This is a genomic window from Streptomyces sp. NPDC014864 (genome assembly GCF_043081525.1).
Lineage (GTDB): Bacteria > Actinomycetota > Actinomycetes > Streptomycetales > Streptomycetaceae > Streptomyces.
The window spans coordinates 170,844-227,112 of record NZ_JBIBWT010000005.1 but is presented as its reverse complement, the minus strand read 5'-3'; the positions used below and the strand labels follow the sequence as shown (position 1 = coordinate 227,112).

The window sequence follows — 56,269 nt, the reverse complement described above, 5'->3', positions numbered from 1 at the left end:
AGCGACCTGCTGGAGTACGAGGACATCTTCGAGGGCTCGAAGGTGATCGAGACGAAGGTGGAGGAGCTGGTCGCCCAGTCCCTCGCCGAGATCGAGCGCATCCAGGAGATGGGCGGCGCGATGGCCGCCGTGGAGTCCGGCTACCTGAAGTCGCAGCTGGTCGCCTCGCACGCCGAGCGCCGGGCCCGGATCGAGTCGGGCCAGGAGAAGATCGTCGGCGTGAACGCCTTCGAGGGCACCGAGCCCAACCCGCTCACCGCCGACCTGGACACCGCGATCCAGACGGTGGACCCGGCGGTCGAGGCCCGGGTCATCGAGTCCCTCCAGCACTGGCGCGACACCCGCTACCAGCCGCCCTTCAACCACCCGCGCCCCTGCAAGGCGCTGGAGCGGCTGAAGGAGGCGGCCAAGGGCACCGGCAACCTCATGGAGGCCACCCTGGAGTGCGCCCGAGCCGGCGTGACGACCGGCGAGTGGGCCGGGGCCCTGCGCGAGGTGTTCGGCGAGTTCCGGGCGCCGACCGGCGTGTCGTCCGCCCCGGTGGCCGTCGCCGCCGAGGAGGGCACCGGGCTGGCCCGGGTACGCCGCAAGGTGGATCTGACGGCGCGCGACCTCGGGGTCGGCAAGCTGCGCTTCCTGGTCGGCAAGCCGGGCCTGGACGGGCACTCCAACGGCGCCGAGCAGATCGCCGTGCGGGCCCGCGACGCCGGGTTCGAGGTGGTCTACCAGGGCATCCGGCTCACCCCGGAGCAGATCGTGGACGCGGCCCTCGCCGAGGACGTGCACGCGGTGGGCCTGTCCATCCTCTCCGGCTCGCACGCCCAGCTGGTGCCGGACGTGCTGGAGCGGCTCCGTGTGGCCGGTGCCACAGATATACCGGTGATCGCCGGTGGCATCATCCCGAATGGTGACGCCGAGCAGCTCAGGTCCGCCGGCGTGGCCGCCGTCTTCACCCCGAAGGACTTCGACATCACCGGGATCATCGGCCGCATCGTCGACGAGATCCGGAAAGCGAACAAGCTCGACCCCCTGGAGGTCCCCGCATGACCGCCCACCCGTCGCCCGCCACCGCCCTTCCGGCGGGCGGCTCCGCCGCGCACCCCTTCAATCGTCTCCGCCCGCGGCGCTCCTGCCTGGCCGTGCCGGGCTCGAACCCCCGCTTCCTGGAGAAGGCACAGGGTCTCCCCGCCGACCAGGTCTTCCTGGACCTGGAGGACGCGTGCGCGCCGCTCGCCAAGCCCGAGGCGCGGCACACCATCGTCAAGTTCCTCAACGAGGGCGACTGGACGGGCAAGACCAGGGTGGTGCGCGTCAACGACTGGACGACCGAGTGGACGTACCGCGACGTCGTGACGGTCGTCGAGGGCGCGGGGCAGAACCTCGACTGCATCATGCTGCCGAAGGTGCAGGACGCCCAGCAGGTCGTCGCCCTGGACCTGCTGCTGACGCAGATCGAGAAGACCATGGGCTTCGAGGTCGGCCGTATCGGCATCGAGGCGCAGATCGAGAACGCCCAGGGCCTCAACAACGTCAACGAGATCGCGCAGGCCTCCCCGCGCGTGGAGACGATCATCTTCGGCCCGGCCGACTTCATGGCCTCCATCAACATGAAGTCGCTGGTCGTGGGCGAGCAGCCGCCCGGCTACCCGGCTGACGCCTACCACTACATCCTGATGAAGATCCTGATGGCCGCCCGCGCCAACAACCTCCAGGCGATCGACGGCCCCTACCTCCAGATCCGCAACGTCGACGGCTACCGCGAAGTGGCCCAGCGTGCCGCGGCCCTCGGCTTCGACGGCAAGTGGGTGCTGCACCCGGGCCAGGTCGAGGCGTCCAACGAGATCTTCTCGCCGTCCCAGGAGGACTACGACCACGCCGAGCTGATCCTGGACGCGTACGAGTACTACACGTCCGAGGCGGGCGGCAAGAAGGGCTCCGCGATGCTCGGCGACGAGATGATCGACGAGGCCAGCCGCAAGATGGCCCTGGTCGTCTCCGGCAAGGGCCGCGCCGCCGGCATGCAGCGCACGTCGAAGTTCGAGATCCCGGAGGCCTGAGCGCGATGCAGTTCGGACGCACCTACGAGGAGTTCGAGGTCGGGGCGACGTACAAGCACTGGCCGGGCAAGACGGTCACGGAGTACGACGACCACCTGTTCTGTCTCCTCACCATGAACCACCACCCGCTCCACATGGACGTCAACTACGCCGGGAAGACGACGGACTTCGGCAAGAACGTCGTGGTGGGCAACTACATCTACTCGCTCCTGCTCGGCATGTCCGTGCCGGACGTCTCCGGCAAGGCGATCGCCAACCTGGAGATCGAGTCGCTCAAGCACGTGGCGCCCACCTTCCACGGGGACACGATCTACGGCGAGACGACGGTGCTCGACAAGTGGCCGTCGAAGTCGAAGAACGACCGCGGCATCGTCCACGTCGAGACCAAGGGCTACAAGCAGGACGGCACCCTGGTGTGCGTGTTCCGCCGCAAGGTGATGGTGCCGACCGAGACGTACATCAAGGAGCGCGGCGGCGAGCAGCCCGGCCGCCCGGAACCGAAGCAGCAGGAGAAGTAGGCCATGGCCCGTCTCGCCCAGACCGCCGGTCTGACCGACGTCCAGCAGGAGATCGTCTCCACCGTCCGGGACTTCGTGGACAAGGAGATCATCCCGGTCGCGACCGGGCTGGAGCACCGCGACGAGTACCCGCAAGCGATCGTCGACGGCCTGAAGGAACTCGGCCTGTTCGGTCTGATGATCCCCGAGGAGTACGGGGGTCTGGGCGAGTCCCTCCTGACGTACGCCCTGTGCGTGGAGGAGATCGCCCGCGGCTGGATGTCGGTGTCCGGCATCATCAACACCCACTTCATCGTGGCGTACATGCTCAAGCAGCACGGCACACAGGAGCAGAAGGACCACTTCCTGCCGAGGATGGCGGCCGGCGACATCCGCGGCGCCTTCTCGATGTCGGAGCCGGCCCTCGGCTCCGACGTGTCGGCGATCTCGTCGAAGGCGGTCAAGGACGGCGACGAGTACGTCCTGACCGGTCAGAAGATGTGGCTGACGAACGGCGGTACGTCCTCGCTCGTCGCCGTGCTGGTGCGAAGTGACGAAGGTCACCCCGAGGGCACCGCGCCCCACAAGTCCATGACCACCTTCCTGGTCGAGAAGGAGCCCGGCTTCGGAGAGGTCCGCCCCGGCCTCACCATCCCGGGCAAGATCGACAAGATGGGCTACAAGGGCGTCGACACCACCGAGCTGATCATGGATGGCCTGCGCATTCCGGCCGATCGGGTACTCGGCGGCGACACCGGCCGAGGTTTCTACCAGATGATGGACGGAGTCGAGGTCGGCCGCGTGAATGTGGCGGCCCGTGGCTGCGGCGTCGCGCAGCGTGCGTTCGAACTCGGCGTCCAGTACGCCCAGCAGCGCCACACCTTCGGCAAGCCGATCGCGCAGCACCAGGCGATTCAGTTCAAACTCGCGGAAATGGCCACCAAGGTCGAGGCCGCGCATGCGATGATGGTGAACGCAGCGCGCAAAAAGGACTCCGGTGAGCGAAACGACCTCGAGGCGGGGATGGCGAAGTACCTCGCCTCCGAGTACTGCAAGGAGGTCGTGGAGGACGCCTTCCGGATCCACGGCGGCTACGGCTTCTCCAAGGAGTACGAGATCGAGCGCCTCTACCGTGAGGCTCCGATGCTGCTCATCGGTGAGGGTACCGCCGAGATCCAGAAAATGATCATCGGCCGCAGGCTGCTCGAGGAGTATCGATTCCAGGGCTGAATGTCCCGCTTCGGGGTGTTTTCTTCGAGAAGAAGATCACACCCCGTCCGTGGCCTTCGGCCGCCGACTCGGTTGCTCGACTTACCCAGTTGTGGCCCTGAACCGCTACGATCGCCGGAAAGCCGCCGTCCCCCGTCAGAGCGCGGCATCATCCGCTACGAAGGTCATCCATGCCCCACAGCCAAACCTCTGCACCACGCGACAGCCGAGCCGGCGTACGCCTCGCGCGCGGAGCATCGCCGTGGCTTCTCCCGACCGTCGCCACAGCAGCCCTCAGCCTGGCCCGCGCCCGCCGCTCGGGTGCCGCCAAGGCCGTCGCCGTCCCCGCCACCGCGCTCGCCGCGGGGATGCTGTGGTTCTTCCGCGACCCCGAGCGCGAGATCGCCCAGGGCAGGGTCATCTCCCCCGCCGACGGCGTGGTGCAGAGCATCATGCCGTGGAAGGACGGCCGCACCCGCGTCGCGATCTTCATGAGCCCGCTGAACGTCCACGTCAACCGCGCCCCGCTGGCCGGCACGGTGACATCGGTCGAGCACGTCCCCGGTGGGTTCGTGCCGGCGTTCAACAAGGAGAGCGAGAACAACGAGCGGGTCGTCTGGCACTTCGACACCGAGCTCGGTGACATCGAGATGATCCAGATCGCCGGCGCGGTGGCCCGGCGCATCGTTCCGTACATCCCGCAGGGCACCAAGGTCGAGCAGGGCGACCGGATCGGTCTGATCCGCTTCGGCTCGCGCGTCGACCTCTACCTGCCGGAGGGTGTCGAGGTCGCGGTGGAGGTCGGCCAGAAGACGGTGGCTGGGGTGACTCGCATTGACCGTGATTGATCCAGACACCCAGACCGGCTGGGTGCCCGAGGCCGACGCCGCGGACGACGAGGAGGAGATGCCCCTCTCGCTGCGCCTGTCGATAGCGGACACCCTCACCCTCGGCAACGCCACGTGCGGCTTCATGGCGGTGTACTTCACCACCACCGGGATCCTGATCCCGCACCTCACGGGCAGCCAGGAGTCGGGCATGGCCCGGCACAGCGCCGCCACGGCGGTCATCCTGATGCTGTGCGCGGCGGTCTTCGACCTCTTCGACGGCCTCGTCGCCCGGAAGCTGCGCTCGTCGCCGATGGGCGCGGAGCTGGACAACCTCTCCGACCTGATCAGCTTCGGCCTGGCGCCGGCGTACTTCGTCCTGGTCTACGGCATGGTCGCCGACGACGCCCACCAGCGGGTGGCCGCGCTCGGCGCGATCGTGGTGCTGCTGGCCGTGGTGCTCCGGCTCGCGCGGTTCAGTTGCGTGACGATGAAGGACGGCATCTTCCAGGGCATGCCCTCGCCGTTCGGCGCGCTGACGGTGGTCTCCATCGTGCTGCTGGAGCTGCCCTTCGTGGCGACGCTGCTGGCCATCCTGGGCATCGCGTGGCTGATGGTGAGCCGCGTGGAGTACCCGAAGCCGCGGGGCCGCCTGGCGGTCGCGATGCTGTCGTGGATCGTGCTGTCCATGGGCCTGCTGGCGGCCTGGGCCTTCGACGCCCCGAGCGGACAGCTGCTGCTGCAGACGGGCTGCGCGCTCCAGCTGGTGATGGGCGCGGTGATCCCGCTGTTCGCCACGGCGCGCCGGGTGCACCACTTCCGCGACAACCGGCGTGAGGCGCGGGCGGCGCAGCTGCCGTAGACGGTCGCCGCCGTCGGCAGACGAGCGAGGGGCCCCGAACCGTTCGGACACCGATGGCGTCCGTTCGGTTCGGGGCCCCTCGTCCTTGCGCGTCGCCGCTCACCGGGGGCGGTCCGGGCGACGCGGGGCGCTCAGCGCAGATGGTCGTGGGCGAGGCGCTCCGCGACGCTTTCCAGGATCGGGCCCGCCTGCGCGATGCAGCGGGAGACGTCCGGCTCGGTCTCCGTCAGGGGGTACGCGCGGCTGATCCCGGCGCGGGCGAGTGCCTCCGGTGCCAGGGTCAGCCGCCCGCACACCGCGACGACCTCCTTGCCGGCCGCCCGCGCGGCCGCGGCGACCCCGGCCGGTGCCTTCCCGTGCAGGGTCTGCTCGTCCAGCGACCCCTCCCCCGTGATCACCAGGGTCGCCCGCTCAAGAGCGGGCGCGAAGCCGAGCACCTCCAGCATGACCTCGATGCCGGGCCGGAAGCGGGCCCCGAGGAGCAGCGCGCCGTACCCGATGCCCCCGGCGGCTCCCGCGCCCGGCGCGACGGCGTACCGCGCCGCCCGGTCCCCGGCCGCCTCCTCCAGCACCTTCGCGTAGTGCGCGAGCGCCGCGTCGAGTGCCGCCACGTCGTCCGGGGAGGCCCCCTTCTGCGGCCCGTACACCGCCGGCGCCCCCTGCGGGCCGGTCAGCGGGTTGTCCACGTCGCTGGCGAGCACCAGCTCGACCGAGGCGAGCCGCGGGTCCAGGCCGGACAGATCCGCCCGGGCGAGCGCCGCGAGCCCTCCGCCCCCGGGCGCCACCGGCTCCCCCTCGGCGTCCAGGAACCGCGCCCCGAGCGCGGAGAGCATCCCCGCGCCCCCGTCCGTCGTCGCGCTCCCGCCGACACCGAACACGACGGTGCGGGCGCCCGCGTCCAGCGCGGCCCGCAGCAGCTCTCCGGAGCCGTACGTGGAGGCCGTGAGCGGCGCGAGGACGCCCACCGGCAGCCGCTGCAGCCCGCTGGCCTCCGCCATCTCCACCACCGCCGTGTCGCCGCGCAGCGCGAACGCGGCCGTCACCTCGTGCCCGAGGGGCCCGGCGACCCGTACCTCCCGCCGCTCGAACCCGGCCGCGACCGCCGCGTCGACGGTTCCGTCGCCGCCGTCGGCGACCGGCAGCGCCTCCACCTCGACGTCCGGCACGACCCGGCGCAGTCCGGCCGTCACGCGCCGTGCGACCTGCACGGCGGTCAGCGACCCCTTGAACTTGTCCGCGGCAATCAGCACCCGTCGTGCCGTCTCCGGTCCGCACACCGCAGCGTCCGTCACCTTGCCATCCCCTTGCTCTTCGGGCCCCGCGCACGTCGGGGCCGGTCGCGCCGCTGCGACCATAGCCGCAGACCGTCCCCGCCGTCATGCCCCGCCCGGACGGTGGGCAGGCGGTGCGCGCCGGCCGGGTCCGACCCGCCCGCCTCCCGCGCGACCGCCGCAGGAATGGGTACTCCTCCCCCATGACCCCTGTGCGCACCGAGCCGGAGCCCACGCTCGCCGACCGCGTCCTCGGAGGCTGGCTGGGCCGGATCGCGGGCAACATGCTCGGCAAGCCGGTCGAGCAGGGCGAGGTGTGGACGCGCGAGCGCATCGACCGCTATCTGCGGCAAGCCGGCGCGCTGCCGCTCACCGACTACCTCCCCGAACCGTCGGACGGCACCGACGGCCCCGCGCTGCGCCCCGAGTGGCGCGACTGCGTCCGCGGCCGCGTCCACGGGAGCTGCCGCGACGACGACGTCGACTACACGGTCCTCGGCCTGGACCTGCTGGAGACCCACGGCTTCGCGTTCAGCACCGAGCAGGCCGGGGAGCTGTGGCTGCTGCGGCTGCCGTACCTGCAGACGTTCACCGCCGAACGGGCCGCGTACCGCAATCTGGCCAGTGGGCTGAAGCCGCCGCTGACCGCCACCTACGACAATCCGTACCAGGAGTGGATCGGGGCCCTGATCCGCGCCGACATCTACGGCTGGACCAGCCCCGGCGACCCGCGCCGCGCCGCCCTGCTCGCCCGCCGGGACGCGGTGCTGTCGCACACCGGCAACGGCGTGTACGGCGCGATGTGGGCGGCGGCCCTGATCGCGGCGGCGTTCACCGCCCCGGCCGTGCGCGACGCCGTGGACACCGCGCTCACGGTGATCCCGGCGAGCAGCCGCCTGGCCCGCACCGTACGCCGGGTCGCCTCCCTGCACGAGACGCACCTGCCGTGGGAGGACACGCTCGCCACGCTCGCGGAGGAGACGGCGGGCCTCGGCTGGATCCACACGGTCCCGAACGCGGCCGTCCTCACGGCCGGTCTGCTGTACGGCGACGGCGACTTCACCCGCACCCTCGCGCTCACCGTCCGCGGCGGCCTGGACACCGACTCCAACGGCGCGACGGCCGGTTCCGTGGCGGGCGTCCTGACCGGGGCAAAGGCGATTCCCGCGCAGTGGAAGGACCCGCTGGAGGACACGGTCCGCAGCGCGGTCTTCGGCTTCGACCGCGCCCGTATCAGCGACCTCGCGGACCGGACCCTGCGCCTGGTGGAGGCGGGGGCGCGGGCCGACGCCGCGTCCGGGGCCGGGGAGGAGGCCGGGGCTCCGGGACGTGCGGCGAGGGCCGGCGGTGGGGTCGCCGCGGCGACCGCGGCCCGCGGCGGCCGGCCTGGATACCCTTCCTGATTGACTTCCTCCCCTGCCTAAGGGCGGGAGATTCCAACCCTCGCGGGTTGGGCTTCCTGCTTCACCGACCGCCGCCCCGTCCGGGAGGACTCCCGTTGAGGTCTTACACCGTCTCCACAGGCAGAGGCCGCCAGCCCGGCGGCCAGGATGTTGCGTGCCGCGTTCACGTCGCGGTCATGCACAGTGCCGCAGTCGCACGTCCACTCACGGACGTTCAGCGGCAGCTTCTCGCGAACCGTGCCGCAGTTCCCGCACAGCTTCGAGCTGGGGAACCAGCGGTCGATCACCACGAGTTCGCGCCCGTACCAGGCGCACTTGTACTCCAGCATGGAGCGCAGGTCCGTCCACGACGCGTCGGAGATGGCGCGCGCGAGCCGGCCGTTCTTCAGCAGGTTGCGGACGGTGAGGTCCTCGATCACGACCGTTTGGTTCTGACGGACGAGCCGAGTCGACAGCTTGTGCAGGAAGTCCCGGCGCCGGTCGGCGATCCGGGCGTGGACGCGAGCGACACCCTTACGGGCCTTCTCCCGGTTCGTCGACCCCTTCGCCTTGCGGGACAGTTTCCGCTGGGCCTTGGCTAGGCGTGCGCGGTCGCGCCGCTCGTGCTTCGGCTTGGCAATCTTCTCACCGGTCGACAGGGTCACGAGTGTCGTTACGCCCACGTCGATTCCGACAGCGTTCGACGTGGCCGGAGCCGGAGCGATGCGGTCATCGCACAACAAGGACACGAACCACCGCCCCGCGCTGTCGCGGGACACGGTCACCGTGGTCGGCGCCGCGCCCTCCGGCAGCGGGCGCGACCAGCGGATGTCCAGCGGCTCGGACATTTTCGCCAGCGTCAGCTTGCCGTCACGCCACTTGAAAGCACTGCGGGTGTACTCGGCCGACGCCCGGGACTTCTTCCGGGACTTGAACCGCGGGTACTTGGCGTGCTTGGCGAAGAAGTTCCCGAACGCCGTCTGCAAGTGCCGGAGCGCCTGTTGGAGCGGGACGGAGGACACTTCGGCGAGGAACCCCAGTTCTACCGTCTTCTTCCACTCCGTCAGCGCCGCGGACGACTGCACGTAGGAGATGCGGCGCGCCTCGCCGTACCACGCCCGGGTGCGCTCCTCCAGCGCCTTGTTGTACACGAGGCGGACGCAGCCGAACGTGCGGGACAGCTCTGCTGCCTGCCCGCTCGTGGGGTAGAAGCGGTACTTGAACGCCCGCTTGACCTGCTGCGGCATGCCTCACATCCTATCAGTTTCCCTGTGAGCATGTTCGTTGCGAGGATGGCGCAGCGGTCTCCACCGCTGCGCGGCTCCGCCCCGAGGATGCGTTTCCTCCCCGCCCTGAAGGACGGGGTTTCCACGCAAGGAGAACTTGATGACCACTGCCGACTTCGCCACGTACATCGCGGGCCTCCCCCGCATCCTCGCCGGAGCCGCCGCCCTCTTCCGCGACGCGGACGGGCGGGTGCTGCTCGTCGAGCCCAACTACCGAGACGGATGGGCGCTGCCGGGCGGCACGATCGAGTCCGACGACGGGGAGACCCCGCGCCAGGGCGCGCGCCGCGAGACGCTGGAGGAGATCGGCCTGGACCGCGAGCTCGGGCGGCTGCTCGCGGTGGACTGGGTGCACGGCACGGGCCGCCCGCCGCTGGTGGCGTACCTCTACGACGGTGGGATCCTCGGCGAGGAGGAGTTCAAGGCGATCCGCCTGCAGGAGGAGGAGCTGCTGTCCTGGCGGCTGGTCCCGCGCGACGAACTCGCCTCGCACCTCCCGGGCGCGCTGGGCCGCCGGGTGCTGACCGCCCTCGACGTGCTCGCCGCGGGCTCGGGCACGGCGGAACTGGAGAACGGCCACCGCGTCGGCTGACCCGACCGGCCCGGTGCTCCGGGCCGGCCGTCGGAGGACGGGCCTCGGAGGACGGGCCCTCGGAGGACGGGCCGCCGGGACACGGGCCGTCAGAAGGCGGCCGCTCCCCGCTCGAAGTCCAGCAGGCGGCGCTTGCGGTCGAGGCCGCCGCCGTAGCCGGTGAGGCTGCCGTCGGCGCCGACCACGCGGTGGCAGGGGACGATGACGCCGATCGGGTTCCTGCCGTTGGCGAGGCCGACCGCGCGGGAGGCGCCGGGGTTGCCGAGAACCTCGGCCAGATCGCCGTAGGAGAGCGTCCGGCCGTAGGGGATGGAGCGCAGTCGCTCCCAGACGCGGCGCTGGAACGGGGTGCCGTCCAGGCGGAGTTCGAGGGTGAACTCGGTCAGCCGGCCCGCGAAGTAGGCCTCCAGCTGCTCCTCGGCCGCGTCGAAGGCGGCGAGCCGGGCGCGTTCGCCGAAGGTCTCCTCGGCCGGGCGGTGCCGCTGGCCGGCCATGTACAGGCCGCTGAGGACACCGTCGTCGGCGACGAGGGTGAGGGGGCCGTAGGGGCTGTCGATCACGGTGTGCTGCTTCACGGAACGTCCTCAGACGGGAAGGAAGTTGATCGGGTGGTCGCCGGTCGCCCAGAGGTACTGGACGGCGTAGGCGCGCCAGGGCCGCCAGGCGGCCGCCCGGGCGGTCAGCGCCGCCGGGGTCGACGGCAGGCCCAGCTCCTCGGCGGCGCGCCGGACGCCGAGGTCGGTGGGGAGAAAGGCGTCGGGGTCGCCGAGCGCGCGCATGGCGATGGCGTCCACCGTCCAGGGACCGAAGCCGGGCAGCGCCAGCAGCCGGGCGCGGGTCTCCCGCCAGTCGCTCTCCACCCCCAAGTGGATCTCGCCGTGGGCGAGTTGTCCGACGAGTGTGGTGAACGTGGTGCGCCGGGTGCGGGGCATCGCCAGCGACGCGGGGTCGAGGGCGGCCAATGCCTCGGGGGCCGGGAACAGGTGGGTGAGGCCGCCCTCCGGGTCGTCCACCGGCTCGCCGTGCGCGGCGACCAGGCGGGCCGCGTGGGTGCGGGCGGCGGCCGTGGACACCTGCTGGCCGAGCACGGCCCGTACGGCGAACTCGGCCTCGTCGACGGTGCGCGGTACCCGGCGGCCCGGGGCCTTGTCGACCAGGGGTGCGAGGACCGGGTCCGTGCGCAGCTGGTCGTCGATCGCGACGGGGTCGGCGTCCAGGTCGAGCATCCGGCGGCAGCGGCTGATGGCGACCGGCAGGTCCCGCAGGTCGCTCAGGGTGAGGCGGCAGGCGATGTGGTCCGTCGCCGGTGTCAGCGCCGCGATCCCGTGCCCGTAGGGCAGGCGCAGGGTCCGGCGGTAGGCGCCGTCGCACCACTCCTCCACGCCCGGTACGGCGGTGGCCGCGAGGTGGCCGAAGAGGTTGTCCGGGTTGAGGGGGGCGCGGAACGGCAGGCGCAGGGAGAGGGCGCCGGGGGTGCCCGGCGCGGGCGTCCCGGGTGGCGTGGCGGCGCTCCGCCGCGGCACGCGGGAGCGCAGTGCGCTGGGTGACAGGGCGAAGACCTCGCGCACGGTGTCGTTGAAGGTGCGGATCGACGAGAAGCCCGCGGCGAAGGCGATCTCCGCCATCGGCAGGGCGGTGGTCTCGATCAGCAGCCTCGCGGTCTGGGCGCGCTGGGCCCGGGCGAGCGCGAGCGGTCCGGCGCCGACTTCGGCGAGCAGCTGGCGCTCGATCTGGCGGGTGCTGTAGCCGAGGCGGGCGGCCAGGCCCGGCACGCCGTCGCGGTCCACGACGCCGTCGGCGATCAGCCGCATGGCGCGGGCCACGAGGTCGGCGCGCCGGTTCCACTCGGGTGAGCCGGGACTGGTGTCGGGGCGGCAGCGCTTGCAGGCCCGGAACCCGCCCTGCTGGCAGGCGGCCGCGCTCGGGTGGAAGACCATGTTCTCGGGCTTCGGCGGCACCGCGGGGCAGCTGGGCCGGCAGTAGATCCGGGTGGTCAGGACGGCGGTGAAGAACCATCCGTCGAACCGTGCGTCCTTGGACTGGACGGCGCGTACACAGCGCTCCCGGTCGGTGTGCATCCCGTTCTGCATGAATCCAGCATCGGGCACCGCCGGGGGGCGGGCTGGCGGGAATCCGACATCGACGTCGCCTGCGCCGCGCCCGCCCGGATCACCGGTCCCCGGTGGGCCCCACCCGGGCGGCGAACGCCTCGTAGGCCGACTCGTCGAAGAGGACGAAGCGGACCTCCGCCACCGCGGTCCGCGCCTCCCGCACGGTGTCGACCGCGATCCGGGCGCCGTCGTCCACCGGCCAGCCGAAGATGCCGGTGGAGATCGCGGGGAACGCCACGCTGCGGGCGCCCAGCTCGTCGGCGACGCGCAGCGCCGTGCGGTAGCAGGAGGCCAGCAGGTCCGAGCGGTCCTCGGTGCGGCTGTGCACCGGGCCGACGGTGTGGATCACCCAGCGGGCGTCCAGCGCGCCCGCCGTGGTGGCGACGGCCTGGCCGGTGGGCAGGCCTTTGCCGTACTGCGAGGCCCGCAGGCGGCGGCACTCCTCGAGGATGGCGGGGCCGCCCCGGCGGTGGATCGCGCCGTCGACGCCTCCGCCGCCGAGCAGGGAGGAGTTGGCCGCGTTGACGATCGCGTCGACGGCCTGCCGGGTGATGTCGCCCCGGACGAGCGTGATGGTGGTCATGTCTGCCGCAGCCTGCGCCACACGGCCTTCGCCGCGTTGTGCCCGGACATGCCGTGCACGCCGGGCCCGGGCGGGGTGGCCGACGAGCAGATGAACACCGCCGGGTGCGGCGTGTGGTACGGGAAGAGGGACGGCTTGGGGCGCAGCAGGAGCTGGAGGCCGGAGACCGCGCCGGAGGCGATGTCGCCGCCGACGTAGTTGGCGTTGCGGGCGGCGAGTTCGGGCGGCCCTGCCGTGGCACGGGCGAGTACACGGTCGCGGAAGCCGGGGGCGAAGCGCTCCAGTTGGCGTTCCACGGCGTCGGTGAGGTCGCCGGTCCAGCCGTTGGGCACATGGCCGTACGCCCAGAAGACCTGCTTGCCGGACGGGGCGCGGGTGGGGTCGACGACGCTGGGCTGGACGGTGATGAGGAACGGCGCGTCGGGGGCTCGGCCCTCGCGGGACACGGCGCGCAGCGCGGTGCCGATCTCGGCGGTGTCCGCCCCGATCTGCACGGTGCCTGCGACGCGGGGCTCCTTCGCGGTCCAGGGCACCGGGCCGTCCAGGGCGTAGTCGATCTTGAAGACGCCGGGGCCGTACCGGTAGCCCTCGTAGTACCGGCCGAGGCCGGCGATGCGGGCCAGGGCGGTGGGCGAGGTGTCGAAGACGTACGCCCGCGCGGGCGGGAGGTCGTCGAGGCGCTTGACCTCGTAGTCGGTGTGCAGGGCTCCACCGAGGTCCTTCAGGTACGCGGCGAGGGCGTCGGAGATGGCCTGGGAGCCGCCGCGGGCCACCGGCCAGCCGCGGGCGTGCGCGGCCAGGGCGAAGACCAGGCCGATGGCGCCGGTGGCGAAGCCGTCGAGCGGGGCGATCACATGGGCGACGAGGCCGGCGAAGAGGGTCTTCGCCCGCTCGTCGCGGAAGCGGCGCATGAGCCAGGTGGACGGGGGCAGGCCCCGCAGGCCGAAGCGGGCGAGCGTCACCGGGTCCCGCGGCAGTGCGGTCAGGGGCAGCGACATGAAGTCGCGGGCCAGGGTGTCCCAGTGCGGGAGGAACGGCTCGACCAGCCTGCGGTACGCGCCCGCGTCGCGCGGGCCGAAGGAGGCGGCCGTCGCGGCGACCGACCGGGCCAGGACCGCGGCGGTGCCGTCCGTGAACGGGTGTGCCATGGGCAGCTCGGCGTGCAGCCACTCGAGGCCGTAGCGCCCCAGGGGCAGGGCGCGGAACGCGGGCGAGTTGATGCCGAGCGGGTGCGCGGCGGAGCACGGGTCGTGCCGGAAGCCGGGCAGCGTGAGCTCCTCGGTGCGGGCGCCGCCCCCGACGGTGTCCCGCGCCTCGAACACCGCCACGGAGAACCCGCGCCGGGCGAGCTCCACGGCAGCGGTCAGCCCGTTCGGCCCCGCACCCACCACGACCGCATCGAGCATCGACGGCACCTTCGGACCCCTTCGTCAGCCGATGGCCACTCGGGATCAGGATATGCCGCCGGTCCGACAGCCGGTGTCCGGTGGTCCGGGTGGCCCCCGCCGGGGGCCGGGGCCGGTGCGGCCCCCGGCGGGGGCCGGGGCCGGTGCGGCCCCCGGCGGGGCCGGTCCGGTCAGGCCGTGAGCAGGTTCCGCACCCGGTGGGCCGTCGCGGCGTCCCGTGCGGCGGTGAACGGCAGGGTGTTGCCGCCGGTGACGCGGAAGGGATCGCCGGTCAGGGTCAGGTGGGCGCCGCCGGCCTCCTCGACCAGGAGCAGGCCCGCCGCGTGGTCCCAGGCCGCTTCCCACGAACGTGTCCACCCTTGAGGACATGGCCCCTAGTTGTAAAAGCGCCAGCCTCGATCGAACGGGGAGACACCGGCCTTGACCGGCCCATTCCAGCCCTCAGGCGCCGGTACCAGGTCCCTGCCCCATGCGACCCGGCACTGATACAGCCAGGCTTCAGCAGCCTCGCGCACGGACCACTCAAGCGGGATAGGAAGGTTGGACGTGACCCCATCAGCGGGAAGGGCGCAGAACCCGTACAGGTGCCGGTCGAGAATCCCCCAGGCTCGCCGGTCCGGGGTCCTGGTCACTACGTAGCGTCGACTCATGCCTGAATCGTAGCTAACTGCACGTCAGGGGCACAGGGTTAGTCCGTGACTTCATACAGGGCCCAGCCTCGCCCGTACTTCCGGCGCGCTATCCGCCATGACTGGCGAGTCGCCTTGCGGTACTCGATCAGGTCCCGCCACAACCGGTCAGCGTCGGCCCGGCTGAGGCACCCCGTGATCCTGCGGCACTGCGTCATGGTTCCAACCTAACGATGAGTCCAGCCAACTGCGCTGACCACGGGTGCCCACGATCAACAGCCCAACGCCCGTCGGTCACCAGCGAGGCTCTGAGCGGCCCCAGGACAGCCGTGATGATGGTTGCCAGCGTCGATGTGTCAGCGTCGGCGTACGCGGCCCGCACAGCCCTGTCCAGCGCCCTCGCTGCCTGGTCTACGTCCTCGACCGCGCATGAGCCTGCGCCCTGACCCTCGATCACCCAAGAGACTCGCATGGGGCCAGCCTAGGCAGCCGCAGGGACCGGAGTGAGCTGGGTCGGCACCACGTCCAGTGTGGGAATGCGCGGGCACTCTTCAAAGCGCTTCCGGCTGAACAGCTCCCCTGTCTTGTCCCAGTAGGCACGCTCAGCGGAACGCCAGCCGCACATGTACTCGCCCACGGGCCGGTACTCGCGCCGGGACAGGGACCAGGCCCACTCGCGCATCCCGACCCACAGGCCGGTCACCACGCCACGCGCGCAGATGCTGAAGCGCTCCCCCAGCGCACCATGACTGGCGACCCGGGGCATGTTTCGGCCATAGGTGTGTACTGCGGCTTCACATTCGCGTGCGTCATAGATGTATTCACGGGCGAGGGCGCCTGCATAGGGCTCGACATGACCCCAGGACCACCCGCCTACAGCCAGGGGCACGCATACGCGCAGGTAGATATCGATTGTGGGTGCAGCGCTGAAGTGAGCGATCAGGACCATGAGTAGGACCCCCGAGGGTTGGAACCATTGTCGGCCGTTAACTAATGCTAAGCGCCCGGTAAGGGTTTGTTGAGTCTTAAACCTGCTGTCGAGCGGTCGTGATCAAACTGTGTCCTACACGTGAACAATTAGTTAGCCTAAGTAACCCAGGGTAATGCCGGCTCGGGGCAAATTTAGTTAGTTTCGCTAAGTAAGGTTCCCAGGGCAAAAGAAAGGGCCCCCTCTCGGGGGCCTGTTCCCTACAGCACCTTCATTACTTCGAGGATTTCGTCTTCTGGGTCCATCTGGTCTGCCACCTGCGCCGCCGCTTCCAGCTTCGTCCCAGCGAACACGTAGTAGGTGATCCCGTCCTCTGTGGTGACGCTGTAGTAGTTGGTCATTTCCTGCCCCTCTCGCTCGGTGTGGCACCACTATAGGCACACGATCCGCGCCAGCGCCAGCCACCTACCAATATTGGTATGTGGCCCGGAACACAGAAAGGCCCCCAGTGCCGTAGCACCAGGGGCCAAACTTGGACATTTACGGGCTAACGCTTCCGGCGCAGGCTGTTGAAGAACGATCCTCGACGCGGACCAACCGGCATGTCTTCCAGCGCGCTGGCGATGCCGGTACGGATCTGCTCAGCCTCGCAGTGAGCCAGCTTCAGCGTTTTCTTAACGCCGCCAGCCGTGGTGTAGTCCAGCTCAACGGTGACGTACTTCGGGCCCGGCACCAGCCGGTAGTCAGTGACCCGTCCGACGCTTTCAGTGTGTCTCATCGCTGCCCCTCGCGGCCGTGCCTACAGTTACAAAGTGCCTGGGGCGGGAATCGAACCCGCCAGCGCTAAGCGCCGACCATCCCAGGCTACCTATCTTCAGTGCTGGCAGGTGTCACACTCGGTGCGGACCATCCCGCTGACCGTGCAGTGCGTCTCAGCCTTGCGAGCCCGACGGATCATGTTCGGCAGTCGCAGCGCCATCCGCTCAGACACCGTGCCAGCCTTGACCCGCTCAATAAGTTCCTCCGTCATCCGCATACGGTCGTTGGCGGTGGTGGCGTCCTCGATGGCCCAGCCCAGCGGGGTGAGACCGAAGGCGCCACGCGGGGCGGAGATGGTGGCCGGAACCTCGATGCGAGCGAACATTGTGTGTTTCCCTTCGGCCCGTCGTGCTGACAGAGGGAACACTAGGACACGGTGCCGCCCGCTGTCCAACCCACCTACCAATATTGGTATGTGGTCCCGATCACAACTCAGTAACGGAGCGTCCAGCGGGCTGTAGGACAGACCACCCGAGCGATACGCGAGGCACGTATGAGCGTCCAGCACGCAGGGCACGGTGCCCGGGTGGTATACAGCGTTGCCCCTAGGCGCTCTTCGGGGCGAGTGTGCCGGATGGCGTTACGCTCCGCATGGTCAGCGGTGCAGTTGCTGTAATCCGTGTTAGCTGCGCACTCGCTGTAGCTCAGTCGGCCACGCGGACACGCACCCTGCGTAGCGCACCCAGGAACCCCCGCAGGCGGCCCGTTGTAGCCCGTACCCCGCACTTCATGCGAAGCATTGACCAGGATGGCCCCCACGGCGCTGCGCGAGCAGTCAGCGCGGGTAGCCACCCAGGCAGCACCAGCCAGGAAGTACGTGTCCCAGTCCGGGCGACTCACGTCGAAAGACCCCTGAGGAAAGCGAGCGCCTGAGCGCGGCTCATCCCGCCCCGATGCTCGCGCACAACTTCGTCAAAGTCGTCATAGACGCGCACGGTCGGCACAGTCGTAACGTCGTTGGCTCGACTGTCGCCAAACTCGACATCGACATACTCAAGGTCAAGGCCAAGAGCGTCACACGCGCGCTCAAGAACCGGCAGAGTCTTTTTGCAGGGCGCGCACCAGGCAGCGCCGAACATGACCACAGTGTTACTCATCGTTTCCCTCTCCCCAGAACAATGCGAGTAGAACGGCCCCCACAAACGAGACCAGGATGACCACCTTGAGCGCGATCATGCGCCGTACGGCTCGGTAGGTACGTCCTGCACACTGTTCGGCGCAAGGTCGCGCAAGTGGCCCAGGACCAGCCCGGCGAATTCCCGGATCTCCGCATCAGCGGCAACGTGCCAGCGCTTACCCAGAACGTCACGCCAGGCACGCAGGTTGCCACTCACCACCATGTCCACAGGCGCCGCATTCGGCAGGACGCTACGCGCAGCCTCGCGGGCAGCCTTGCGCTTCAGCCCGGATGCTTCCAGCTTCGCCACCATCAGCGAGTAGTCGAGCAGCGCATCCGCGTAGGCAGTGCGCAACATGTGCTCAGTCTCGCTGTCCAGCGCAGGCGGGAGCACAGGCTCAGTGTTCGCGTAGTCGACATAGCGCTGAGATACCACGCTGAAACTCAGGTGCCTGTGCCGGGTCAGCTCAGTGAGCAGCGCACGCGACACACCCCGAACCAGGAACGTTACGGACGAATGCTCCAGCACGCTGTAATGACCCTGGGCCAGAATGTTGGCCATGTAGCCATCGTTAGTGGCAGTCGCCGGATTCGGTCGCCCAAACGACCGGTAGCAGATCCGCCCCGAAGCCTCCCCCAGCGCATCAGCATCAGTCACGAACGGTGCGGCGTCATTCGGGTAAATCCCGTAACCATACGCGGTGCTCAATACGTCCGCGCGCAGCTCAGTGTGAGCCAGAACATAGACCTTCAAAGTCTCTCCCACGTAGGAAGGGGGACCACATACCAATTTCGGTAGGTGATCCCCCAGGATGATGCAGTTAGACAGCCACGCCCGTGGTTAGCACGATCGCAGCGAGGATGGCCCAGACAATCGCAAGGGCAGCGATCACGCGCACGATCAGACAGCCTTGCGGGTCAGGTCGAGCACCAGGGCGCGAGCCTCGATGAAGCCCAGCGTTACCGTGCTGATGGTCTCGCCCAGGCGGTTGCGGGTCTCGAATTCGGTACCGGTGTCGACCTTGCGGGTGATCACGCTGTAACCGTTACGCAGGCTGTAAGTCATTTCGTTTTCTCCTCAGTCGGTGTCTTCGAAGCGGTGCTAGCGAGTCGGTTACCTGCCCACTCAGCGAGGGTCAGGGCAGCTTTGCCCAGGTTGCAGTCAGCACAGGCGGGCACCACGTTGGACAGCACGTCACGGCCACCGCGAGAAAGCGGCTGCACATGGTCTAGATGCTCCGCAGGCGCGTCGCAGTAGCAGCACAGGCCCCCCCAGCGGGCGAACACGTCCCGACGGTTGTACGGGGCAGCACGGCGCCTGCGAGTGCGTACGTAAAGCTGGGCTAGGTCAGTGGGCCTTACGCCACTGAGTGAGAAAGTCATGGGCCCCCGCCTTACTCGCCTGAGTCTGTCGGTACGCCCTGATCCTGTCGGCATTGGCACGGCGCCACTCGCGCTTATACGCCTTACGGCGCTGCGCCTCTTGGCTCGACCGTTCCGGGTTGGCTGCTCGCCACGCTGCCCGCTGAGCGTTACAGCAGTCTTTGCAGCGTGCGCGGAGTCCGTCACGGGTCCTGGGTTCCTTGCTGTAAGCGGTGCGGGGCCGGTCAACCCGGCACCCGCTACACACCTTGCGCTCAACGCTCACTTACGGCCGCCCGGCTTGCGCATCTCAGCGGCAGCCTCAGCCAGCGCCAGCGCCTCAGCCTCAGTGCCCGCAGCGAGCGCGATGAAGTATTTGGCGAAAGCCACGCGAGCCTTCGAGCGCTGCACCTTCGCATTCGCCTCCGTGGTGCCCAGCTCCGCAGCGAGGCCAGCGAGGTCGCTACCGTCGCCGTACCCGTACGCGGTCACGTTGCCGATACCGAAGGAGTGGACCAGGACCAGCCGCTGACCCTCCCCCATGCGGTCGAGCGCAGCCCGGACCATGCCGATACGCGCCGCACGCTCATCGCGCCGCTCGTCCGACACGTCCCGCAGCTCTTCAATCAGGTCGCCCTCGTCAGCGGTCGACACGTAGCTACGAAGTATCGCGCAGGCGTCCAGCACGGCCTTACGGGCGAAAGCCTCGCGGGGCAGCGTCACAGCGTCCTCGATCGCGTCCACATCCTCAGACGTGGCAGGAAGCGCCTTCAGAGCCGCGTACGCGGTCGAATAGCGGTGCAGCACACTGAGCGCTTCGAGGGCAGCCCCACGGCCCACCTTCGGCCGCACAACAGTGGGGGTCTCGTCCTCAATGGCCAGCGTGTCGAGCAGCGAAGTGTCATCGTCTTCACCGGTCGGCCGGTCGATGCTTACGGCGCCCTGCCAGGCGAGACGGGCAGCAGTCGCACGGTCGGCGCTCAGGCGGACACCCTTTACCGGTTCGGTCTGGGCCAGCGCCTCAGCCTTGTGAGCGTCACCCTCGGCACGCTCAAGCATGGCCATGAACACCTTCACAGCGTCTTTGTCTACGCCCTGGTACCGGGCAGCGCGCGCCTTGTCCTTCAGCGCGTCCTGAATCGACGCGTACAGGAAGCCCAGGAAGCCATCGACCGTCTCGCCCTGATAGCGCGGGATAGCTTCGAAGAGCGCCACACGCGCGTCCTGTTCGAAGTCTTCGCGGTAGTCGCCGTGCGAAGAGATCCGGCGCGCAGCCTGAGCAGCGAGGCGGGTCACACGCTCATCCATCTCAGTGGCCACGGCAGCGATACCGGCAAGGTCGTTGGACTGTGCAGCCTGAACCTGAGCAAACGTGAGGGACATGAGTGTGGTCTCCATTCCAGGGGGTACCGGGGGTCTAGCGAGTCGGTTACCTGGACGGAGACGGCCGGAATTTACGCAGGTCAGAGCGAGTCTGGGCAGCGAGATTCAGCAGCACACCCCCGTGCAGGTTGGGTGTCTGCGACTCAGAGCGTCCGGCCGGATCGCTCTGTGTTGCTGATCGGAGCTAACGCCACTTTGGTAGGTGGTGTCTAGCCCCTTTGGTACGTGACGACTTGTTAGACGGGCTACTACCTGACGTAGTTGCACAGGATTCGAAGGCGTGACCCGGGTTACGACCTACGATTGATCGGTACATCTAGTTCGGGCATATGCGCTTTGCTTCGATTCGCAGGTTTGATCTTCGCGCAAAGATTTTTGATCACAGGTAGGACACGGACACCCACAGTTAGTAGTAGGTGCCCGCGCCTCACGCTACGTGCCTGTTACATCAGTAGTCCGCGCCATACAGCGAGCCCCATGAGCGCTTCCCCACCTCGGCTTCAGCCTCGATCGGCACGCCATACAGGTCGAACGTCATGCACCGCTCGATCTCACGCGCGTAATCGCTGGCCTCAGCCGCTGGCACACTCGCAAGCACTTCGTCATGGATCGGCAGGCGAAGCGTGTCGAGCAATCCAGCCTCTTCGAGATTGATGAGCGACTGACCCAGGCAGTCACGAGCAGCGCTCTGCACCGCGTAGTTAGTCACGGCGTAGACCCTGTGCCGGTCGACCGGAAGACGCCGACCCGTCACGCTGATACCGACCATGCCGTGCTGATAGGCCTCGCGCTCAAGCTTGCGGCTGAAGCGAGCGATTTCGGGATACGCACGGTCATAGGCAGCGAGTGCACGGCGCACGTCAGCCTCAGGCGTACCGGTCATGCGCGCGATACCGGCAGCGCCACCCCCATACACCTTGCCGAACGCAATTCCCTTACTGATCTTGCGATGCTTCGGCGTGAACCCAGGGCCGAACACCAGGCCCGCAGTGAAGTCGTGCAAGTCGTCGCCGTTACGGATCGCTTCCTTCATCCGGCGAACATCAGCCAGCGCAGCCAACACGCGCAGCTCGACCGAAGCGAAGTCAGTCGACACCATCACGTGTCCGTCCTCAGCGAGCAGACAGCGCCTAACCATCTGGTCACTCGACGGAAGAGTTTGCAGCGCCGGACGGGTCACACTCATGCGGCCCGTGCGCGCCTGCATGGAATTGACGAACGGGTGGACGCGACCATCAGAGTCAGCCACGCTGAGAAACGTCTGAGTGTAGGCACTGCGCCACTTACCGGCCCGCTTGCTGCGGATCACAGCATCAGCGAGCGGGTTAGGCGTGCGCTGCCCCTTGCGCTCCCAACTGTTCTGATCTAGGTCAGCGAGCGCGCACAGGACAGCCTTGTCAACCTTGAGGCTGCCAGACGCCGTGCGGTCCGTCAGGGTCTCCCCCATGGCCAGTAGCGCGTCAACAATCTGCCGGGGTGCGTTCACATTCTCAACGCCGTAGCGAAGCGCCACAGCCTCATGCGCCAGCGCTTCGTCACCCAGCCGCGTGTCAAGCGAGCGGGTGTACTGCTCGTCGAGGACCATGCCCTTGCGCTGCATGACCGCACAGATACGCGCTATCTCGTGTTCGTACTGCACCAGCGCAGGCCGCACCTCAAGCGCTGCCAGCTCAGCGTCAAGCGCCATATCGAGCCGACTGGTCAGGATCACGTCCAGACCCGCGTAAAGCAGGTAGGTGGGGTGGTCGAGCGGAATACCCGCCCAGCCGGTTTCCTTAGTCAGCTTCAGCGAGCGGAACACGGCCGTAAGGTCGCCCTGGGTATCCGGCGCGCTGGGGTCGAGATAGTAGGCGCTGAGCGGCTTGAGGCCGGTACCCCGCCCACCTTCCTGCGGCTGCCGGGGGTCGATGAGGCCAGCCTTCAGACGCGTGTCGATGGTCTTCGGTGCCATCGTCTCAATCGTCGCCCGGAACCCGTTGCCATATGCGTGCCGGTCGAGCACAGCCCAGTCAAACGGCGCATTGTGAATCTGAAACTTCGCTATGTAGTCCAGCGCCCGTAGTGCGAAGTGCTGGAATCGGCCACCTCGCTCCCACAGGATGACCCAGCCGGTGTGCCGGTCGCCAAACTGCACCGTACGCAGGCGGTAACCGGGCGAGTAGATATCCAGCCCAGTAGTCTCGGTGTCCAGCGCGATGGGGCCACGCTTGTTGGCCTCAAACACCCAGCGCTGAAACTCGATCAGGTCATCATGGGTTTCCGGCACCTTCACAGTGACCGGCTCGCCTGCGATTTCGTATCGGTAGACCAGCACGCTCGCGCTCTCCTCTGTGCAGCACAAAGGGGCCACATACCAATTTCGGTAGGTGACCCCTCAGTGCGTCTTTGTGTCAGCCCGTGGCGAAGATGCCAGGACCCGTAGGCTTCGCCTCGCTGCTAGCGAGTCGGATACCAACCAGGGTGATCCCCTTGTTGGTCTTTTTGCGCGACACCTGCCGCTCTTCCATCGCGTCATAAAACGCGCGACGGGTCCAAATTTCCTTGCTGGGCAGTCCCTCAGCCTCACACCACTCGCGGTAAGAGTTGTACGCGTCTGCACCAGGCACCGCGCTGTCTTCGTCCCTGTCGTAGACACCAGGGAAGAAACCGACCAGCGCATCCGAAGTCTCGCGATACTCACGCGAAGCGGCAGTGATCTCCGCAGGGTCCTGCAAGCCGTTCGCAAACCACTCGACCGCACCACGGACGGCCCAGGCAGCGATACCGGCAGCCTCAGCCATCAGCTTTTTGTCCAGCTCGTGATCCCGCTCATGCGGAGCAAACCAGCGCTTGAAAGGGATCATCTTGACCCGGCGCCACAGACCCTCATCCTGCCCACGAAACTTCGGCTTGTGATTCGTCGCCAGCATCAGGAGAAAACTGGGCTTGAACTCGAAGAATTCCTGCCGCAGAAAGCGGGCCGAAACCATGTCCTTACCCGTGACCCGCTTCAGCACCGCCTCACTCATCGGCTTACCCGACTCGCCCTCAGACGCCATGACCAGACGCGCACCACGCAGCGAAGCAATGTCATTCGGAATACCGCCCGAAGACTTTTCCTCGAAGGTGGCAAACGGTGTCGTCTTACTGATCGTGCCGAACACACTCGACAGCGTGTCGGTCAGGACCGATTTGCCGTTCGCACCCTTCCCCCACAGCACCGCGAAACACTGTTCATCGGTGTAGCCAGTCACACCGTAGCCAATCAGCCGCTGAAGGTATGCAGGCATGTCCGGCATCCCAGGCATGATTTCCTCGATGAAAGATTCCCAGCGAGGACACTGCGCCTGCGGGTCATAGTCGATGGACAGCGCATAGGTCAGCATGTCTTCCTGCGCGTGCGGCCGAAGTCGACCCGTACGCAGCTCAACCGTGCCGTTACGGAAGCTGAGCAGATCCGGGCGCGCGTCGAAATCCTGCGGAGTGACATAGACGCTGGGCACGCTCTGAAGTTCCGTCATCAGGTCATTGATGCGCGTGGTCATCGTGAAACCTCGCGCTTCCTTGACCTTGCCAGCGAGGACCAGGGCAGCCCCCATGCGGTGGATTTCCTGCCGCACCTTCACTGCGCTGCGCTCCCAGGTGCGACCATTCCACACGTAGAAACCCAGACCCGGCGCGTACTTGATCCGACCATCGGTCCATGCCACCAGCGCATGAGCGTTCATCGCGTCGGTGTCGCCGTAGCGCTCCAGCAAGCCAGCGAGGATGCGCGCCGCTTCGTTGCCCTGGTCGCGCGACACCACATCAGTGCCGGTCGCCTCGCTCAGTTCAGCCGTTACGGCAGCCTGGCGCGCCTCTTCCGGCTTTGCGACAGGTCGAGCAGCCTTGACCGCGCGGTGCAGGGACAGCGCAAAGGTCTGAGGCTCAGCCTTACGCCAGTCGGTCAGGTCAGACTTGTTGCCCAGGCCAGCCGGAAGGGGCAGCGCGTACACGTCGATACCGTGAGGCTTCAAGCCTTCGGCAAGCCGACGGTTGAACTCCCGTCCAGCGGTGTCATTGTCGCCGCAGACGATCACCTGAGTGCCACGCACGCCGTTGGCAATCTCTTCGAGCAGATCCGGCGAAGCCACCAGGGCAGCACCCCGGACCATGACCACGTCGTAGCCCACAGCAACCGCTGTAAGGCCATCTCCGGGCCCCTCAGTGACCAGGGTGACCCCGTAGCCACCCTCGCCCCGGAACACACCGTATGGAGCCCAGCGGAACCCCTCAGGGTTGCTCAGAGAGACCCAGCGCCCCGGACACTGGCCCGTAAGGTCACGGCCCTGCAAACCACGCGGGTCGCCCTCGAAGCTGAAGAGCGGAACCGTCACGCGCGCATACCGCTTGAAAGCGGCGCTGAGCGAGGACCACAGCGGGTTAACCGTGGTGTCGTCCACCCCCAGGCCCAGCGTGTACGCCTGATCCGGCGACAGGCCGAAGCGGTCCGACACGTAGTCGCGCGCACGCTCCGCCCAGTCATCGGAAAAGTCCATCAGACGATCCCGCGCATCCTCTGCGTACATGCGAAGCGCAGCAACATGCTTCGGCCCCACGAGATCCGGCTTAGCACTCGCCACAGTCGGCGCGTCCCCCTCAACGTCGAACATGTCAGGCCAGCGCAGACCCGCAGACTTCACTACGTGGTCCGGCTGGCAGCCCGCCCGGCACGTAACCCGCACCTTACGGTCCTCGCCAATCCAGATGCGAAGCGACGGACGGCTGTCCCCATGCGCGGGGCAGACAGCGAGGAACCCCCCGTCCGGCTGGTCCGTAACCTCAGCGAAGCGTGCGAGCAGATCCGTGATTTGCATGTTTCTCCTCTCTCCGCTGACCCCCTAGCGAGTCGGTTACCAGGACTGCACCCACTCAGCTAGCGTCTTCGCGCCCTTGCTCAGATTGCAGCCCGCGCAGGCCGGAACAATGTTGCTCTCAACGTCCGCCCCGCCCTTGGACAGCGGGTGTACATGGTCGAGATGAGTGGCACGCGCACCGCAGTAGGCGCAGGCATGTCCCCAGCGGTCGAGAATGGCCGTGCGACTGTACGCAACATGCTCGACCCCATAGGCAACCGCCCTGCGCTTATGCGTCAGCTCATGTCGCTTGTCCGGGGGCAGCGAGCGGTAATAGTTCTTAATGTGCTGGGCCTGAGCCTTGCGACGGCAGGTCGAGCACGCAGATGAAGGTTTCTTGGCTTTGCCAGAGAGGAACTGGGCAGCGGGTTTCGCCCGCCCGCATAGTCGGCACACCTTCGGCGCGCTCACCGGACCCACCGGACCTCAGCGCCGTGCATCAGCGCAGACACCAGGGCATCGACATACCGGCCCCAATCCTTACGGGCCTCGACACCAGGGCGAAGCCACACAGTGTCACCCTCCCCCAGCGTTCGAATGTCACCCAGCGCGGGTGCGGAGTCAGCGGAAACGATCACGGGGCACCTCCCAAAATTGGTATGTGGTCAACCCAAGAAAGGGGCCAGCGCGCTAGCACTGACCCCAGTTCCATGGATGCTTACTCAGCGGCCTGACTCAGAAAGTCCGGCGCGACCAGTCGCACATGTTCGGCGCTGATCTCGACCGGCTGAAGAGTCTTCCGGGCGCCTAGGCCCCAGCCGCTTACTGTGCCGGTCGGCTGCACCACCAGCGTAGGAAGCAGTCGACCCCCCACAGCCTTAGTCGTTACGTCCTGCACGATCGCGTCAGTCATCCGGACCCGGTTGCCGTGGCGCACCGCGTACGTCACCAGGTCACCCGCGTACAGTTCCTCGCCTGCGTAGTCCGTGACTACCCCGCGCTTGCCCATCAGACCTGACCCCGCGTGCTGTCAGCGATACGGAGCGCCTGAGCGGCAGCATACACAATCTGCGAGCGGCGCGTGAAGTCCAGATTCACGTACGCGCGTCCGTACAGGTGCATGGCCAGCGTTCCCGCAACCTGGTCGAGCCGGGGCACGATCCTCTCAAGGTCCGTGTTCGGCACAAGGGACACGTTCCCATCAGCCTTACGGATCAGGTAGCGATCACGTCCGGGCGACGGGTGCGGGCCGGACAGCACCTCAGCGGGCATGGCCATGTTGCGGTAACGAACCTTCGTGCCAGCGTTGTACTCGGACACACTCTCTCCTCTTGGGTCGCCTTCGGGGGTAAAGATGAAAGCCACTGGGTCTCTCCTCTCCCACTGGCCCAAGCCCCAGGCTCACGCCGAAGCGTGGCCCAGGGCATCAGGTCAGAAGAGCGGGGCGGTTCCGTGGTCCGGCGCAGCCTCGCGCTCATCGAAGTAGGTAGCCAGTAGCTTTACCGGCACACCCTGAGTCTCAATGCGGGCAGCCGCAACCGCAGCACCAGCGGGCACCAGATGCGCAACCGCCGCGCGAGCCTGGGCCACTCCCCCAGCGATAACCAGGGCGTTGTCAAACTCGCCCGGCTGCACGTCATCGATGCGGACAACTTCGTAAAGCGCCATACTCTCTCCTCTTGCTGCGCAGACGCGCTAGCTGTATTCCGGATCGCCGGTCGGCTCAGGGTCACCTTGCAAGATGCGGCGCCGTCGGCGCTCGCTCAGAACTGCGGGCCGGTAGTGCGGGTGATACGCCCAAAGGGGGCGCCCGATAGCTTCATCAGACGCACCCCTCAGCCACGTTGCCACCCTTGCCCGCTGAGTCTCATTCAGTGGCACGGCGCAGCCTTACCGCTCTTCGGCAATCGCGTCACTGTAGGAACCCAGCACCTCGATAACCGGCTTCCGGAAGGACACGTCAATGCCAGCCTTGTTCGTGTACTGCACGTGCTCAAGCGTCAGACGACACAGCGCCTCACCCTCGACGGCGTCCAGCGCATCCTTAACCTCATGGATGACCTCAGCGAGAGACCAGGCCGTAGCGATCAGCTTCCCGGTACCCAGTTCATAGCCCAGGCCAGCGAGGCGGAACGTGACATTGATCGAGGGGGACGGACCACGGCGCCGCTTCGCAAGGTCCTTACGCTCAGCGAGAGTCGACGGACAACCGCACGGCTGGCCAGCATCCTCCGCAGGCGACAGGAAGAACTCACCATCGCACTCATGCACCGGACCGCCCGGACCCCACAGGATCAGCTTGTCTTCGATGGCCTTGGAACCGTTGATAACGATCTCGACCGAAGGCGACTCAGTCAGGACGTGCAGGTGCATGGCCTTAGTGGGGTCGTACTCATCCGGCGTACCGCCCATCAGCTCAGCGATACCCTCGGCAATCGCCGGATCGTCCGTGAGCACGCGCCAGTTAGCGAGGCTTACCGGGTCCATCTTGCGCGTCTTCTCGTTACGCACCTGCATACCGGACCGGAACTGAAACACGGGGCGCTCATACTCGACCTTGGCCTTACGCGGCTTCGGCTTCGCGTCCGGGTCGGTGTCGAAAATGCGCAGGGCCATAGGGATACCACCATCTCTGTGAATGCGCCTCAGGCGCGCTGTGAGTGAGAGAGGGACAGGCGGGAATTTCTCGCCCCATCGGGCGGTTCTGAACCGCGCTGCCCCTCTCTGATGTGCTGCTAGCGAGTCGGTTACCTGCGCCCCGCGCCCATCAGGCAGCGAGCGGGCACGTCCTTCACAGGCAGCCAGCCCAGGGACGAACACGGGGCACTCACACGCACCCAGGTCCCCACGATCACGAACACCACCAGGACCACGCCGAAGGCAATACCGCCCAGCGCGTCACGATCACGCTTACGCACTCACTTCCCCCGTCGCTGAGTACCGGTCACCAGGGTGCCGTCAGTCGACCAGATGGGGTCACCCAGGACCGTCTTGGACACCGTACGGTCCCAATTGAACGTCTCGCGCAGGTGCAGGAAGAACGGGAACACGTCCGGCTGGCCATTCTCGGCAGCGATACGGACCGGCTTGAACGCAGCCTGATCCTCAGTGATGTGCAGGACCACAGCGCCGTCAAACTCAGGCATGGGCTCAGAGCTGCCGTCCGGCGCGATGATCTTGTCCGCGTTGGCGTAGGCACTCATCTGAAGCGCAACCTCAGGGTAAGTGCTCTTACTGGTCTTCCAGTCGGCCATGACCAGCGCGGGATCACCCTGCGGGTCCGGCTTGCCCTGGTCATCGAGACGCAGGCGAAGAATCCCATCGAAGCTGCCCGCGTACTCATGCGTGTCCGACCAGGCAACATCCTCAGCGCGCACTAGCTCAGGCTGCACGCTGTCGAGAAACGCAGCGAAGTGGCGCTGATACGGGACCATGTCAGGGTGAACCCGCCCGACATGCTGACCCCGGATCATCCGCTCGAACAGATCGTGAGCCTGCGAGCCGACATTCGCGCGCACCTTCGTGTAGCGGTTGGCAGCGCCCTTCAGGTACTGCACGGCGCCGTCACGGTCGCGCTGGGCCATCTGCTCAATGAAGTCAAGCGAGTCGACCGCAAGTTCAGCAACCATCTTCGCTTGCCAGAAAGCCAGGAACGGCTTAGGCAGCATCCCGACCACGCTGGTTACGCCCGGATACTTGATCTCCGGAAAGTCTTCGTTGAAGTAAAAGCGGCTGCCGCTTCGTTGGATAGTTCGGATTGCCACGCTGGCCCCTCTCGTCATCTTCGAGGGATGGCTAGCGAGTCGGTTACCGGTGACGAAGTGACGGTTTGAGGGTTGATCTGAGAATCCCTATAGAAACTCTTAGGGATTACAGGATTGGGGTCTGAATCGTCACTTCGTCACTCTCTCTTCCGCTGTAACGCAGTGTGCCCAGGCCGGCTACCCTCCGTCACAATGGCTGTGCGCCCGCCTGAGGGCATAAAAACGCCCCGCCTGACCACGGGGGCCGAACGGGGCAGTAAGGCGCTCACAGGGCCGACCAGGGCCCACAGCGGGTGCAGATACGGGAAGGGGCCCCAGGCGCATTGCCCAGGGCCCCAGCCAGTGTGTGTCTTACAGGGTGGCGGCGATCATGTCCTTCAGCGCCTTGTACAGGGTTTCCAGCTCTTCGCGGATGGTCTCCTTCGTCTCATCGCTGGCCCCCTCGAAGTCTTCCGGCTTCGCCTTGCGGATGTCGGCCTTCAGCTTTTGGACCACGGCCTTGACCCGCTCATCCGGCGTGGTCTCAGCGGCACCCTCGCCTTCGCCCTCGCCCTCGCCGGAACCCTCGGCAGCGCCCTCGCCCTCGCCCGACTCCAGCGCCCTCGACGCCTGGTAACGCTCGCGTGCCTTTTCGATCTCGCCCTTGAGGCTCACGCCGTACTTGCTGGCGACCCAGACGGACACCGCCACGTCTTCCGGCTTGTCCTTCAGCAGCGCCGCGTAGTGCTCTCGCTCTTCGGCCGCCTCAGCGCTGTCCTCGTCCAGCCCGCGCAGGTACTCAGCCCGCACGTCCGTCCGCTGGGTCTGAACCGCGCGCTTCAGCTTCTTCTGTGCTTCGTCCACCTCGTACGCGTCGGCGCCACCCTTGGCCAGCGCCTCGCCAGCGGCTCGGTACAGAGCGCTGGACGCTTTCTTAGCGGTGTCACTGTCCCCCTTGATGTCCGGGTTGCCATCCTTGTTGGGGATGCGGCGCCACATGTCCAGGATGATCGAGGCAATGTCCTTCGCCGTGGTGCTGGTCTTGATGTGCAGGCGCACACCCTCAGCTACCTTGTCGGCACCCATGGTGACCAGCTCGCTGACACCCTCGTACTCGGTGTAATCCTTCGGCTTCGCCACCTCAGCGCCCTCGACCGTGGCCACCTCAGCGCCCTTGGCTTCCGCCTTCGGCTTCGCCTGAGCGGCAGCCCGCCAGTCGCCCCGGAGGTTTTTCTTCAGCGCTGCGAACGTGATCGGGTTACGGCCCGGCAGTTCCAACCGACCCCGCGACGGGAGCGAGCTGATCAGCGTCTCGGTCTCCTTGCCCAGCTCTTCCAGCCCCTCGACGTTGTCCGCCTCGACCAGCGAAGCGGCGCGCTCAATGTTCGCCTCGATCTGCTCGACCGTGGCGGCCTCAGTGGTGGTCTCGCTCATGATGCTCTCTCCTCTTGTCTCCGCCTCAGCGGCGGGGGTCTTCGCTGCGATCATAACAGGGTCGGCAGCGTAGGCGCGCTGCACAGCAAGGGTCTCGCGGTTCATGTAACCTGGGTCCTTACCCTCAAGCGTCTCGTACTCCGTGGCAATGGCCTTGCACAGCATCAGGGTGTCGGCCGTGGTCTCCCACTTCGGAAGGCCCAGCACCGCCACGCGGATACCGGCAACCGTCTCCAGCGCCCGGATCGTCAGTCGCCATTCCTTGCCATCGCGCTGCACGATGTAACGGAAGGACTCGCCCTCAGCGCGGTACTGGGTGTCCCCAGCGAGGTTCTTCGTCCGCGTGAACTTCATGGCGTGTCCTTCCGTCGGTGTCTTGCAGGACGTACGTTACAGGGTAGGCGGCCCGGCTGTCTACTCCGGGCCACCTACCAATTTTGGTACCTGCTACAGCGAGGCGGGAAGGGCCCTGGTGGCCGTGACTCGCGCGCCGTGCTTCCGGAAGTCCGGCAGCGCCTTGGCCTGCGCGTCCGCAAGGGTCGTCTGGAAGGACCAACCCAGGTGAACCCATCCGGCACCCTCGCTGTGGTGCGGCTGGTCGGCCGTGAAGTATGCCCAGGTCGCGTGAGTCGGGACCTTGCCACCCTTCCAGGCGCGGATGTGGTCGACGCCGTTCGGGTGGGCGATGATGTATTCCTTGCGACCGGCCATGGTCCCTGTCCTTCCGTTGCCCCCGCTCCCTGCGGGGTCTTCAGTATGGGGTACCGGGGGCCACGCTCGCAACCCCCGGCACCTACCAATTTTGGGATGTGGCTACAGGCCAGCGTCGCGCTGCCCGATGAAGTACGCGTGAAGAGCCTTCACCACGTCGTCAAGCCTGCCAGCGTCCAGCGAGCGGAGCATGGTGGCGAACCGCTCAGGTGCGTGCTCTCGCAGGTGCCAGAAACCCATCTGCACCACGCGCACGTACCCGTCTCGGCTCGACCCCGTAGCTATCTCGCGCGCACGCCGCTCGCACGTTTCGGCAGCCTTAGTCTCGCGCTTGCGCTGTGCGTCCATCTCCGCGCGTTCCGCAGCCGTGTAGACCGGCGTCCACCCCTTCCCACCGCACGGCTGGCAAGTGGCCTCAGCGCCGGACGTGAGCGTGATCCAGCCCTTACCCCCGCAGTAGCGGTGCGTCCGCTTCCCAGCCATGCCCACTCCCCTAATAGATCCGATGTGCCCTGAACAGAGAGCGCCAGCGCGATTCACATCCTCAGCCCGCTTCTGACGCATCCATGGCCCCAACCACACGCTTGCCCCACCGCATGGGCCTCAGCGCTTCACGTGGTTGCAAGGTTTCTTGCGTATCTCGCCGTTGCGACGTGGTCTTACCGCCTCTTGACGTTCCCCGGAGTCGTTCTCACTCGCTGCCGCTCTCTGTTCAGTTGTCTTGCGGGACCCAGTAAAGCACTGATGCCCCCAGTCGTGCAACTGGGGGCACCTACCAATTTTGGGATGTGGCTAGCGGCTCATGCGCTCGATATAGGCAGCCTGCCGGTTCCGCTTCAACTGCCCCACGATCCCGGACACCTGGGCCAGCGGGATGCCGAGCAGCGCCGCGCACGCCTGCCTCGCGTCCGCCTGCGCCCTCATCTCCGCTCCCATGGTGCCGGGCTGGACGTAGCGGGGGTGCACTCGCTTCAGCAGCGCCTCGACCATGCGAGCGGGCAGGACGTGCGCCCGACCGTTGGCCCAGACCGTGTGCGTCTCGTCAGCCCGCTGAGCAGCAGCAAGGCCAGCCTTGTAAGCGCGCTCAACCGCAGGGTCCTGGGGCTCGATCAGCGAGTCACGGTGAGCCTCGATCCGGGCGTACCGGGCCACAGCCTCCGCCTCAGTCTCGTGACCGAAGCGGATCGCACGGTTGCCGTTCGGGAGAGTGATCCATCCGCCGCGCTTGCTCATCGTCTTGGCCTTTCGTCGTTGTTGTTGTGCTTACAGCATGACGGACGGCGGGGCAGGATGCAAGTCGGGGCACCTACCAATTTTGGTACGTGAGCAAACGCAAGAAACCCCCGGCTCATCCCAAAATAGGACAAGCCGGGGGCTCAGGTTACACAGCCGCTATGCGCTGGTGCAGGGTCTCGACGGACCCAGTGTTATAGACCACAACGTCTTCGCTGTAGCCGTTGAGATCATTCTCGCTGCGGTGCAGGGCGGCAGCCGCAGGCGTAGTGGGGCGCTCAGGCCGGACGATCCGAACCAGCGTGAAACCGTGTGAGCGCAGCATCGCCGCTTCATTCCAGTACCGGACGTCAGACACCACCACAGGACCGACGGCGCGCTCTAGCTTCCGTGCCAGCGCGCGAGTCCAAAAGTCTTCGTCCAACTCACGAACGGCCTGCCCAGTGTGTTGAAGGATGCGACGCACTTCCGGATAGGTGGTCTTTGCGTAGTCCCAGCCAACATCAGCGAGCAGGCGGGACAGCCGAACAGTGACCCCGTAGCCAGTCGGCACGTACGGGTCCATAGACAGCGTCATTTCCTTCAGCGGGTCAGCGAATGCCATCCGCGTGTAGGCGCGATTCTCGACCAGCCACTGTGCGGCAGTGTCCTTCCCAGACTGGGCCTTACCGATGAGCGCGAGATTACGCATAAACCCTCCCCAGTTGTGATCCTGGGAAGGGTGTAGCGAGTCGGTTACCTACGCACCCAGATAGACGCGCAGGACAGACAGCAGCGAGTCCGCTGGGAAGTCAGGGACGAAGCGCGCGACCAGCGGCAGGACCACAATTGCAGTCGCCACAATCTTGCGCCTGTGCGTCCACACGTACTCGACTGCATTACGCGCTCGCGCGAGGAACCCACGGGCGGGGGCAGCATGATCCGGCATTTATCCTCCGATGGCCTTAGCTATGGTTATTCCGGCGCTCACTATGGCGCCTATGGTTGCTGTAGGTACCGCGTACTTCCAGCGCTCAACACTGCGAAGCCGGGATTCGTGGTCATCTAGCGTCTTGCCCACTTCGGCATTCGACTGTACGAGCGACCGAACGTCATCGCGCAGACCAACAATCTGATCGTAGATTTCCCGCGCGCTGATGGTCACTCCCAGGGGGTCACGTTCCGGGGTCACGAGACGACAGTGAACCCATGCTTTGCACCCAGCTTGACCAGCGAGGCCTTGCCAGGAATTCCGTCATAGGGCCCCCCAACCCCACAACGGCGCTGCCAATCGGCATACGCCTTAACGGTGATCGAGCCAAACGACCCGTCACCCGAATACTTCGAGGCGAGTAGACGCTCAGCGCGTAGCGCGCCCTCGACCAGCCTCACGCCCGCCGCGTAAGTCTGGTGACCCTGGGCAGCGTGCGGGTCCGTTGCGGCAGCCTTGCGCAGCTTCGAGAGGCTAACGCTGGGCTTCGGCGCAGGCGCAGGCTTCGCGGGCGCAGGCACAGGCGCAGGCGCAGCCTTGTTCGCCCAGGCGCGTAGCTCAGCGCGAGTAGCAAAGGTGGACACCGAAGTGTCAACCGGCTTATCGGTGTACTGATGGAACTTCCACGCAGCCTTGATGCCAGGGTCGCCCGGCCTGCCGTTGTAGACAGCGATCCATAGCGCGTCGCCGTAATAGCTCGACTGGTCGCGCTGGGTCCAATAGGACGTGTTGCAGTACAGACCAACTCGATGGGTCGCACCGCGAAGCCGGATCACCTCCTTCAGAAACTCATCCTTTTGAGCGCTGGAGACACCTGCATCTTCCCAGTCAAGCCACAGCACGTCACCAGGCAGCGAGGCAGCCTTGTTGACGAAGTAGGCAGCCTGCGCCTTCATATCTCCAGCGCGCACGAAGTGATAGAACCCCACCACTCGACCAGCGGCGCGAGCATGGGCGGCCTGGGCAGCCATACGCGGGTTTACGTAGCTGACACCTTCGGTCGCCTTCACAAACACGAAGTCGGCGCCGGTCAGGTCAGGCGCGCTCGACTGGTACGCACTTACGTCGATTCCCTTGATACCCAAGATATTTCCTTTCCGTAAGCGGCCCGGGGGTAGACCACACTAGGTAGCTAGCGAGTCGGTAACCCCCGGACCACGTACCAAAATTGGTAGGTGCCTAGCTGACTAGGTTGTCACCAGGCGAAGTGGTACCACCGCTGAAGGTGTAAGTTGCGCTGCCGCTCAGGGACACAGCGGTTGCGGCAGACCAGCCGTTACCGGTCAGGTCATTGAGCGCCACAGTGCTGCCGGTAGCGGTCGAGTCGCCAGTGATCCCGTTCACCGAAGTGCCCTTAATGATGCGGTTGTTAGTAACCATGCCATCAGTCGCAGACGCACCCAGGCGGATACCGGCACCAGCCGCATTTGTAGTCCGGTTGCCAGTGATCAGGAAGTCATTGGATGACCCGACAAAGATGCAGTGGTTAGTAGTGGTGGTGTCGACGTTGTTACCGCTGACAGTCGTACCGGTCGACTGGTTGATATTGATGCCGTTTGACTTCGAGCTACGGACTGTGTTGCCGTTGATCGATCCGCCATCGGAGTAGTTGTTATAAATGCCGGTCGACCCCATCGAGTACACCGTGTTACCGGTCACCACAGGGCGCGAGCAGTATTCGACGTGAATGCCGTTGGCGGTGTCAGCAGCGTTGCCTAGGATCGAGTTACCCGTGATCACCACCTGGTCAACCGTCGCCCCGCTGTAGCCCAGCACGCGGATACCAGAGTCAGCGGCAGGACGCTCGATCGTGTTACCCGTGATCGAGATATTCCGCGAGTTGGCGGAGTAGCCCCCACTGGGGTTCGGGATGGTCAGGCAGATGCCCGATAGTCCGGTGCTGTTGATTACGTTGTTGGCGATCGTGACCCGGCGCCAGCCGTAGCCCCGGATTCCCTCCTGAATCGTGCCCTCAATACGGTTGTTCGTGATCTGGATGCCGTAGTAATAGGCGCCCGAAGCGAGGGTATGCGAGCCGATAGCCCGACCAAACTTCCCGCAGCGAGCAGAGGGGCCGAAGTAACAACCGTCAACAAGGATGTTCTGGGCCGTCGTGTTATCGAAGGCGCCGATCGAGGACGAACCGCTTACAGCGATATCTAGCTGCACCGCCTCGCTGAACTGCCGAGACTGGTCCGAAGAGTTATCCTTGTACCCCAGGAAGTTGCAGTTCAGCACCTGACAGTTTTGCGAAGAGTTGAACTCCACAGCGTGTGCAGTCGACGTGTTCTGCACGGTCAGGTCCCGAAGCGTGACGTTCGACGCGTGAATGAAGTTCATCACGTCCGTTTCAGCGGTCACGCTGCCGTCGGTTCCGTTGAACGCGTTTCCGTCCCAGACACCGCCCAGGACAGTGATGTTGCTGTGTCCCTGGTACGCGTTGAATGCTTCAGTAGAAACGAAGTTGCGAAGTAGGCCAGTGTTACCAATGGCCTTGATCGTGGCGCCGTAGGCGTAAATCGTGGTGTTGTCATAGACAACCAGGAACGTAGAAACGGCGTACGTCTTACCAGGCGTGAACTGGACCAGGCCACCCCCGGAATCCTTGGCATAGTCGAATGCCGACTGAATCGCCGTGGTGTCATCGGTCGAGCCGTCGCCCACAGCGCCGAAAGTCTCGACGTTAACCGTCGACGTGGTATTCAGCCGCTCAAGCATGTACTGAAGGCGACCGGCCGTAATGTCCATACCGGGGCGCCAGGCAGAAACGGGCGTAGACAAGTGAAACTCTCCAGAGGTAAGCGAGGGGGCCACGTACCAAAATTGGTAGGTGACCCCCTCGAACTAAAGCGAGATCAGCGCAGGATGAGCGAGAGACACGCCAGCGCCAGCACTCTGCGACTTGCTCACGCCATTCACCGCGCGCACCACAGTGAAGCGCTGAGAATTGAGCATCGAGAATTCGTCATACGTGAGCGTGACCGGCAGTACGTTTGTGTTGCTGGACGAAAGCAGCGTGCGCGTGCCTACAGACCCAGCGGCAGTCAAAGACGTATCCGTGACGGACGCCTGCCACGCGCCCGGGTCCGCCTGCCCCGCTGGCCACACGCGAGCGCGCAAGGTCGACCCCTGCACGTCAAACACAAGGGTGAACATCTGCCCAGGCGCGTAAGAGTAGGGCGTAGTCACCACCTGTAGGTCAGTCTGCGCACCGGCGACACGCTTCTGTAGCGTCAACTCGACCACGCCACTGGTCTTGAACCCAACCCGCGCGTTGTACAGATTGCCCGTGTCCGAATAGCGCGCCACGAGACCCGCGTAATGCGAACCGCCAGTCGCCGCAACGCTGGTGCTCACGTTCGTCTGAAGCGTCAGATCAGCGAACGGGGACGGCATGACACAGTACCGAGATGTGTTGATACTCGTACACGCGATAAGACCCGCGCTGCCATTGGTCGAGAAATCGGAAGCGCTACCGCCCGAACGGGTCCACACCTGACCAGAGTCCGCAGTGCCCCACCCACTCGATGTAGTGCGGCCGAAGCCGTCAGAGATGGTGTCGCCAACGGCAGTGACCTGCATTTCCTCGCCAGCGATAGCGACACTAAACGGCATGTCCGCTGGGTCATCCGTCCATGGCTGGCCCGCAGTAGTAGTGACCATCAGGCTGGTATCCGTGGCCGTAACGCTGGCCTGCAATTCGGACCCGTCACTGTCCACCTTCGAATACGTGTCATGCTCGACCACAGCAGTATCCCAGGGGCCAGCGGGCACGCAGTTGAACGTGACTTCCCAGCGGTAGAGATCAAGCGTCTCATTCCAGCCCAACACGATCAGGTCTACGTCCTCGTGGGACACCCAACCAGGCAGATCCGTAAGCCGGATCTTGTCACCCTCGCGCATCCCCAGGACGGCCGGGATCAGCGACTCAGCACCAGGCTTGTGAAGCATCACGGTGACGGTCGGATACCGCGCCGCATCCCAGGTGCCGTGGTGCAGTCTCCAGTAGGCAATGGGTTCCGCCTGGTCATCGTTGGCTAGAGACAGCGTGTAGGACGCGTCATAGCGGCCGATACCGTTCGGAGGGGCCTGCACCGATAGCGGGCCATCTTCGAGGACAGCACGGCCGGAACTTCCCCCGTCGCGGGTAACCGTCACGTCGTTGACCACGTTCACGTCATCGTCGACAGGTTCGATATCCGGGCCCAACCCAGGCGCCGTGTAGGACAGTTGAAGCGCTGGGGTCTGGGTGTACATGCTCGACCGGTCCCGGTAGTGCAGGCCGATACGGTGCATGTCCTCAGTGAGCAGTCCACCATCAGCGCCCGCCGCAGCTTCGAACAGGTCGAGTAGCGTATTGCTGCGCTGGAATCCAACAAAGGCAGGCGACAGCGCGCCAGCCGTACGGCTTACCGACACCCCCTCTTCGCCAGCGAGGCGCCGCATACGAGACCAGGAATACTCGCCCGAGTAGGCGTTATCCGACCCGTCAAGTAGCGCGTTATTCGCGTTAGACAGGACGAAGATGTGCCCGATACCCCAACCCTCGGTGCCAGCGCCCCAGTCCCCCACAACGCTGCTCACGCTGCCGCACGTGCCAGTAGCAACCGTGCCGGTGTATCCGCCTGCATCTCCGCCAACGTCCTGCCAGTTGATACGCCAACTGAAGCCGGACCCGTCGGCGTCATCCTGTGCCCAGAACCGAAGGCGCGTCCAGCCGTTGAACACGTCGGCGCCAATGGCTACGCCCTGGTCTACCTGCCGCACATGCCCAGCGTCATAGCCACGGATAATGGCTAGGCCCAGTTGCAGGGTGATATCCCAGCGCCGAATGTAGCCATCCGCAGACGTGAAACTGATGACCTTTGTTGTGTCGGTCGGCGTCTTGTTGTCCGCGTTGTAGACAAACTCGACCTGCCACGCGCCAGGCGTGAACGCAGGCACGTTGCCCACGAAAGCGGCAGATGCCTGTAGCTTCGGCAGCGGCTGCGAGGATGGCAGCGTGTCCCACGAAGCCCAGTCAACGCCAGTCATCGAGGCAGGAAACACGCCGCTGATAGGCGAGTAAGCGCGAGTTGCATCCGTCGACTCTTCCAGAGGCCAGTAGGCGACCGGCTTTCCAGCGGGAATCCGGCGACGCAGCGCAGAGTCAAGCGCCTTAGCACCCTGCCCCAGTCGGCGCATAATGCCGTTGGCCTGGATACTGGTGTACACGTCGGCGTCATCCGTGGTCCACCGCAGAGGCCACGTGCTGATTTCGCCCACGAAACGATCCTCACGCGCACGTATCTCCGCGTGCCCGCCCAGGGACCACAGATTCCCCTGTGCGTCCGTTACAGACGTGCCACGGTCCGGGGCGGCCCGGAAGTCAGGCGAGGCGCTTAGAGCGCCACCTATGGCGTTCCGGATCTCAGCGCGGTAGATCCGGCCATCCGGCGGTATGCGCTGCTCGCTGGGGATGGCAGCCGACCGGTAATGAGTGATCCCTATCTGTACCGGCGCACTGCCAGTGAAGCTAGTTGCCGGACCCGCAACCTTGATCACGCGGGAAAACGCAGCCCAGTCGGTCGAGTCGAGCGAGGCGGCCCAGTAGAAAGTCACTGAGTGGTTACCGGCCCCATCGTCGGCGTCGAACACAGTGCGAAGCGCAGCACGTTCGGGCAGCTTCGGAAGCGGTGCAACGTAGTAACGGCCGGTTCCCACTTCGTCACCATCGAGGGTGCGCCGAAACCAGATGTTCCCCCGGTACAGGGCGATAGACCAGCTTTGCTGACCATCCGCCCACTGGCCTATCAGCCACTGATTGGCAGGGCCGTACCAATTGCCAGCCATCTCGACACGCACGTCTAGGTCCCCACCGGTCCACCTAGCGCCAGCGGCAGCCGTAGACACCTGCGAGCCGGACGTACCGTCAAGCTGTAGGTAGCTGTCCCCCGTGGTCGGCACGCTCAGCCGCACAGGCGTGTTCTGCATCAGCAGACCGTAAAGGGGGCTCATCGCATTCCGGCGCGAATACTTGCCCCCCTTGTTGTTCAGCGTGAAATACAGCGAAGACGGGTCAGCGGCTGAACCCTGATCCCGCAGGCCGCGCGTGATTTGCTTAGCGTCCCTGACATAGACATCAGAACTAACGTCCGTCCAGGAACCGCCTAGCTGTAGCTCAGTGCGGATATCCAGCGGAAAGGTTGCCACCGCCGACCCCTCTCTTATCGTGTGCCAAAGGCAGTCTGTACATTCCCTCGACCGTCGCTCTTCACGAGTCGACGTATCAGGCGCTTCATATCCTCGTCCGTGCCGGTCACATCGAAGGTGAAAGCCTGTTCCTTACGCATGGACGCGGACAGCACGCCCCTCGGCGTAAGGTTCATAGCCATACCAGGAAGGTCCGAAGTCAGACCCTGTAGCTGCTTACGCAGTAGCGGAGTCTGGGCCTCGATACCACGCTGAAAGCCACTGATGACCATACGACCAGCCGGGGTAAGGATGCGCTTATCTAGCGGCGCCGGACCCTTCCAGCTAGTCAGCTTGTTGGTCAGACCCCCCAGCGCAGACTTGACAGACCCGAACATCGACTTAATACCGTTAATGAAGCCCGATATCAGTGACTTACCGGCGCTCAGCAGGATGCCACCCAGGGAACCCAGCGCCGACTTGGCCTTACCAGGAAGCGACTTAACCCAGTTGATAGCGTCCGTGCCCTTGGCCTTCAGCGCAGAAACCAGCTTCGAGCCCGCTGAAGACGCGAGATCCCACAGCTTCGAGCCAAGAGGCGCTAGCGCATTCCAAATCTTGCCCGGCAGCTCCGTGAAAATCTTCCCGATGATGCGGACAGCGCCAACTAGCGCCTGCTTAGCAAACTCCCCAGCCTTGCTGAAGTCACCACGTAGCAGCGCAGCGATAGCCCGGACCGCTGGCACTACCACAGACGTGATAATCAGCGCCAGACCCTTGGCAAAAATCGCCGCAAGCTGCGCGATGATCGGAATCAGGAAGTTGAGGATAGGCACCAGCGCCTGAATCACTTCCCCGATCGCGCCGAAGAGCGGCACCAGCGCCTGAATGATCGGCATTAGCGCAGGCAGTAGGGCGACGACTAGCTGAATGATGGGCGGAATTAGTGGCATGACCGCCTTGACCAACGCAAGGAATGCGTCGACCAGGACAGACAGCACCGGACCCAGCGCGGTAATGACCGGCATCAGCGCCGTACCTAGCTGCACGATGATCGGACCCAGGGCCGTAAGCAGCTTAGACAGGATCGGACCGGCAACCTTCAGCATCTGCCCCATCAGGTCGCCCAGGACAGGCAGGACCGTACCGATTACGGTACCCAGGCCATCGAACACGCCAGACGCAGCGCCGATACCGCTGGAAATCCCGTTAAGGAACCCGGCCAGCGCGTCGCCAACCGTGGTGAAAAGTGCACCTAGCGACTCTACAACCGGCTGCGCCTTTTCCATGATAGGGACCATGCCCTTGACCAGGCCGTTTACCAGCCCGCCAATGCCCTCGACCAGCGGCTGAATCATCGGACCGGCAGCCTTGAACAGCTTCCCCAGGCTGGGTGCTAGGTCATCAAAGATTTTCTTTAGCTGACCCGCAGCGTCCTTAATGGGCTGAACCATCGGCTGAGTAAGCGAGGCCATCTGTGACTTCACATGGTCGCCCAGGTCCTTAAAGGCAGCCTGCACACCCTTGTTCTCAGCGGCAAACTTCGCGCCTAGGCCCACAACCGCGAGGGGCACAGCAGCGATAGCGCCAGCGGCGCCAACGGCCCCCAGGCTCAGCACGCCGAAAGCCTTGGACAACCCGCCCAGGGTGGACACCCCGACCCGGCCTAGTCCCTTAATGCCGTTGCTCATCTGCGTTGCTGCGGTGCTGCCCAGGCTGCGCATGACCTGACCGATTCCGCCCAGCGCATCCCGCATCCGCTGACCATTGGTCATCATGGCGTGCGCTGAGGATAGGACCCGACCGTCAAGACGGCGCCAGTTACCCTCAGCATCCTGCGTCATGCCGGATGTGGTGGCGCCGATAGCCCGGATAGCGGTAGCGGCCCGGCGCGCACCTGCCGTAACTCGATCGGTGTCAATGCCAAGCTGTACCGTTAGCGAAGCCAGCGTGGCCACAGGGCACCCCCCTCTCTCTGTATCACGTACCAAAATTGGTAGGTGCCCTATTCGGGCTTATGAATGACCCCGCCCAAGGCCGTGTTTGCCTTCAGCACTTCCTGCCATATTTCCTGCGCTGTCTTCCTGCGCTTGAACCAGGTTGGCAGGAAGTCCGAAGGTTTCGCCCGTTTCTTCGAGCCTGCGCTGTTGTGCACAGTGGCAGCAACGATGCTGGACGCAATTTCATTGCGAAGCCGGATATCGAGCGGGCCGGTAACCCGCTCGTACGCCATCCATTCGGTTAGTTCCCGGGACGACGTACGAGCGAGCAAATCCCGCACCGGCATCCCCAGGAAGCCAGCGAGGCGGAAGTAAAACTGACGCTCAGGGCGGTTGACTAGTTTCCCGTCAGTTCCTCAACGTCATCGTCACTGAGGCCGGACAGACGCGAAGCAACCTCGACCACGCGGGTAAGCGCCTGCGCGCTCTTCTCGCCCAGCCGCCTAGTCTCCGCCTCGCTGCGGAATAGGCGCTTACCGTCCTGGTCGACCAGACAAGCCGCAGCTAGGCGCGCGCGGTAACGCTCCATAGCCTTGTCCTTGTCCACACCGTTCATGTTCTTATTGAGCATCGACGCCTCGAAGCGGTCACGCTCGGTGCCGGACATGCCCTGGACTAGAACACTGCCGCCCCACTCAGGGACCTCGACCGCCTCTCGCTGAAGGTCATCAGCGTTGAGAATGTCATCAGCAGAAAGAAACAACAGGATCACACCCCAGGGGTAATGGCAGGCTTACCGGACACCTTGAACTTCAGCTCAGCGGACAGCTTGTCGTCCACCGGCGCTTCCTGACTGAAGCCGGTCAGGATCAGCTTTAGGGCCCACTCGCCCAGAGCCTGTGGAAAGACCATCTTGTAATTGCGCGGGGCAGTGTCCTCGAAGTCAGCCACTAGCACGTCATGCACGGACGGGTCATAGTTGATACTGATGGTCACCTCACCAGCGTCCTTCAGGCCGCCAATGAACTCACGCCAGCCATTCGCAGAATCATGCGCAGTAACGTCGTACGTCTCGCGCTCGATCTCCGGGCCCTTGACGCTGGTCACAGCGCCGATAGCGGTGAATACCTCAGTGGCAGCGCCGTCGCCACGCTGTAGCGCAATACCGAAAGCGTCGATACCGGACACGCGGTTACTCCTTTGTCATGTGGACCCGGTACTGCGCGTTTAGGTGGCGCGTACGCGGGTCTGGGTCATCTAGTGTTTGGTGCTGGGTGTGCTTGATGAACACGTCACGGAACCCAGTAACAGTCAGGGGCACGCGGTCAAGGGCAGCGTCGACAGCGGCAAACAGGTCGTATAGCTCGCTCGCGCCCGGCGCCTGCGACCACACGTGAATCGTCACTAGGGCATTGAGCCCCTGCGCATCGTGCGAGTCGTCCGGAAATTCGGTAATGGAACCGATCGTGATAAACGGGAACGGGGCGGGTTCCGGCACCTGGTCATACACGCGACCAGCGAGCGAGGGCGCCGCATTTAGCTTCGAGTAGACAGCCGACTGAAGCGGCGCCATAGCGGTAGCCATCTCACCACCTGCCTAGGAAGCGAGGCACTTCGCGCCGCATGGCACGCTCGCCGGAACGCGCGTGAATCTGGGCAGCCGGGCCAAGGAACGGCTGATCTTGCATCTTGCTCGTCCCTTTCTCGACGTAATACGCGTACTCGCGCACCTTGCCTGGGCCAATCTGCACCCAGGCCTTCCCAGAGTGGGTGTTCACCTTGGCTTCGATGCTGCGAGCGAGGGCGCCCGTACGCTTCGGCGCAAGTTCCTTAGCTGTCTTTTCCAGATCAGCGGCCCACTGTGCTAGGGCAGCATTCCGCGCATCATTCATGCGCTGGGGCAGCAAGCCGATACGGGCCAGCGCGGTGCGCATTCCTCGAAGACCAGATGCCATTACGTGCCCGCCTGTCTGTGCAGCGTGTCAGCGCGGAGATACGTACCGGCGACACTGGGCTGATAGGTGGCCAGCACCAGGAACACGTCAGAACCGCGCCGCAATTCGTCGCCTCGCTGCACATCAGCATTCGGCAGCAGGTAGACCACGTGCGTAAGACTGTCGCCATGCTGGGCACCTATCGTGCGCTCAACGGCAGTCGGCTGACTGAAGCGGCAGCGCACGGGGCCATGGTCGACCCAGGCGCGCGTGTACCCGCCCATGCCATCGGGTGTGCGCTGATCCCGGTACACATCGGCGGACACGTTCAACATGCGGGCTAGTCGGCTCACTTCGACCGCCCGAAGCTGATCGAACCCCCGAAGCGGGCAGCCAGGCGGTTGCGCTGGAAGTCAGAGAGGGACATGCCCCCTGTCTCGCTGTCTGCGTAGGTGACGGAGTAATCGCCAATACGCTCCGACGTGACCGCGCGGCCCATCGGTTCACCAGCACGCAGCGCGACTAGCGCCTGACCGGCAAGCCTGCACACCAGGTCGACAATGTCAGCGGGCACAGCGGGCAGGCCGTGCGTGTACGTGACCTCGACCGCAGTACCCTCGGCAAAGCCGTGAGGGCGCGCTAGAGCGCCTGATACAAGCGTCCAGTCCGTACATGCCACCCCATCGATAGAAACGGCTGAGACGGCCGTGACAGGCTTCCCAGGCAGGTGCAGGCGCGAAGTCGTACCCTGCCCTTCCAGCGTCACGGTCCCAGTCGTCTCGCTGATAGGCGACCCAGCGGCCTCGCGCACGAGCGTGGAAGCCACGTCAAGGTATACGCCGACCGGACCAACCTCTGTCGAATCCACAGTGACACCACGCGCTGTCAGGTCATCGACAGTCGCCAATGGAGCTAGCGTCATGGGTCACCCTCTCTTACTTCGCGGCAGGCTTACGCGCACCAGCGGGGGTCAGAACCTTGACGGACTCTAGATCTTCGGACCGCACTAGCTTCCGGAAGTACGCTAGCTGCTCGCCATCCTCGTCAAGCGAAAGCCGGACAGTCTGACCGGCGCCGTTCACAATCTCAACAGGCACTAGGGCCATGGGTAAAACTCCTCAAATCTAGGTGCGAAGCTTGGGGCAAGGGTGGGGGTCACATACCGAAATTGGTAGGTGACCCCCACTCACTCACGCAGGTCAGGAAGGCAGACCCGTGGTCACGTCAACGTCCATGACAGCCAGCGCCTCAGGGCGAACAACCTTCGCGCCGTACAGGTGCAGACCCTTGATCGCGTCACTGAAGGACGACTGAGGACGGTACGCCTCAACCTTGTTGATCTGCTCGGCGTACGTGGTGGCCATCGAGTGACCCGCAACCACGTAGTTGGAGACGGCCGGGGCAGTGCCAGCGGTGCCCTGCGGCAGCGTCAGGGAAACCATGACGTTGAAGCCCAGGATGCGGCCAACCTCACCATTCTTAATGGGGGTCGAGTCGCCATAGCGGGCAGCATCGATGAATCGCTGATCCTGAAGGATGAGCGCGTAGAACTCAGGCGAGACAACGCAGAACCGGTCAGCGGTAGGCGCCTTCGCCTTGTCCAGCTTCAGCTTTAGGGCTAGGACGATCTTGTATGCGTCATCCGGCGTAGTGGCAGCACCAGCGGTCAGGACGTTGCCAGCGTTGGCAACCATGATGCCGGAAATGAAGGTGTCGGAAGTCTCAGCCAGCGCAAACGCCGACTCGCCCGCAGCCTTAGTCAGAAGCTGACCACCGTCACGCGCCTGACGCGCGTCAACGTCGTCCACCTCGAAAGCGAAATACTTCGACTGGTCGATGAGTAGGGTCTGGTCAGTCGTGGTCAGCGTCTGCGGGTCAATCGCAGTGCTGTTCTTCGTGTAGGTCGAGATGGTCGGGCGGCCCAGCGAACCAATGTGAACGGTGTCACCGAAGCTGGAAACTTCGCCTTCGTAGTCACGGTTAATGACTCCGCCCTGGCCGAACACTAGCGACTCACGAAGAGCAACTAGCAGGTTGGCAGACCAAATCTCAGGAATGAAAGTGTCAACGGCCACGCCGTTACTCCCTATGTGTAGGCGCGCACAACAAAGGGCCCAGCGGTATACCGGGCCCTATCACGCGGAATGGGGTTACTTGATGCCGAGCACGTTATTTAGACGTCCCTCAGCCTGCGCCTTGACGATCTGCGCGGGGGTCATCCCCTTCAGATCAGCGCGGGATAGCTGGGCAGGACCGGACGCCTTGCGCGCCGCACCTCCGTCACCCGAACCCTGGAAGCGCGGTGCAGCCTTTGCGGCAAGATGCGGCTTCCTGGTCAGTAGCTCTTCGATCGCATCCGAAATCTCGCCTGCGTCCACCTCGCCGTCCTCGCCAACCTCAAACTTCGAGGTATCGAGGAACGCGAGCGCATCAGCGGGGTCGGCAAACTTGCCAGCCGCCGCAGCCTTGATCTCCGATCGAAGAATTCGCGTGTTCGCCTTAGTCAGCGCCTCACGCGTAGCCTCTCGCCGGATCGCGTCCGGGTCGGGCTGGTCAGTGTCGCCGGAAGCCTTGGGGGTCTCCAGCTCAGCGATACGCGCCTCTAGCGCGCGCCGCTGGTCCCTCTCCTCTCGCCACTTCGCCTTCATAGAGTCGAGTGCCTTTTTACCGGCATCCCCCAGCGCCTCAGCACCAGCGGGGTCGGACTCGCCAACCTTCGGGGTCTCAGCCGGAGCGCTCTCGGCTGGGGTTCCCTGGGTCTCGGGGGTCTGCTCGTTTTCAGGCATGTCAACTCCGTTGCGGGGTCAATGGGTGTGCGCCTTGCGCGCACGTACCAAAATTGGTAGGTGGCCTAGCGGAGATATCCGTTTTTATAGAGCAGCCGGATAGCGTGCTCACGTGACTCCGCTTGCTTGTAAATCTCTTCCGGCATCAGCCGAGGGGGGCGCTTCTGTCTCTTGCTGCCCGTACCGGTGTACGTCACCTGCACCTGACGCCCGAACATCTCAACCTGATGCATGGCCTTGCGCGCATTCACCACGGAATAGATGTTGGCGCCATCCTCGATCGCCCGCTGTCCAGCCTCGCCAAATACCTTGCGACGCTGCGCCGGATTCATCTGCTCAAACATGTCTTGCGCGTCTAGCACGTAACCGCGCCTGCGCTTCGTAACCGGTTCCATCGTGCAGTCACAGCGGGGATGCCGCAGGAAGCCGGTAGAAACGCTGTATTCACGTCCAGCCAGGATGATGCAGCGCGAGCACGCGGGCATCTCGACCACGCGCACGTAGCTTGTCACCTTGCGATTCCCGACCATTGCGGCCTGGTCCGCCTGCCTGCCTGTGTCAGCAACAACCGTCCGGGCGACCATGTCTAGGAAAGCACCAGCGCGAGCCATTGCGGATCGCTTGCTTTCACCCTGGTCACGGCGCCACAGCGCGGTAGGAATAGCGCGAGCGAGTAGGCTAACAAGATTCCGCCCGTCGGGCGTTTGCCTACCGAATTGGTGTGGGTCCACCTCGGCGTCAAGGGAACCCAGTAGCTCGCGCATGTAGTCATTGGTCATATCCGCTGACTTGATCTGCCCCGCCTGCACCATTGCGGTAACACGCGGTAGCAGTCGGCCCCAATCCTGCGCAACAGAATCAGGGTCAACCTTCGACCACTCAGCGAGGACAGCGCGAGCGGTAGCGTCTGCCAGAGCTTCACGCTGCTTCTGGTGCGCCCTCGCTCGCAGACTCCACATTCGCGTCCCCCTGCGTTGGGTTATGGGCCATCATCTGAGTAAGGGCCCCCATGGGGTCCGCCTGCATTTCCTTGTCCCGCATGTCCATCAGGTCCGCCACCTCAGTAGGCGTCAGGCCGAAGCGCTGGGCCAGGAACTCAAACGGGAACCCAATCTGCTTCAGCTTCAGCAGCGAGTCAGTGAGCTGAGCGATAGAGCGCGACTGAGAGTCGGCCCACAGCACCTGACCGCTGGCAATAGCCTTCGCCTTACCTTCGTCGCCCTGGGCCAGCGCGATAAGCCGGAACATTTCCCGCAGCGCCTGACCAAACCAAATCTGCTTTTCCTCGACCCGCTTGACCAGGCCAGTCTCAGCAGCGATCAGCGCGTCGCCGGAAAGGTTGGCCATCTTGCCAATCAGGTAGTGCTGAGGCGTGCGGGTCTGGGCAGCGATATGGCCCACCGCAACTTCGATCACGCTCGTATACGCTTCGAGGTTGGCGGCAGTCCACTCGGTGACCTTGACATCATCGCCAGTGAAGAACATCACGCGGTCAACCGCGAAACGCTCTAGGTCAACCGGGCGGGAACCGACGATCTGACCCTTGTCATCCAGAATCGGAATCTCAGGCACCTCGGCGCCCAGGACGATCCGCTGAGGGAAAGACGCGTAATCGGCCGCAGTGAAGAGCTGAGCCCACAGCAGGTTTACAGCGTCCTGCATGGCCACCACACCGGCGATATCGCTGATCGGCTCATCAGACAGCGAGGGGCGGTTAGGCAGCTCGACCATAGGCACCACGCCCATGGGGTTCGGCTGGGGGTTCGGCTCAGCTAGCTCGCGCGGCGTCCACTCGCGCTTCATCTCGTCCTCAACGGACTGCATCTGCGGAGTCCGCTGAGGCATATAGATGATGGGGCGCTCAAACTTCCAGACCTCGTCTGGCAGATACAGGGTGGCGTACGAGCTGAACCCGTCATCCCAGCGCTTCAGCGCAGCACGGCGCTTACGTCGTGACCCAGGCTCGTACGCGATGATGCACTGTGCAGCGTCCTCGAAGGTGACTTCTGGGGTTTCCGGATCATCCGGGTTGCCCCAGACCAAGACGAAGCTGCGAGCGCTGTTTACCGCGCCGAGAAAGCCTAGCTGCGAGTCGGCGTCAAGGGCGTTCATCTGCCAGACGCGCCACGATTCCTTGTCAGCCTCCGTCATGCCGGATGGTTGTACGCCATTCACGGTCAGCCGCTCGACCGGCGAATCAGCCACTACCTGAGTCCAGTTGTCAGCGAAATCGTGATACCGCTCACCATGGAACTTGCGGAACTGATCGGACGCAAACGCTAGACGCTGCCGACCCCGGTAGTAGTCGGCGTGACGCTGGATATGAGGGCGCCTGCGCAATAGCTCGTTTTCAAGTAGCTGGACAAGCGCCAGCGCCTCACCATACGTAGCCACCCTCACAACCTTTCATGCCGACATATACAGCGGCTTTCTCTTCAACAGACCAGCGGCAATAGCGTCGCAGGCAGCTTCATGGGTGAGCACACTCACCACAGCAAGGTCAATCTTTCGCCTGTGCTCAGGCTTAGCGAGCACATAACGGTCGCTAGGTCGAGCAGCCATACGCGCATTGAAAATGTGACGCTCGGTTATCTCGCACCCATCGTGGGTGAAAGTGGAGTCTTTCTTAATGCAATCCGTCTTCAGACGCTCAGCCGCAGCGTGCATCTGCACAGGGCGACGGGTATGCCAGCGCACTACGCGCCGCTCTCCGTACCGCTCCGCCCACTGGTCGACTTCCGTTTCCCAATAGGGCGGGTCGCAATACATCAGCTTCACGTCATAAGTGGCGAATAGCTGACTAACCGCAGCGTCGACCTCAAGGCGCGGAACCTGCCCGCCCCACTCAGCGGGGTCCCAGACCGTAGGCCGGTCGCTAGGCCCGTATGTGGGGGTGAACTGGAAGCCTTCCAGCGTCTCAGCGCGAATGCCGGTCCAGTCATCGGAGTCTGAGCCATCGAAGCCCAGCACGATCGGAACCTTCATCAGCTTGTACTTGCTCGGCGCTGGCTTGTCCCGCTCGACCTTGCGCGACACCCAGGCAGCGTGCTCTAGCCACGATCCGTGACCGGCCATGATCCGGTTACCGAAGAACCGCTCAGCCTGCCCAGGATCGGACTCAAGTAGCTCCGCAGCCTCAGCCTCGATCGCGTCTAGGTCGATGTGCGGGCAGTCCACATAGACAGCCTTGTGAATCCGGCGCCGCTCAGCCTTGTTGCGATAGGACAGCGTGGCAGGCGCCTGCGGGAAGTACCGGTAAACGTCTTCGGCTTTGCCCTCATGGGTGCGCTGCGCGGTCGAGAATTCCGACGGATCGTAAGCGTTCGTCGTCTCCATCGATCGCCCGGACATACCGGCGAGACCACGCCGCATAGTCTCAGCAACCTTGATCATCTTGTTGGTCGCGGTGTACGTGCCTGTCTCGTCCTGAATAGCGAACGTGATCGGGTTGCCTAGTCGGCTCTGCGCACTCGACGTAACCACGTCAATGCGGCCCTCATCCCCCACGCGCACGAAACCCTCGCGCACGTTCATCAGGGAGGACAGCGAGCCATGTTTGATCATGGCTGTCAGCGGCCGATAGACGTTCGCAACCTGGTCTTCGGAGGTAGCCAGTAGCTGAATCAGCGGGGTCGGCTGAGGCACAGCCATAGGCTCGCCTGGGGCATAGTCGTAAGACCAGCCACAGGGGCAGCCCCAATCCTTACACCGGTACCTCTCGCCACCCTCAGCGAAGCCAGCGAACACAGTCGGTCCGGCAGCCTCAGCCAGCACCACGGCAGCCGCAAACGGGCCCTTGCCGCTCTTCTGGGGCATGATGACCTGAGCGCGCCGGTAGACAAACGCAGACGACTTCTGGCCCACCTCGGCAGTCGCCTTAACGGTGTACAGGTTCGAAGCTACCTTCAACTGCCACGCGAGTAGCTGGAAGGGTTCACCCTGCCGGAACCCGTCCGGGATCACAGCGTGTGACTCTATCCATGCCAGCGTGACAATCAGGCACTTACCCTCAGCCATCTGCCACAGCCTTTAGCCTGGCAGTCAGCGAGGCGACCGGCGAAGCGTTACCCGCGCTGGGCATGTCTTCGTCCTCGGTCGTGCCGATAGTCCAGCGGTTACGGGCCATGCCCGACACGCTGAGACCTAGCGACTCGGCAAATTGCTTGACCTGACCCCAGACGATTGCGCTACTGCGCGGAGATTCAGCACGGACTAGCAGCCGGACGTAAGAGGCAACCTCGAAATCCTGGTGCAGTTGCTCCCACATGGTGGCCTGCGGGGTCTCCCACAGGCGCTCCCATAGGGTCATCTCACGCGGAGTAGGCATGTCCAGAGGGAATGCCGGAAGGGGTCCGTCTCGACCTTCAGCGGGTAGGGTCACCCAGCCTTCAGCGCTGGCCTTTGCCTTGTGGCTACGGTCAGTGCTGGTCGGTGCTGGGCCGGAACGTGCGCGAGCGCCACCACTGGGCATGGGTGATCACCTCCCAAAATTGGTATGTGGTCTGCCCATGGGGGCAGTAGCAATGCGTGATGTGACGGGGGTCTCATTCGGGTGTTTGAACCGGGCGCGAGGGACAGAGCCCTCCCCCGCGTTCAACGTCCCCACCCCCCTAAGGGGTACACCCCCACCCCTATGGGTAGAAACGGACATGATGGACGTTCACTCAGTGTGAGTCATCCTCGATCGTTCCAACCACCAGGCTGATGCCTAGCAGTCTCACGCGAGTGATGCGCCTTCGTCATGCTCCGAAGGTTCGACCAGTCATGACCGCGAGGACCCAGCGGCCCTAGCCCGTCGATGTGGTCAACCTCAGTGGCAGTGGGCCTCAGAGGCATAGGCATGGTCGCACACTCAGCACACTCGCACCAGGGGTGAGCCTGTAGGTACGCCTTACGTGTACGCTGCCATGCCCTGTCATAGCCCTTGCGCGAGGCACTGCGCCGAGTAGCTGAAGCCTTAGCCTTGCACTCAGGACAGCGCCCAGCGGGGTACACCAGGACAGGACAGCCAGCCGTTGAGCAGACGCTATACGCGGGCATGGTCGCCAATCCCATGGCCGTAGCCCTGAGCGGTCACGTAGGCGCTCACAGCGTCATTGAGCGAGTCGCCTTCAATCGTGTACAACGTGCCAACGTAGCGACCCAGCGTAGTTATCTCGTGCGTGTCAGCCTTCGTGCGCCGAAACCACACCAAAAACGGCCACTCAGACGCAGAATTTGCGTGCTCAGACAGCCAATTTGCTGCGAAGGCAGCCGTTTCCGGCCCACCAGGCTGGTCATGCTCGGGTGCGAACGTGCGAAATAGGCGAAGATCCAGGGTCTTAGTGTCACCAAAACCCTGGTCAATCACAATGCGTAGCGTGTCGCCGTCCTTAACGGCCAAAACGCGTGCGCGACGATCCCACATTAGAGACCCTTGGCCTTAGCCCAGGACGAAAAAGCAGCGAAAAGAGCCTGATCAGCATTGACAACAGGCGAGACCGGCGCAGGATCTACCGGCGCAGGCGCGTAAGTAGGCACCGTGATATCGCCATCCTGGGACAGTAGCCACGCCATATCAGCGCCATGCACATAGGCGTAACCGTCGACGCCCCAAGACGTGCCCCAGGAATTCTGTACCTCGTACACGTCCTCAGCCACGTCGTAACCGCTGATCACTAGCTCATGCCCGCCAGCCTCGCCCGACGTGCGGTCGACCTTGACAAAGCCATCCGCGTCTGTCTCGAACATGCTGCGAAGCCACACCGTGCCCCACAGCACCGAACCGGACTGAAGCGCGGAGCGCAGCGCGTCCACAGAGAAAGCGTGAGTGTAGCCAGTCAGCAGACCCAGCGCCTTACCCGTCTTGGCAGCCGCTAGGCCGCTCGAACCGGTGTCAGTGGGCGGATAGTTGCCCTTGAAGCTGTCGAGCAGCGTATTGAGGCTGTATGCCTTCACCGCAAAGGCTTCGTCCAGCACATAAGTGCCAGCACGAAACACACCGCGCGAGTCAGCCTTGACACTCACGCTGGTCGACGCCGTACGGCCCGCACTGTCGGTACCCAGGACACCAGTCAGGGCATTACCTGTGCAGCTCCCTAGCTGCCCCTGGTCGAGAATCGGGATACGGCGCTGCCAACTCACGCTCTGGATTGCCGACTTCGGTAGGACCGGATGCCCGTAGGACAGCGAGGCCGGATCATGCCGGACGTGTCGGCCCAGGCGGGCATCAGCGGGATTGACGAAGCGCCGAGTATGCAAGGCGAGCACCTACCGAAATTGGTACGTGGTGGGCCTCAGAAACGGCCACCAGTCAGGAAGTGGACAGACAGCCAGGCCATGAACGCGAGCAGCGTGAAACGGCGCGCACGGACCCAGCCCGACGGCTTCCCAGTGCTACCGGCCTGCGTAGCAAACCAGCGCCAAACATGCTCACTCAACGTGTCGCCCGGCTGCTTATTGAAGAGCGCACGGCCCTCGATAACAGCGAAGGTGCCCAGCCATGCGAGCCAGGCGATTGTGTAACCACTCATTGTGCGGGTGGGAGGAATCGAACCTCCGTCATCTGCGCCCCAAACGCAGCGCCCTAACCACTGGACCACACCCACCTGCGCAGGAACCGGGATCACCGGCTGGGGAGTGCGTGCCCCGCTTACGTCCTGCGCTCCGTCCGCTGAGAGGGATTCGAACCCCCATGCCATCCGGCACCAGGTTCTAAGCCTGGCGTGTCTACCGTTTCACCATCAGCGGTAATGCTGTCCCTAGGTCTCCAGTTATTCCCTGCCTGGGGAGACTCCGCGCAACGGCACAGGGCCGTTTCTGTGTACCCGTACGGGCCACTTCGTCAGGCTAAAGGCAGGCCAGATGTTCCCGTGTCAGGACAGCCGGGGAACCCACGCGCGCTCCGTACGGGATTCGAACCCGTGGCCACCCGCTCGACAGGCGGGCGCTCTGACCACTGAGCTAACGGAGCGAGGACCCTGAGGCTCGACCTGGGAGGAGAGAGACCAGGGAGCACTCAGGGCAATAGGGCAGGCCCACAGTCCGCCTATCGGAGTACCTGAGTGCGCGGGATCATCCGCCCTATGCCATATAACTAGCGAGTCGGTTACCAGGCCGTGACCCTGATGTGGTATGGGACTGGGTCGAGTGACGAAGTGACGGTTAGGTGGTCTGATCTGGAATCCCTATAGAAACCCTTAGTGATTACAGAAGTAGGGGTCTAATCGTCACTTCATCACTTTGTGCAGGTCAGAGGGTGTGTGAGAGACGAGCGAGGATTGGGGTTCGTCACTCCAGCCCGCTGTAGGCACGCCAAAGGGCGGCCCGGAACCCTCGTCCGTGACCGCCCTGCGACCTGGGAGTGTGATCCAGATTACTCGCGCAAGTAGGCCAGCGCCTTCGCTGCTCGCTTCAACGCTTCCGGCGAGTCGCCCAACACGCGGATGGCTTCGAGACAGCGCGGGCAGATGCCGTGGCCCTCGACCTTGTCAGCGCAGACAGCACACCGGTCCTTGCGAAAGCCAGCCTTGTATGCCCGCATCTCGCCTGCCTTGCACGCTGAGCAGCGATCGAACCGGTTCTTCCCGCCTGCCGGATACTCGCTGACCGGCTTCGCCTCGCCGCACCTGGGGCACCGGTGCTGGACCTCGCTCATGCGCGCGACTCCTCTGCGTCTAGGTCGCCCAGGTACTCAGCAAGGTCGATGTCGTCTCCGCCTATGGCCCACTCGATCTTCAGCCGTTCGGCCCGCTCCTTGGGGTACAGGGTGACGTGTAGGCCCAGATCCGCGAGTAGGGCGGTGCGTGCCTGGGTATTGCCCTCAGCGGCTGCCCAGGCGTCCCCCAGCGTCCTGCCAGTGGGTACCAGCACTTCCCGTACGTCTGGGTCATGCGCGGCCCGCAGCGAGGCGTACGCGGCTTCCAGCTCTTCGGCTTTCTCAGCTAGCTTGGCCATCATGAGCGGTCCGGCCTGGGACATCTGCGCTGCGATCCGTTCGGCAGCTTCCTGGGCTTCGGCCATGGCCTCACTCATGTCGTTGCCACCTTCGAGCCGTACGGAGTATTCCGCCATGTTGGCCCAGCGGGTGTGGAAGTCGTCCGTAACTCGCTGGTCGAGCAGATCAGCGGTCATGGACACACAGCCCGTCTTGCAGCGATAGCGGGGTACTCCGGTGCGCTGCTTACCACCGTTGAGACGCTGGCCACACTTCCAGCAACCGCCCAGTCCGGCGACCAGGGGCGCCGCTTGCCTGGGTGCGCGTTCCTTGCCAGTGGCCAGCGCGTCTAGGCGGGTCAGGATGGCTTTGCGCTGGGCAGCCGTGATGATGGGCTCAGCGAACACCACGGGGGTCACGCCGTCCGGCCCGCAGACAAGCTTTCCCTTGTGTTCGCGCTGTCCTCGCAGGGTGGGGGCCTTCAGCAACCGTCGCCACTGCCGTTCGCCCAGCCCGACTATGCGCGCAGTGCCGGTAACGGTGCCTTGTTCCTCGATCAGCTTTCGCACAGCCGTTCGGATTAGTTCCGCCTGGTCTTCGTCCACAGCGAGGTAGGCAGCGCCATCGCGCCGGACGATTTGGTACCCGAACGGAGCGCGTCCGCTGACCCACCGGCCCTGGGTTCGCCTGGTTGCGTGGCCTTCCAGGATGCGACCACGGATCATGTCCCGTTCCCACTCAGCCAGGACAGCGAGCATGGTTGCGACCATGCGACCGTGCGGGTTTGCCGTGTTCACCATGTTGTCCGTGGTGGCCAGCCTCACCTTGTGGGATTCGCCCCAGGCGACCAGGCGCAGGAACTCAGACACGTTCCGCGCGTACCGGTCCAGCTTCCAGGCGATGATGACGCTAGGGCGCGCCCGTATGATTTCCCGCATGGCGGGTCTGTCTTCCAGCGGCTTCGCGCCGGACACGCCCGAGTCGACGTATTCGGTTATGTCGGCGTCGACCATGCTGTTTGCCTTCAGCCACGTGAGGGCGGCAGCGCGCTGGGTTTCGATGCTGGCGGACTCTGCGCTTTCTCGGCTGAGTCGGATGTAGATAGCTACGGTGGTCATGTACTCAAGGCTAGACGCTTTCGCACGAGAATGCGGTGGCGTCCAACTCGCCGCGCGCCACGGCGAGATACTCCAGTCCGGCCGAGCCGCAGGGACGCGCCGCGACACCGTCCGTCCAAAGCCCGAGCAGGGCCCGCTTCTGCGCGTCCGTCGTGAAGTCCGGGTGTGAGGTGGCCACGCGCAGGTCGCGGCCCGGTTCCGGTGCGCCCGCGCTCAGCCGCTCCCCGTCCAGGAAGGCGCCCTGCCCCCTTACGGCCGTGGCGAGTTGGTCGGGGACCGGGGCGTACGTCCAGGACGCGAGCACGACTCCGCGCCGGGCGAGGGCGACCAGGGTGCAGAAGCCGGGGTCGCCGTGCACGAACTGCCGGGTGCCGTCGACGGGGTCGACGATCCAGACCGGACGGTCGCCCTGAAGCGCCTCGTAGGTGTCCGGGTCGGCGTGCACCGCCTCCTCGCCGACCACGACGGAGCCGGGCAGCAGGGCGCCGAGCACGCCCGTGAGGTAGAGCTCGGCCAGCCGGTCGGCGTCCGTGACCAGGTCGTGCGGGCCGGACTTCCGCTCCACCTCGTGCTCGGCGAGGCGGCGGAAGCGGGGCAGGATCTCGGCCGCGGCCGCCTTGCGGACCGCCTCCTCCACGTCGGCCGAGTGACGTGCGAGAAACTCTTCGATGGTTTCCGTCTCTTCGATCATGCCTCCATGAGAGCACGAACCGCTGACAGCCCCCACCGTCGCGGTGCACTCCGGGTGGAATCGGGATGAACTCCGTTCGTCGGCGGTCGGCGTCCACCGCGTAGCCCCCGACCCCGCCTCCGGGGGCTCCGAATTCGGCCCGGGGCAGGGTGGCGGATGCAGGCGAAAGAAGAAACATGCGGAACGGCCTGAGGATCGGGCCGTTAGACTCATTGACAGGCTGCCTCTCCCCCGACAGGAAGAAGCGGTGGTGCTCAACACACTGCAGCAAATGATCAAGCGCCGGCTGGACCAGAACGGCTGGTCCTACAACGACGTGGCGCGCCGGGGCGGCATCTCACGTTCGACGGTGCACCACTTGGCCACGTCGAGACGGCTGGCCCAGGTGCCGCAGAAGACCACGCTGGAGGGCCTTGCCAAGGGGCTGGGCATACCGGTGGCTCCGGTGCAGCGGGCCGCCGCGGAGGCGGCGGGAGTCAACCTCTACT

59 protein-coding genes, 3 tRNA genes and 2 pseudogenes (2 of these 64 only partly in view) are annotated in these 56,269 nt (G+C 65.0%); 9 read left to right on the top strand and 55 right to left on the bottom strand.

The window, feature by feature from the left end; all coding sequences use genetic code 11:
* From ACF1A5_RS11560 to pssA, 6 genes are all read left to right on the top strand, one after another.
* On the top strand, window positions 1-1,047 hold the 3' portion of the coding sequence (locus tag ACF1A5_RS11560; RefSeq protein WP_392192631.1) for a protein meaA. The gene continues 981 nt to the left of window position 1, outside the view; the window shows 1,047 of its 2,028 coding nt (coding positions 982-2,028); its start codon lies off the left edge, out of view; it ends in the stop codon at window positions 1,045-1,047.
* Window positions 1,044-2,057: an HpcH/HpaI aldolase/citrate lyase family protein gene (locus tag ACF1A5_RS11555; protein WP_392192630.1), complete on the top strand. Its 1,014-nt coding sequence runs from the start codon at window positions 1,044-1,046 to the stop codon at window positions 2,055-2,057. The genes ACF1A5_RS11560 and ACF1A5_RS11555 overlap by 4 nt, the downstream gene beginning before the upstream one ends.
* Window positions 2,058-2,062: 5 nt before the next feature.
* Window positions 2,063-2,575, top strand: coding sequence for a MaoC family dehydratase (locus tag ACF1A5_RS11550; protein WP_392192629.1), 513 nt, complete (start codon window positions 2,063-2,065; stop codon window positions 2,573-2,575).
* A 3-nt stretch (window positions 2,576-2,578) separates the two neighbouring features.
* Window positions 2,579-3,784 carry an acyl-CoA dehydrogenase family protein gene (locus ACF1A5_RS11545; RefSeq protein ID WP_392192628.1) on the top strand — a complete coding sequence of 402 codons (1,206 nt, stop codon included), beginning with the start codon at window positions 2,579-2,581 and terminating at the stop codon, window positions 3,782-3,784.
* 170 nt (window positions 3,785-3,954) lie between these two features.
* Window positions 3,955-4,611 carry a phosphatidylserine decarboxylase gene (locus ACF1A5_RS11540; protein ID WP_392192627.1) on the top strand — a complete coding sequence of 219 codons (657 nt, stop codon included), beginning with the start codon at window positions 3,955-3,957 and terminating at the stop codon, window positions 4,609-4,611.
* Between the two features lie 22 nt (window positions 4,612-4,633).
* Entirely contained in the window at window positions 4,634-5,452 is an 819-nt protein-coding gene (gene pssA, locus ACF1A5_RS11535; protein ID WP_356184103.1) for a CDP-diacylglycerol--serine O-phosphatidyltransferase, read from the top strand.
* Window positions 5,453-5,583: 131 nt separating this feature from the next.
* On the opposite strand, the gene ACF1A5_RS11530 is transcribed toward pssA, so the two are convergent.
* Window positions 5,584-6,702, bottom strand: coding sequence for a glycerate kinase (locus tag ACF1A5_RS11530; protein WP_392192785.1), 1,119 nt, complete (start codon window positions 6,700-6,702; stop codon window positions 5,584-5,586).
* Window positions 6,703-6,926: 224 nt separating this feature from the next.
* On the opposite strand from ACF1A5_RS11530, the gene ACF1A5_RS11525 reads away from it, so the two are divergent.
* Window positions 6,927-8,126: an ADP-ribosylglycohydrolase family protein gene (locus ACF1A5_RS11525; protein ID WP_392192626.1), complete on the top strand. Its 1,200-nt coding sequence runs from the start codon at window positions 6,927-6,929 to the stop codon at window positions 8,124-8,126.
* A gap of 17 nt (window positions 8,127-8,143) precedes the next feature.
* On the opposite strand, the gene ACF1A5_RS11520 is transcribed toward ACF1A5_RS11525, so the two are convergent.
* On the bottom strand, window positions 8,144-9,352 hold the full coding sequence (locus tag ACF1A5_RS11520) for an RNA-guided endonuclease InsQ/TnpB family protein (RefSeq protein ID WP_392192625.1): 1,209 nt from the start codon (window positions 9,350-9,352) through the stop codon (window positions 8,144-8,146).
* 136 nt (window positions 9,353-9,488) lie between these two features.
* On the opposite strand from ACF1A5_RS11520, the gene ACF1A5_RS11515 reads away from it, so the two are divergent.
* Entirely contained in the window at window positions 9,489-9,983 is a 495-nt protein-coding gene (locus tag ACF1A5_RS11515; protein WP_392192624.1) for an NUDIX domain-containing protein, read from the top strand.
* Window positions 9,984-10,072: 89 nt separating this feature from the next.
* Here the strand turns inward: ACF1A5_RS11515 and ACF1A5_RS11510 are convergent, their stop codons facing one another.
* The 53 genes and pseudogenes from ACF1A5_RS11510 to ACF1A5_RS11250 all read right to left on the bottom strand — a co-directional run.
* Window positions 10,073-10,558, bottom strand: coding sequence for a methylated-DNA--[protein]-cysteine S-methyltransferase (locus ACF1A5_RS11510; RefSeq protein ID WP_392192623.1), 486 nt, complete (start codon window positions 10,556-10,558; stop codon window positions 10,073-10,075).
* 9 nt (window positions 10,559-10,567) lie between these two features.
* Complete coding sequence (locus ACF1A5_RS11505; protein WP_392192622.1) at window positions 10,568-12,073, bottom strand: AlkA N-terminal domain-containing protein; 1,506 nt, start codon at window positions 12,071-12,073, stop codon at window positions 10,568-10,570.
* A 79-nt stretch (window positions 12,074-12,152) separates the two neighbouring features.
* Entirely contained in the window at window positions 12,153-12,677 is a 525-nt protein-coding gene (locus tag ACF1A5_RS11500; RefSeq protein WP_392192621.1) for an O-acetyl-ADP-ribose deacetylase, read from the bottom strand.
* Entirely contained in the window at window positions 12,674-14,083 is a 1,410-nt protein-coding gene (locus tag ACF1A5_RS11495; protein ID WP_392192620.1) for a phytoene desaturase family protein, read from the bottom strand. The genes ACF1A5_RS11500 and ACF1A5_RS11495 overlap by 4 nt, the downstream gene beginning before the upstream one ends.
* Window positions 14,084-14,253: 170 nt before the next feature.
* Window positions 14,254-14,430 (bottom strand): annotated as a pseudogene (locus ACF1A5_RS11490) (inositol monophosphatase family protein); the annotation flags it as partial.
* Window positions 14,431-15,193: 763 nt separating this feature from the next.
* Window positions 15,194-15,661: a hypothetical protein gene (locus ACF1A5_RS11485; RefSeq protein ID WP_392192619.1), complete on the bottom strand. Its 468-nt coding sequence runs from the start codon at window positions 15,659-15,661 to the stop codon at window positions 15,194-15,196.
* Window positions 15,662-15,900: 239 nt separating this feature from the next.
* Window positions 15,901-16,041, bottom strand: a complete 141-nt coding sequence (locus ACF1A5_RS11480) for a hypothetical protein (protein ID WP_392192618.1) — start codon at window positions 16,039-16,041, stop codon at window positions 15,901-15,903.
* 146 nt (window positions 16,042-16,187) lie between these two features.
* On the bottom strand, window positions 16,188-16,418 hold the full coding sequence (locus tag ACF1A5_RS11475) for a hypothetical protein (protein ID WP_392192617.1): 231 nt from the start codon (window positions 16,416-16,418) through the stop codon (window positions 16,188-16,190).
* A 96-nt stretch (window positions 16,419-16,514) separates the two neighbouring features.
* On the bottom strand, window positions 16,515-16,784 hold the full coding sequence (locus tag ACF1A5_RS11470; protein ID WP_392192616.1) for a hypothetical protein: 270 nt from the start codon (window positions 16,782-16,784) through the stop codon (window positions 16,515-16,517).
* A gap of 107 nt (window positions 16,785-16,891) precedes the next feature.
* Window positions 16,892-17,299 carry a deoxycytidylate deaminase gene (locus tag ACF1A5_RS11465; protein ID WP_392192615.1) on the bottom strand — a complete coding sequence of 136 codons (408 nt, stop codon included), beginning with the start codon at window positions 17,297-17,299 and terminating at the stop codon, window positions 16,892-16,894.
* The gene (locus ACF1A5_RS11460; protein WP_392192614.1) at window positions 17,296-17,556 is read right to left on the bottom strand and encodes a thioredoxin family protein; all 261 of its coding nucleotides are present in this window, start codon (window positions 17,554-17,556) and stop codon (window positions 17,296-17,298) included. The genes ACF1A5_RS11465 and ACF1A5_RS11460 overlap by 4 nt, the downstream gene beginning before the upstream one ends.
* A 75-nt stretch (window positions 17,557-17,631) precedes the next feature.
* Window positions 17,632-18,234, bottom strand: coding sequence for an FAD-dependent thymidylate synthase (gene thyX, locus ACF1A5_RS11455; RefSeq protein ID WP_392192784.1), 603 nt, complete (start codon window positions 18,232-18,234; stop codon window positions 17,632-17,634).
* Window positions 18,235-18,477: 243 nt separating this feature from the next.
* Window positions 18,478-18,642: a hypothetical protein gene (locus tag ACF1A5_RS11450; protein WP_392192613.1), complete on the bottom strand. Its 165-nt coding sequence runs from the start codon at window positions 18,640-18,642 to the stop codon at window positions 18,478-18,480.
* Complete coding sequence (locus ACF1A5_RS11445) at window positions 18,639-18,959, bottom strand: HNH endonuclease (RefSeq protein ID WP_392192612.1); 321 nt, start codon at window positions 18,957-18,959, stop codon at window positions 18,639-18,641. The genes ACF1A5_RS11450 and ACF1A5_RS11445 overlap by 4 nt, the downstream gene beginning before the upstream one ends.
* Before the next feature lie 261 nt (window positions 18,960-19,220).
* A complete protein-coding gene (locus tag ACF1A5_RS11440; RefSeq protein ID WP_392192611.1) occupies window positions 19,221-20,321 on the bottom strand; it encodes a sigma-70 family RNA polymerase sigma factor in 1,101 nt (366 codons plus the stop codon).
* 448 nt (window positions 20,322-20,769) lie between these two features.
* The gene (locus tag ACF1A5_RS11435; protein WP_392192610.1) at window positions 20,770-22,635 is read right to left on the bottom strand and encodes a DNA polymerase; all 1,866 of its coding nucleotides are present in this window, start codon (window positions 22,633-22,635) and stop codon (window positions 20,770-20,772) included.
* 76 nt (window positions 22,636-22,711) lie between these two features.
* Window positions 22,712-24,952, bottom strand: coding sequence for a phage/plasmid primase, P4 family (locus tag ACF1A5_RS11430; RefSeq protein WP_392192609.1), 2,241 nt, complete (start codon window positions 24,950-24,952; stop codon window positions 22,712-22,714).
* A gap of 240 nt (window positions 24,953-25,192) precedes the next feature.
* Window positions 25,193-25,591 carry an HNH endonuclease gene (locus tag ACF1A5_RS11425; protein WP_392192783.1) on the bottom strand — a complete coding sequence of 133 codons (399 nt, stop codon included), beginning with the start codon at window positions 25,589-25,591 and terminating at the stop codon, window positions 25,193-25,195.
* Window positions 25,592-26,143: 552 nt separating this feature from the next.
* Window positions 26,144-26,455: a hypothetical protein gene (locus ACF1A5_RS11420; protein ID WP_392192608.1), complete on the bottom strand. Its 312-nt coding sequence runs from the start codon at window positions 26,453-26,455 to the stop codon at window positions 26,144-26,146.
* 111 nt (window positions 26,456-26,566) lie between these two features.
* Window positions 26,567-26,803, bottom strand: coding sequence for a hypothetical protein (locus tag ACF1A5_RS11415; RefSeq protein WP_392192607.1), 237 nt, complete (start codon window positions 26,801-26,803; stop codon window positions 26,567-26,569).
* A 222-nt stretch (window positions 26,804-27,025) separates the two neighbouring features.
* Window positions 27,026-27,751 (bottom strand): hypothetical protein, encoded by a 726-nt coding sequence (locus tag ACF1A5_RS11410; RefSeq protein WP_392192606.1) that lies wholly within the window; start codon window positions 27,749-27,751, stop codon window positions 27,026-27,028.
* 131 nt (window positions 27,752-27,882) lie between these two features.
* Window positions 27,883-28,053, bottom strand: a complete 171-nt coding sequence (locus tag ACF1A5_RS11405; protein WP_392192605.1) for a hypothetical protein — start codon at window positions 28,051-28,053, stop codon at window positions 27,883-27,885.
* Window positions 28,054-28,899 (bottom strand): hypothetical protein, encoded by an 846-nt coding sequence (locus ACF1A5_RS11400; RefSeq protein WP_392192604.1) that lies wholly within the window; start codon window positions 28,897-28,899, stop codon window positions 28,054-28,056.
* 351 nt (window positions 28,900-29,250) lie between these two features.
* Complete coding sequence (locus ACF1A5_RS11395) at window positions 29,251-30,666, bottom strand: hypothetical protein (protein ID WP_392192603.1); 1,416 nt, start codon at window positions 30,664-30,666, stop codon at window positions 29,251-29,253.
* A gap of 93 nt (window positions 30,667-30,759) precedes the next feature.
* Entirely contained in the window at window positions 30,760-31,023 is a 264-nt protein-coding gene (locus ACF1A5_RS11390) for a hypothetical protein (protein ID WP_392192602.1), read from the bottom strand.
* A gap of 102 nt (window positions 31,024-31,125) precedes the next feature.
* Entirely contained in the window at window positions 31,126-31,506 is a 381-nt protein-coding gene (locus ACF1A5_RS11385; protein ID WP_392192601.1) for a hypothetical protein, read from the bottom strand.
* A 309-nt stretch (window positions 31,507-31,815) separates the two neighbouring features.
* On the bottom strand, window positions 31,816-32,256 hold the full coding sequence (locus ACF1A5_RS11380) for a hypothetical protein (protein WP_392192600.1): 441 nt from the start codon (window positions 32,254-32,256) through the stop codon (window positions 31,816-31,818).
* A gap of 148 nt (window positions 32,257-32,404) precedes the next feature.
* Window positions 32,405-32,947: a hypothetical protein gene (locus ACF1A5_RS11375; RefSeq protein WP_392192599.1), complete on the bottom strand. Its 543-nt coding sequence runs from the start codon at window positions 32,945-32,947 to the stop codon at window positions 32,405-32,407.
* Between the two features lie 476 nt (window positions 32,948-33,423).
* Window positions 33,424-34,311 (bottom strand): glycoside hydrolase family 25 protein, encoded by an 888-nt coding sequence (locus ACF1A5_RS11370; protein WP_392192598.1) that lies wholly within the window; start codon window positions 34,309-34,311, stop codon window positions 33,424-33,426.
* 94 nt (window positions 34,312-34,405) lie between these two features.
* Window positions 34,406-35,944 carry a right-handed parallel beta-helix repeat-containing protein gene (locus tag ACF1A5_RS11365; RefSeq protein WP_392192597.1) on the bottom strand — a complete coding sequence of 513 codons (1,539 nt, stop codon included), beginning with the start codon at window positions 35,942-35,944 and terminating at the stop codon, window positions 34,406-34,408.
* A 126-nt stretch (window positions 35,945-36,070) separates the two neighbouring features.
* Complete coding sequence (locus ACF1A5_RS11360; RefSeq protein ID WP_392192596.1) at window positions 36,071-39,418, bottom strand: hypothetical protein; 3,348 nt, start codon at window positions 39,416-39,418, stop codon at window positions 36,071-36,073.
* Between the two features lie 14 nt (window positions 39,419-39,432).
* Window positions 39,433-41,241, bottom strand: coding sequence for a hypothetical protein (locus tag ACF1A5_RS11355; protein ID WP_392192595.1), 1,809 nt, complete (start codon window positions 41,239-41,241; stop codon window positions 39,433-39,435).
* Between the two features lie 161 nt (window positions 41,242-41,402).
* Window positions 41,403-41,630, bottom strand: a complete 228-nt coding sequence (locus tag ACF1A5_RS11350; RefSeq protein WP_392192594.1) for a hypothetical protein — start codon at window positions 41,628-41,630, stop codon at window positions 41,403-41,405.
* Between the two features lie 104 nt (window positions 41,631-41,734).
* Window positions 41,735-42,109: a hypothetical protein gene (locus ACF1A5_RS11345; protein ID WP_392192593.1), complete on the bottom strand. Its 375-nt coding sequence runs from the start codon at window positions 42,107-42,109 to the stop codon at window positions 41,735-41,737.
* The gene (locus ACF1A5_RS11340) at window positions 42,106-42,525 is read right to left on the bottom strand and encodes a phage tail tube protein (RefSeq protein WP_392192592.1); all 420 of its coding nucleotides are present in this window, start codon (window positions 42,523-42,525) and stop codon (window positions 42,106-42,108) included. The genes ACF1A5_RS11345 and ACF1A5_RS11340 overlap by 4 nt, the downstream gene beginning before the upstream one ends.
* Window positions 42,526-42,529: 4 nt before the next feature.
* Complete coding sequence (locus ACF1A5_RS11335) at window positions 42,530-42,922, bottom strand: DUF3168 domain-containing protein (RefSeq protein WP_392192591.1); 393 nt, start codon at window positions 42,920-42,922, stop codon at window positions 42,530-42,532.
* A 1-nt stretch (window position 42,923) separates the two neighbouring features.
* Window positions 42,924-43,271 (bottom strand): HK97-gp10 family putative phage morphogenesis protein, encoded by a 348-nt coding sequence (locus tag ACF1A5_RS11330; RefSeq protein ID WP_392192590.1) that lies wholly within the window; start codon window positions 43,269-43,271, stop codon window positions 42,924-42,926.
* A gap of 20 nt (window positions 43,272-43,291) precedes the next feature.
* Window positions 43,292-43,606 (bottom strand): head-tail adaptor protein, encoded by a 315-nt coding sequence (locus tag ACF1A5_RS11325; RefSeq protein WP_392192589.1) that lies wholly within the window; start codon window positions 43,604-43,606, stop codon window positions 43,292-43,294.
* A 14-nt stretch (window positions 43,607-43,620) separates the two neighbouring features.
* Complete coding sequence (locus tag ACF1A5_RS11320) at window positions 43,621-44,037, bottom strand: hypothetical protein (RefSeq protein WP_392192588.1); 417 nt, start codon at window positions 44,035-44,037, stop codon at window positions 43,621-43,623.
* Between the two features lie 433 nt (window positions 44,038-44,470).
* On the bottom strand, window positions 44,471-45,346 hold the full coding sequence (locus tag ACF1A5_RS11315; RefSeq protein ID WP_392192587.1) for a P22 phage major capsid protein family protein: 876 nt from the start codon (window positions 45,344-45,346) through the stop codon (window positions 44,471-44,473).
* Window positions 45,347-45,421: 75 nt separating this feature from the next.
* Window positions 45,422-46,057 (bottom strand): hypothetical protein, encoded by a 636-nt coding sequence (locus ACF1A5_RS11310; RefSeq protein ID WP_392192586.1) that lies wholly within the window; start codon window positions 46,055-46,057, stop codon window positions 45,422-45,424.
* A 65-nt stretch (window positions 46,058-46,122) separates the two neighbouring features.
* Window positions 46,123-46,557: a hypothetical protein gene (locus tag ACF1A5_RS11305; RefSeq protein ID WP_392192585.1), complete on the bottom strand. Its 435-nt coding sequence runs from the start codon at window positions 46,555-46,557 to the stop codon at window positions 46,123-46,125.
* A gap of 418 nt (window positions 46,558-46,975) precedes the next feature.
* A complete protein-coding gene (locus tag ACF1A5_RS11300; RefSeq protein ID WP_392192584.1) occupies window positions 46,976-48,451 on the bottom strand; it encodes a phage portal protein in 1,476 nt (491 codons plus the stop codon).
* Window positions 48,452-48,463: 12 nt separating this feature from the next.
* A complete protein-coding gene (locus ACF1A5_RS11295; RefSeq protein WP_392192583.1) occupies window positions 48,464-50,074 on the bottom strand; it encodes a hypothetical protein in 1,611 nt (536 codons plus the stop codon).
* Window positions 50,067-50,366 (bottom strand): hypothetical protein, encoded by a 300-nt coding sequence (locus tag ACF1A5_RS11290; protein WP_392192582.1) that lies wholly within the window; start codon window positions 50,364-50,366, stop codon window positions 50,067-50,069. Before ACF1A5_RS11290 ends, ACF1A5_RS11295 begins: the two co-directional genes overlap by 8 nt.
* A 1,097-nt stretch (window positions 50,367-51,463) precedes the next feature.
* Window positions 51,464-52,306, bottom strand: coding sequence for a C1 family peptidase (locus ACF1A5_RS11285; RefSeq protein WP_392192581.1), 843 nt, complete (start codon window positions 52,304-52,306; stop codon window positions 51,464-51,466).
* A gap of 26 nt (window positions 52,307-52,332) precedes the next feature.
* On the bottom strand, window positions 52,333-52,569 hold the full coding sequence (locus ACF1A5_RS11280) for a hypothetical protein (RefSeq protein ID WP_392192580.1): 237 nt from the start codon (window positions 52,567-52,569) through the stop codon (window positions 52,333-52,335).
* A gap of 2 nt (window positions 52,570-52,571) precedes the next feature.
* Window positions 52,572-52,644: transfer RNA gene (locus ACF1A5_RS11275), tRNA-Pro, on the bottom strand.
* A gap of 61 nt (window positions 52,645-52,705) precedes the next feature.
* Window positions 52,706-52,786, bottom strand: a tRNA-Leu gene (locus ACF1A5_RS11270).
* 150 nt (window positions 52,787-52,936) lie between these two features.
* A tRNA-Asp gene (locus ACF1A5_RS11265) sits at window positions 52,937-53,009 on the bottom strand.
* A 402-nt stretch (window positions 53,010-53,411) separates the two neighbouring features.
* A complete protein-coding gene (locus ACF1A5_RS11260) occupies window positions 53,412-53,693 on the bottom strand; it encodes a hypothetical protein (RefSeq protein WP_392192579.1) in 282 nt (93 codons plus the stop codon).
* Window positions 53,690-55,090, bottom strand: a complete 1,401-nt coding sequence (locus ACF1A5_RS11255; RefSeq protein ID WP_392192578.1) for a recombinase family protein — start codon at window positions 55,088-55,090, stop codon at window positions 53,690-53,692. The genes ACF1A5_RS11260 and ACF1A5_RS11255 overlap by 4 nt, the downstream gene beginning before the upstream one ends.
* A gap of 16 nt (window positions 55,091-55,106) precedes the next feature.
* A pseudogene (locus ACF1A5_RS11250) lies at window positions 55,107-55,781 on the bottom strand (inositol monophosphatase family protein); the annotation flags it as partial.
* A 271-nt stretch (window positions 55,782-56,052) separates the two neighbouring features.
* Between ACF1A5_RS11250 and ACF1A5_RS11245 the strand changes: the two are divergent.
* Window positions 56,053-56,269, top strand: partial view of a helix-turn-helix domain-containing protein gene (locus ACF1A5_RS11245; protein ID WP_392192577.1) — the 5' portion only. Its footprint extends 146 nt past the window's final position; only the first 217 of its 363 coding nucleotides appear in the window; it begins with the start codon at window positions 56,053-56,055; its stop codon lies beyond the right edge, outside the window.

What these genes read in the sequence shown, in the direction of transcription:
- ACF1A5_RS11445 (WP_392192612.1), bottom strand. Translation starts at nt 18,959, where the DNA reads ATGACTTTCTCACTCAGTGGCGTAAGGCCCACTGACCTAGCCCAGCTT.
- ACF1A5_RS11390 (WP_392192602.1), bottom strand. Translation starts at nt 31,023, where the DNA reads ATGGCCGGTCGCAAGGAATACATCATCGCCCACCCGAACGGCGTCGAC.
- ACF1A5_RS11460 (WP_392192614.1), bottom strand. Translation starts at nt 17,556, where the DNA reads ATGAGTAACACTGTGGTCATGTTCGGCGCTGCCTGGTGCGCGCCCTGC.
- ACF1A5_RS11395 (WP_392192603.1), bottom strand. Translation starts at nt 30,666, where the DNA reads ATGAAGTTCACGCGGACGAAGAACCTCGCTGGGGACACCCAGTACCGC.
- ACF1A5_RS11335 (WP_392192591.1), bottom strand. Translation starts at nt 42,922, where the DNA reads ATGGCTACCGCTATGGCGCCGCTTCAGTCGGCTGTCTACTCGAAGCTA.
- ACF1A5_RS11500 (WP_392192621.1), bottom strand. Translation starts at nt 12,677, where the DNA reads ATGACCACCATCACGCTCGTCCGGGGCGACATCACCCGGCAGGCCGTC.
- ACF1A5_RS11525 (WP_392192626.1), top strand. Translation starts at nt 6,927, where the DNA reads ATGACCCCTGTGCGCACCGAGCCGGAGCCCACGCTCGCCGACCGCGTC.
- ACF1A5_RS11380 (WP_392192600.1), bottom strand. Translation starts at nt 32,256, where the DNA reads ATGAGCAAGCGCGGCGGATGGATCACTCTCCCGAACGGCAACCGTGCG.
- ACF1A5_RS11545 (WP_392192628.1), top strand. Translation starts at nt 2,579, where the DNA reads ATGGCCCGTCTCGCCCAGACCGCCGGTCTGACCGACGTCCAGCAGGAG.
- ACF1A5_RS11520 (WP_392192625.1), bottom strand. Translation starts at nt 9,352, where the DNA reads ATGCCGCAGCAGGTCAAGCGGGCGTTCAAGTACCGCTTCTACCCCACG.
- ACF1A5_RS11255 (WP_392192578.1), bottom strand. Translation starts at nt 55,090, where the DNA reads ATGACCACCGTAGCTATCTACATCCGACTCAGCCGAGAAAGCGCAGAG.
- ACF1A5_RS11550 (WP_392192629.1), top strand. Translation starts at nt 2,063, where the DNA reads ATGCAGTTCGGACGCACCTACGAGGAGTTCGAGGTCGGGGCGACGTAC.
- ACF1A5_RS11480 (WP_392192618.1), bottom strand. Translation starts at nt 16,041, where the DNA reads ATGACCAACTACTACAGCGTCACCACAGAGGACGGGATCACCTACTAC.
- ACF1A5_RS11365 (WP_392192597.1), bottom strand. Translation starts at nt 35,944, where the DNA reads ATGCTTGAGCGGCTGAATACCACGTCGACGGTTAACGTCGAGACTTTC.
- ACF1A5_RS11310 (WP_392192586.1), bottom strand. Translation starts at nt 46,057, where the DNA reads ATGCCTGAAAACGAGCAGACCCCCGAGACCCAGGGAACCCCAGCCGAG.
- ACF1A5_RS11540 (WP_392192627.1), top strand. Translation starts at nt 3,955, where the DNA reads ATGCCCCACAGCCAAACCTCTGCACCACGCGACAGCCGAGCCGGCGTA.
- ACF1A5_RS11450 (WP_392192613.1), bottom strand. Translation starts at nt 18,642, where the DNA reads ATGACTTACAGCCTGCGTAACGGTTACAGCGTGATCACCCGCAAGGTC.
- ACF1A5_RS11470 (WP_392192616.1), bottom strand. Translation starts at nt 16,784, where the DNA reads ATGTTCGCTCGCATCGAGGTTCCGGCCACCATCTCCGCCCCGCGTGGC.
- ACF1A5_RS11430 (WP_392192609.1), bottom strand. Translation starts at nt 24,952, where the DNA reads ATGTTCGACGTTGAGGGGGACGCGCCGACTGTGGCGAGTGCTAAGCCG.
- ACF1A5_RS11260 (WP_392192579.1), bottom strand. Translation starts at nt 53,693, where the DNA reads ATGAGCGAGGTCCAGCACCGGTGCCCCAGGTGCGGCGAGGCGAAGCCG.
- ACF1A5_RS11495 (WP_392192620.1), bottom strand. Translation starts at nt 14,083, where the DNA reads ATGCTCGATGCGGTCGTGGTGGGTGCGGGGCCGAACGGGCTGACCGCT.
- ACF1A5_RS11295 (WP_392192583.1), bottom strand. Translation starts at nt 50,074, where the DNA reads ATGGCTGAGGGTAAGTGCCTGATTGTCACGCTGGCATGGATAGAGTCA.
- ACF1A5_RS11505 (WP_392192622.1), bottom strand. Translation starts at nt 12,073, where the DNA reads ATGCAGAACGGGATGCACACCGACCGGGAGCGCTGTGTACGCGCCGTC.
- ACF1A5_RS11385 (WP_392192601.1), bottom strand. Translation starts at nt 31,506, where the DNA reads ATGGCTGGGAAGCGGACGCACCGCTACTGCGGGGGTAAGGGCTGGATC.
- ACF1A5_RS11415 (WP_392192607.1), bottom strand. Translation starts at nt 26,803, where the DNA reads ATGGCGCTTTACGAAGTTGTCCGCATCGATGACGTGCAGCCGGGCGAG.
- ACF1A5_RS11475 (WP_392192617.1), bottom strand. Translation starts at nt 16,418, where the DNA reads ATGAGACACACTGAAAGCGTCGGACGGGTCACTGACTACCGGCTGGTG.
- ACF1A5_RS11350 (WP_392192594.1), bottom strand. Translation starts at nt 41,630, where the DNA reads ATGGCGTACGAGCGGGTTACCGGCCCGCTCGATATCCGGCTTCGCAAT.
- ACF1A5_RS11440 (WP_392192611.1), bottom strand. Translation starts at nt 20,321, where the DNA reads ATGTCCCTCACGTTTGCTCAGGTTCAGGCTGCACAGTCCAACGACCTT.
- ACF1A5_RS11485 (WP_392192619.1), bottom strand. Translation starts at nt 15,661, where the DNA reads ATGGTCCTGATCGCTCACTTCAGCGCTGCACCCACAATCGATATCTAC.
- ACF1A5_RS11280 (WP_392192580.1), bottom strand. Translation starts at nt 52,569, where the DNA reads ATGAGTGGTTACACAATCGCCTGGCTCGCATGGCTGGGCACCTTCGCT.
- ACF1A5_RS11290 (WP_392192582.1), bottom strand. Translation starts at nt 50,366, where the DNA reads ATGACCCTATGGGAGCGCCTGTGGGAGACCCCGCAGGCCACCATGTGG.
- ACF1A5_RS11375 (WP_392192599.1), bottom strand. Translation starts at nt 32,947, where the DNA reads ATGCGTAATCTCGCGCTCATCGGTAAGGCCCAGTCTGGGAAGGACACT.
- ACF1A5_RS11355 (WP_392192595.1), bottom strand. Translation starts at nt 41,241, where the DNA reads ATGACGCAGGATGCTGAGGGTAACTGGCGCCGTCTTGACGGTCGGGTC.
- ACF1A5_RS11410 (WP_392192606.1), bottom strand. Translation starts at nt 27,751, where the DNA reads ATGGCCCTGCGCATTTTCGACACCGACCCGGACGCGAAGCCGAAGCCG.
- ACF1A5_RS11330 (WP_392192590.1), bottom strand. Translation starts at nt 43,271, where the DNA reads ATGCGCACCGCGCTGGCCCGTATCGGCTTGCTGCCCCAGCGCATGAAT.
- ACF1A5_RS11325 (WP_392192589.1), bottom strand. Translation starts at nt 43,606, where the DNA reads ATGTTGAACGTGTCCGCCGATGTGTACCGGGATCAGCGCACACCCGAT.
- ACF1A5_RS11555 (WP_392192630.1), top strand. Translation starts at nt 1,044, where the DNA reads ATGACCGCCCACCCGTCGCCCGCCACCGCCCTTCCGGCGGGCGGCTCC.